At 35.4% G+C, this 57,671-nt stretch carries 60 protein-coding genes and 1 riboswitch (2 of these 61 running past the window's edge); of the genes, 47 read left to right on the top strand and 13 right to left on the bottom strand.

Translation table 11 applies throughout. The features are described 5' to 3' along the window. The 9 genes from JM172_RS00910 to JM172_RS00870 form a co-directional block, all read left to right on the top strand. Positions 1-609 carry the 3' end of a sugar phosphate nucleotidyltransferase gene (locus JM172_RS00910; protein WP_214480157.1) on the top strand. The gene continues 753 nt to the left of window position 1, outside the view, so the window shows 609 of its 1,362 coding nt (coding positions 754-1,362); the start codon falls outside the window, past its left edge; the stop codon is at positions 607-609. After that, a complete protein-coding gene (locus JM172_RS00905) occupies positions 578-1,573 on the top strand; it encodes an ATP-grasp domain-containing protein (protein ID WP_352222733.1) in 996 nt (331 codons plus the stop codon). Before JM172_RS00910 ends, JM172_RS00905 begins: the two co-directional genes overlap by 32 nt. Before the next feature lie 16 nt (positions 1,574-1,589). Next, positions 1,590-2,315, top strand: coding sequence for a cytidylyltransferase domain-containing protein (locus tag JM172_RS00900; RefSeq protein ID WP_214480155.1), 726 nt, complete (start codon positions 1,590-1,592; stop codon positions 2,313-2,315). Between the two features lie 32 nt (positions 2,316-2,347). Beyond that, entirely contained in the window at positions 2,348-3,409 is a 1,062-nt protein-coding gene (gene pseG, locus JM172_RS00895; protein ID WP_214480154.1) for a UDP-2,4-diacetamido-2,4,6-trideoxy-beta-L-altropyranose hydrolase, read from the top strand. Then, positions 3,410-4,459: a pseudaminic acid synthase gene (pseI, locus tag JM172_RS00890; protein WP_352222605.1), complete on the top strand. Its 1,050-nt coding sequence runs from the start codon at positions 3,410-3,412 to the stop codon at positions 4,457-4,459. Between the two features lie 125 nt (positions 4,460-4,584). After that, positions 4,585-5,613 (top strand): polysaccharide biosynthesis protein, encoded by a 1,029-nt coding sequence (locus tag JM172_RS00885; protein WP_214480437.1) that lies wholly within the window; start codon positions 4,585-4,587, stop codon positions 5,611-5,613. A 14-nt stretch (positions 5,614-5,627) separates the two neighbouring features. Continuing rightward, on the top strand, positions 5,628-6,821 hold the full coding sequence (gene pseC / locus JM172_RS00880) for a UDP-4-amino-4,6-dideoxy-N-acetyl-beta-L-altrosamine transaminase (protein WP_214480153.1): 1,194 nt from the start codon (positions 5,628-5,630) through the stop codon (positions 6,819-6,821). Between the two features lie 42 nt (positions 6,822-6,863). Then, entirely contained in the window at positions 6,864-7,166 is a 303-nt protein-coding gene (locus tag JM172_RS00875) for a hypothetical protein (protein WP_214480152.1), read from the top strand. Next, the gene (locus JM172_RS00870; RefSeq protein ID WP_214480151.1) at positions 7,153-9,354 is read left to right on the top strand and encodes a motility associated factor glycosyltransferase family protein; all 2,202 of its coding nucleotides are present in this window, start codon (positions 7,153-7,155) and stop codon (positions 9,352-9,354) included. The genes JM172_RS00875 and JM172_RS00870 overlap by 14 nt, the downstream gene beginning before the upstream one ends. Positions 9,355-9,761: 407 nt before the next feature. Here the strand turns inward: JM172_RS00870 and JM172_RS00865 are convergent, their stop codons facing one another. From JM172_RS00865 to JM172_RS00855, 3 genes are all read right to left on the bottom strand, one after another. Continuing rightward, a complete protein-coding gene (locus JM172_RS00865) occupies positions 9,762-10,913 on the bottom strand; it encodes a C45 family peptidase (protein WP_214480150.1) in 1,152 nt (383 codons plus the stop codon). A gap of 63 nt (positions 10,914-10,976) precedes the next feature. After that, positions 10,977-11,204 carry a hypothetical protein gene (locus tag JM172_RS00860; RefSeq protein WP_214480149.1) on the bottom strand — a complete coding sequence of 76 codons (228 nt, stop codon included), beginning with the start codon at positions 11,202-11,204 and terminating at the stop codon, positions 10,977-10,979. After that, positions 11,197-11,832 carry a TetR/AcrR family transcriptional regulator gene (locus tag JM172_RS00855; RefSeq protein WP_214480148.1) on the bottom strand — a complete coding sequence of 212 codons (636 nt, stop codon included), beginning with the start codon at positions 11,830-11,832 and terminating at the stop codon, positions 11,197-11,199. Before JM172_RS00855 ends, JM172_RS00860 begins: the two co-directional genes overlap by 8 nt. A 467-nt stretch (positions 11,833-12,299) precedes the next feature. Here JM172_RS00855 and JM172_RS00850 point away from each other — a divergent pair, with 467 nt between their 5' ends. Together JM172_RS00850 and JM172_RS00845 are read left to right on the top strand one after the other, a co-directional pair. Next, on the top strand, positions 12,300-13,559 hold the full coding sequence (locus JM172_RS00850; RefSeq protein WP_214480147.1) for a Y-family DNA polymerase: 1,260 nt from the start codon (positions 12,300-12,302) through the stop codon (positions 13,557-13,559). 356 nt (positions 13,560-13,915) lie between these two features. After that, on the top strand, positions 13,916-14,245 hold the full coding sequence (locus JM172_RS00845) for a YolD-like family protein (protein ID WP_214480146.1): 330 nt from the start codon (positions 13,916-13,918) through the stop codon (positions 14,243-14,245). 77 nt (positions 14,246-14,322) lie between these two features. On the opposite strand, the gene JM172_RS00840 is transcribed toward JM172_RS00845, so the two are convergent. Together JM172_RS00840 and JM172_RS00835 are read right to left on the bottom strand one after the other, a co-directional pair. Continuing rightward, a complete protein-coding gene (locus JM172_RS00840; RefSeq protein ID WP_214480145.1) occupies positions 14,323-15,381 on the bottom strand; it encodes an oxidoreductase in 1,059 nt (352 codons plus the stop codon). Positions 15,382-15,859: 478 nt separating this feature from the next. Then, positions 15,860-16,057 (bottom strand): CDGSH iron-sulfur domain-containing protein, encoded by a 198-nt coding sequence (locus tag JM172_RS00835; RefSeq protein ID WP_214480144.1) that lies wholly within the window; start codon positions 16,055-16,057, stop codon positions 15,860-15,862. 160 nt (positions 16,058-16,217) lie between these two features. On the opposite strand from JM172_RS00835, the gene JM172_RS00830 reads away from it, so the two are divergent. Further along, a complete protein-coding gene (locus JM172_RS00830) occupies positions 16,218-16,541 on the top strand; it encodes an iron-sulfur cluster biosynthesis family protein (RefSeq protein ID WP_214480143.1) in 324 nt (107 codons plus the stop codon). A gap of 27 nt (positions 16,542-16,568) precedes the next feature. Here the strand turns inward: JM172_RS00830 and JM172_RS00825 are convergent, their stop codons facing one another. From JM172_RS00825 to JM172_RS00820, 3 genes are all read right to left on the bottom strand, one after another. Then, positions 16,569-17,480, bottom strand: coding sequence for an alpha/beta hydrolase (locus tag JM172_RS00825; RefSeq protein WP_214480142.1), 912 nt, complete (start codon positions 17,478-17,480; stop codon positions 16,569-16,571). Between the two features lie 232 nt (positions 17,481-17,712). Beyond that, a complete protein-coding gene (locus JM172_RS25080) occupies positions 17,713-17,841 on the bottom strand; it encodes a hypothetical protein (RefSeq protein ID WP_284730418.1) in 129 nt (42 codons plus the stop codon). Positions 17,842-17,931: 90 nt separating this feature from the next. Further along, entirely contained in the window at positions 17,932-18,834 is a 903-nt protein-coding gene (locus JM172_RS00820) for a hydroxymethylglutaryl-CoA lyase (protein WP_214480141.1), read from the bottom strand. A 148-nt stretch (positions 18,835-18,982) separates the two neighbouring features. On the opposite strand from JM172_RS00820, the gene JM172_RS00815 reads away from it, so the two are divergent. Both JM172_RS00815 and JM172_RS00810 read left to right on the top strand, forming a co-directional pair. Continuing rightward, the gene (locus JM172_RS00815) at positions 18,983-19,240 is read left to right on the top strand and encodes a YqkE family protein (RefSeq protein WP_214480436.1); all 258 of its coding nucleotides are present in this window, start codon (positions 18,983-18,985) and stop codon (positions 19,238-19,240) included. A gap of 55 nt (positions 19,241-19,295) precedes the next feature. After that, positions 19,296-19,814, top strand: coding sequence for a GrpB family protein (locus tag JM172_RS00810; RefSeq protein WP_214480140.1), 519 nt, complete (start codon positions 19,296-19,298; stop codon positions 19,812-19,814). 106 nt (positions 19,815-19,920) lie between these two features. Here the strand turns inward: JM172_RS00810 and JM172_RS00805 are convergent, their stop codons facing one another. After that, entirely contained in the window at positions 19,921-20,838 is a 918-nt protein-coding gene (locus JM172_RS00805; protein ID WP_214480139.1) for an aldo/keto reductase, read from the bottom strand. A 229-nt stretch (positions 20,839-21,067) separates the two neighbouring features. Between JM172_RS00805 and JM172_RS00800 the strand changes: the two genes are divergently transcribed. From JM172_RS00800 to sigF, 20 genes are all read left to right on the top strand, one after another. Beyond that, positions 21,068-21,607, top strand: a complete 540-nt coding sequence (locus JM172_RS00800) for a cysteine hydrolase family protein (RefSeq protein ID WP_214480138.1) — start codon at positions 21,068-21,070, stop codon at positions 21,605-21,607. Positions 21,608-21,618: 11 nt separating this feature from the next. Continuing rightward, positions 21,619-22,179 carry an NUDIX hydrolase gene (locus JM172_RS00795; RefSeq protein ID WP_214480137.1) on the top strand — a complete coding sequence of 187 codons (561 nt, stop codon included), beginning with the start codon at positions 21,619-21,621 and terminating at the stop codon, positions 22,177-22,179. Positions 22,180-22,203: 24 nt separating this feature from the next. After that, entirely contained in the window at positions 22,204-23,364 is a 1,161-nt protein-coding gene (locus JM172_RS00790) for an endonuclease Q family protein (protein WP_214480136.1), read from the top strand. Positions 23,365-23,462: 98 nt separating this feature from the next. Beyond that, positions 23,463-24,026: a hypothetical protein gene (locus tag JM172_RS00785; RefSeq protein ID WP_214480135.1), complete on the top strand. Its 564-nt coding sequence runs from the start codon at positions 23,463-23,465 to the stop codon at positions 24,024-24,026. Between the two features lie 290 nt (positions 24,027-24,316). Continuing rightward, complete coding sequence (locus JM172_RS00780) at positions 24,317-25,765, top strand: NarK family nitrate/nitrite MFS transporter (RefSeq protein ID WP_214480134.1); 1,449 nt, start codon at positions 24,317-24,319, stop codon at positions 25,763-25,765. Positions 25,766-26,086: 321 nt separating this feature from the next. Next, a complete protein-coding gene (gene nirB, locus JM172_RS00775; RefSeq protein WP_214480435.1) occupies positions 26,087-28,510 on the top strand; it encodes a nitrite reductase large subunit NirB in 2,424 nt (807 codons plus the stop codon). 11 nt (positions 28,511-28,521) lie between these two features. Continuing rightward, positions 28,522-28,827, top strand: a complete 306-nt coding sequence (nirD, locus tag JM172_RS00770; RefSeq protein ID WP_214480133.1) for a nitrite reductase small subunit NirD — start codon at positions 28,522-28,524, stop codon at positions 28,825-28,827. 10 nt (positions 28,828-28,837) lie between these two features. Then, positions 28,838-30,961, top strand: a complete 2,124-nt coding sequence (nasC, locus tag JM172_RS00765) for an assimilatory nitrate reductase catalytic subunit NasC (protein WP_214480132.1) — start codon at positions 28,838-28,840, stop codon at positions 30,959-30,961. Between the two features lie 314 nt (positions 30,962-31,275). Beyond that, a complete protein-coding gene (locus JM172_RS00760; RefSeq protein WP_214480131.1) occupies positions 31,276-32,313 on the top strand; it encodes an anthranilate phosphoribosyltransferase in 1,038 nt (345 codons plus the stop codon). A 231-nt stretch (positions 32,314-32,544) separates the two neighbouring features. Beyond that, positions 32,545-33,189: a stage II sporulation protein M gene (gene spoIIM / locus JM172_RS00755; RefSeq protein ID WP_214480130.1), complete on the top strand. Its 645-nt coding sequence runs from the start codon at positions 32,545-32,547 to the stop codon at positions 33,187-33,189. Between the two features lie 109 nt (positions 33,190-33,298). Then, positions 33,299-33,748, top strand: coding sequence for a ferric iron uptake transcriptional regulator (gene fur / locus JM172_RS00750; RefSeq protein WP_214480129.1), 450 nt, complete (start codon positions 33,299-33,301; stop codon positions 33,746-33,748). A gap of 364 nt (positions 33,749-34,112) precedes the next feature. Further along, positions 34,113-34,337 carry a YqzK family protein gene (locus tag JM172_RS00745; RefSeq protein WP_214480128.1) on the top strand — a complete coding sequence of 75 codons (225 nt, stop codon included), beginning with the start codon at positions 34,113-34,115 and terminating at the stop codon, positions 34,335-34,337. 6 nt (positions 34,338-34,343) lie between these two features. Next, complete coding sequence (xerD, locus tag JM172_RS00740) at positions 34,344-35,237, top strand: site-specific tyrosine recombinase XerD (RefSeq protein ID WP_214480127.1); 894 nt, start codon at positions 34,344-34,346, stop codon at positions 35,235-35,237. 406 nt (positions 35,238-35,643) lie between these two features. Next, the gene (deoB, locus tag JM172_RS00735) at positions 35,644-36,828 is read left to right on the top strand and encodes a phosphopentomutase (protein WP_214480126.1); all 1,185 of its coding nucleotides are present in this window, start codon (positions 35,644-35,646) and stop codon (positions 36,826-36,828) included. A 14-nt stretch (positions 36,829-36,842) separates the two neighbouring features. Then, positions 36,843-37,664, top strand: coding sequence for a purine-nucleoside phosphorylase (locus JM172_RS00730; RefSeq protein ID WP_214480125.1), 822 nt, complete (start codon positions 36,843-36,845; stop codon positions 37,662-37,664). Between the two features lie 182 nt (positions 37,665-37,846). Beyond that, positions 37,847-39,151 (top strand): pyrimidine-nucleoside phosphorylase, encoded by a 1,305-nt coding sequence (locus tag JM172_RS00725; RefSeq protein ID WP_214480124.1) that lies wholly within the window; start codon positions 37,847-37,849, stop codon positions 39,149-39,151. Between the two features lie 226 nt (positions 39,152-39,377). Then, positions 39,378-40,520: a D-alanyl-D-alanine carboxypeptidase family protein gene (locus JM172_RS00720; RefSeq protein WP_214480434.1), complete on the top strand. Its 1,143-nt coding sequence runs from the start codon at positions 39,378-39,380 to the stop codon at positions 40,518-40,520. A 104-nt stretch (positions 40,521-40,624) separates the two neighbouring features. Next, a complete protein-coding gene (gene spoIIAA, locus JM172_RS00715; RefSeq protein ID WP_214480123.1) occupies positions 40,625-40,975 on the top strand; it encodes an anti-sigma F factor antagonist in 351 nt (116 codons plus the stop codon). Then, positions 40,975-41,415, top strand: coding sequence for an anti-sigma F factor (gene spoIIAB, locus JM172_RS00710; protein ID WP_214480122.1), 441 nt, complete (start codon positions 40,975-40,977; stop codon positions 41,413-41,415). The genes spoIIAA and spoIIAB overlap by 1 nt, the downstream gene beginning before the upstream one ends. Before the next feature lie 13 nt (positions 41,416-41,428). Further along, entirely contained in the window at positions 41,429-42,187 is a 759-nt protein-coding gene (sigF, locus tag JM172_RS00705) for an RNA polymerase sporulation sigma factor SigF (RefSeq protein ID WP_214480121.1), read from the top strand. Here sigF and JM172_RS00700 read toward each other — a convergent pair. From JM172_RS00700 to JM172_RS25370, 3 genes are all read right to left on the bottom strand, one after another. Beyond that, entirely contained in the window at positions 42,155-42,391 is a 237-nt protein-coding gene (locus tag JM172_RS00700; protein WP_214480120.1) for a hypothetical protein, read from the bottom strand. The two genes, sigF and JM172_RS00700, sit on opposite strands and share 33 nt — an antisense overlap. A 101-nt stretch (positions 42,392-42,492) precedes the next feature. Then, the gene (locus tag JM172_RS00695) at positions 42,493-44,433 is read right to left on the bottom strand and encodes an AMP-binding protein (RefSeq protein ID WP_214480119.1); all 1,941 of its coding nucleotides are present in this window, start codon (positions 44,431-44,433) and stop codon (positions 42,493-42,495) included. 1 nt (position 44,434) lies between these two features. Continuing rightward, complete coding sequence (locus JM172_RS25370; RefSeq protein ID WP_352222593.1) at positions 44,435-44,590, bottom strand: hypothetical protein; 156 nt, start codon at positions 44,588-44,590, stop codon at positions 44,435-44,437. 57 nt (positions 44,591-44,647) lie between these two features. Here JM172_RS25370 and JM172_RS00685 point away from each other — a divergent pair, with 57 nt between their 5' ends. From JM172_RS00685 to JM172_RS00630, 12 genes are all read left to right on the top strand, one after another. Continuing rightward, positions 44,648-45,268 carry a stage V sporulation protein AA gene (locus JM172_RS00685; protein WP_214480118.1) on the top strand — a complete coding sequence of 207 codons (621 nt, stop codon included), beginning with the start codon at positions 44,648-44,650 and terminating at the stop codon, positions 45,266-45,268. Next, positions 45,258-45,683 (top strand): stage V sporulation protein AB, encoded by a 426-nt coding sequence (locus JM172_RS00680; RefSeq protein ID WP_214480117.1) that lies wholly within the window; start codon positions 45,258-45,260, stop codon positions 45,681-45,683. The genes JM172_RS00685 and JM172_RS00680 overlap by 11 nt, the downstream gene beginning before the upstream one ends. Positions 45,684-45,898: 215 nt before the next feature. Continuing rightward, positions 45,899-46,483 (top strand): stage V sporulation protein SpoVABEA, encoded by a 585-nt coding sequence (gene spoVAEA, locus JM172_RS00675; RefSeq protein WP_214480432.1) that lies wholly within the window; start codon positions 45,899-45,901, stop codon positions 46,481-46,483. Continuing rightward, on the top strand, positions 46,461-47,936 hold the full coding sequence (locus JM172_RS00670) for a spore germination protein (RefSeq protein ID WP_214480116.1): 1,476 nt from the start codon (positions 46,461-46,463) through the stop codon (positions 47,934-47,936). The genes spoVAEA and JM172_RS00670 overlap by 23 nt, the downstream gene beginning before the upstream one ends. A gap of 185 nt (positions 47,937-48,121) precedes the next feature. Beyond that, entirely contained in the window at positions 48,122-49,441 is a 1,320-nt protein-coding gene (lysA, locus tag JM172_RS00665; RefSeq protein WP_214480115.1) for a diaminopimelate decarboxylase, read from the top strand. A gap of 91 nt (positions 49,442-49,532) precedes the next feature. Continuing rightward, positions 49,533-50,000, top strand: a complete 468-nt coding sequence (locus JM172_RS25365) for a histone H1-like repetitive region-containing protein (protein WP_214480431.1) — start codon at positions 49,533-49,535, stop codon at positions 49,998-50,000. Positions 50,001-50,616: 616 nt separating this feature from the next. After that, complete coding sequence (locus JM172_RS00655; RefSeq protein ID WP_214480114.1) at positions 50,617-51,057, top strand: peptidylprolyl isomerase; 441 nt, start codon at positions 50,617-50,619, stop codon at positions 51,055-51,057. Positions 51,058-51,213: 156 nt separating this feature from the next. After that, positions 51,214-51,365: riboswitch (FMN riboswitch) on the top strand. Between the two features lie 280 nt (positions 51,366-51,645). Continuing rightward, complete coding sequence (gene ribD, locus JM172_RS00650; protein ID WP_214480113.1) at positions 51,646-52,737, top strand: bifunctional diaminohydroxyphosphoribosylaminopyrimidine deaminase/5-amino-6-(5-phosphoribosylamino)uracil reductase RibD; 1,092 nt, start codon at positions 51,646-51,648, stop codon at positions 52,735-52,737. Between the two features lie 15 nt (positions 52,738-52,752). Continuing rightward, the gene (gene ribE, locus JM172_RS00645; RefSeq protein ID WP_214480430.1) at positions 52,753-53,412 is read left to right on the top strand and encodes a riboflavin synthase; all 660 of its coding nucleotides are present in this window, start codon (positions 52,753-52,755) and stop codon (positions 53,410-53,412) included. A gap of 265 nt (positions 53,413-53,677) precedes the next feature. Continuing rightward, complete coding sequence (locus JM172_RS00640; protein WP_214480112.1) at positions 53,678-54,871, top strand: bifunctional 3,4-dihydroxy-2-butanone-4-phosphate synthase/GTP cyclohydrolase II; 1,194 nt, start codon at positions 53,678-53,680, stop codon at positions 54,869-54,871. A 135-nt stretch (positions 54,872-55,006) separates the two neighbouring features. Continuing rightward, entirely contained in the window at positions 55,007-55,483 is a 477-nt protein-coding gene (gene ribH, locus JM172_RS00635) for a 6,7-dimethyl-8-ribityllumazine synthase (RefSeq protein WP_214480111.1), read from the top strand. 292 nt (positions 55,484-55,775) lie between these two features. Continuing rightward, on the top strand, positions 55,776-56,126 hold the full coding sequence (locus JM172_RS00630) for a GNAT family N-acetyltransferase (protein WP_214480110.1): 351 nt from the start codon (positions 55,776-55,778) through the stop codon (positions 56,124-56,126). 320 nt (positions 56,127-56,446) lie between these two features. Here JM172_RS00630 and JM172_RS00625 read toward each other — a convergent pair whose 3' ends face one another. Further along, entirely contained in the window at positions 56,447-56,971 is a 525-nt protein-coding gene (locus tag JM172_RS00625) for a DUF309 domain-containing protein (RefSeq protein WP_214480109.1), read from the bottom strand. A gap of 175 nt (positions 56,972-57,146) precedes the next feature. Between JM172_RS00625 and JM172_RS00620 the strand changes: the two genes are divergently transcribed. Continuing rightward, positions 57,147-57,671, top strand: partial view of a segregation/condensation protein A gene (locus JM172_RS00620; RefSeq protein ID WP_214480108.1) — the 5' portion only. The gene runs 228 nt beyond the window's last position; the window shows 525 of its 753 coding nt (coding positions 1-525); it begins with the start codon at positions 57,147-57,149; its stop codon lies off the right edge, out of view.

The following is a 57,671-nucleotide window of genomic DNA, read 5'->3' as shown; positions in this document are numbered from 1 at the left end:
GGTGAATGGAAGGATCTAGGTTCTTGGAACACTTTAACAGATGAAATGTCTAATAATATTGTAGGAAATGGGAAAATAAGTGAAGATTCAACGAATATACATCTAATAAATGAACTAGAGATTCCTACATATGTATTAGGAGTGTCGGATGCAGTTGTTGCAGCAAGTCCAGACGGGATTTTAGTAAGTAGCAAAAGAGCTAGTCCTCGATTAAAAGACTTATTAGATGGATTTGAACAACGACCCATGTATGAAGAGCGTCGTTGGGGGTGGTATCGCGTTCTTGATTATACCAAGTTAGCAAATGGTATTGAAGTACTAACAAAAAGAATCTGTATTTACAAAGGGAGAAACTTAAGTTATCAATTGCACAAAAAACGAAATGAAACGTGGAAGATTATTTCAGGTAATGGAATATGCATATTAAATAATAAGGAGTTTCATGTAAAGGATGGAGATGTTGTTAATATTCAAATTGGTGATAAACATACGATAAAAGGGTTAACTGATATTGAAATTATCGAAATACAAATGGGTAAGGAGCTTGTTGAAGAAGATATTATTCGATTGTTTATAGATTGGAACACAATTCAAAAGAGTATTTTTTAGGGGGGAAAAAATAAAAATTAATATTCTTGTAACAAGCATTTCAAAAAAAGTACCGATGCTAAAAGCAGTGAAAGTAGCAGCTGAAAAAATCAATAGTAACATAAAAGTGTACGGAGTCGATAGTGATGAAGCTTGTATCGGTCGTTATTTTGTTGATCAATTTTGGAAAATTCCTAAGTTAGATAAGCTTACAATTGATTACTTACTTCAATATTGCTTAGAAAACAATGTTACCTCCATTATTCCTTCTCGTGATGGAGAATTATTATTTTTTGCTAAGCATAAAAATGTATTAAATAAAAATGGTATCTTCGTAATGATTGCCACAAAAAAAGCTGTAGGCAGATGTTTAGATAAATACCTATTTAGTAAATTCGGAACGAAGCATGGCTACCCTGTAGTTCAAACGGAAACAAGTTTTATAGATTTGGTACGCGATAACCAATTTTATGTAGTAAAAGAAAGGTATGGGGCTGGATCAAATAATATTGGCTTGAAATTAACAAAAGATCAGTCAATCAAGTATGCCGAAAAGCTAGTTACGCCCATTTTTCAACCATATATTGAAGGGGAAGAGATAACCGCAGATGTATATGTAACGAGAAATGGAGAAGTGAAAGGTATTGTTACTAGAAAACGTGTATTAGTAGTTAATGGTGAATCACAAATATCTACTACATTTCGTGATCAACGATTAGCAAGGCTTTGTTCAAAAGTGGTTACTGATTTAGAGCTATATGGTCATATTGTTTTACAAATAATAGTTGATAAGAATGGCCACTTTCATATTATTGAATGTAATAGTCGTTTTGGTGGTGCTTCTACATTAAGTATAGCGGCTGGCTTAGATAGCTTTTACTGGTTTATGTTAGAAGTAAGTGGGAATGATTTACACAAATACCCTTTTGTTCGCTCTAATAAGGAAATGATGCTTGTTCGGTACCCTGAAGATTTAATATTGTGAGCTAGGCGGTGAGCATTTGGAGATTCTAATAATTATCCAAGCTCGAATGGGCTCGACACGATTACCTGGTAAAGTATTAAAACCGTTAGGCGCGAGTACGGTTATAAACTATGTCGTTTCTAGGTGTAAGCAAATTCAAAAGACTTTGGGTATCATAGTGGCAACTTCTACCCTCAAACAAGATGATCAAATTGAAGAATGGTGTAAAAAACATGATATTACTTGTTATCGTGGAAGTGAAAGTGATGTACTAAGTCGTTACTATCATTGTGCAAAACAGTATAACCCAGATTATGTTATTCGTGTTACTGCAGATTGTCCATTTATAGATTATAACTTTGCAAACCAAATCATAAATCGTATGGAGAAGAATCTGGCAGATATTGTAATTGTTCATGGACATTTACCTCGTGGATTAGTTGTTGAAATGATTGCATTTACTGCCCTTGAATTTATTTATAAATATGGTTATGAAACCCGTCACCGTGAACATGTTACTTACTACGCTTATGAACATCCATCGAAGTTCAAGCATACAAAAGTAATCGCACCTAGTTTTCTGAATCATCCTGAGCTGAGGATTACCTTAGATACCATAGAGGATTATCAGATGTGTTGTGTGGTAGCTGATTATTTTAAGGGAGAGATTCTAATTCCTTCTCGAGATGTGGTGGAATATTTAGTTACACATGCTAATGTAGCAAATATGAATGCTCATATCACTCAAAAACCTGTAGAATAAATAGTCAGGTTGAGCTCAATTGGAGGATAACTATGAACACTGTCTTTAGAGTAGACGCATCTACGCTAATAGGTACTGGTCATGTTATGCGTTGTCTAGTGCTTGCTGAACAATTAAGAGAAGAAGGATATGTTGTTTTTTTTATATCAAGGGAGCTTGAAGGAAATCTTAACTCATATATTGAATTACAGGGATTTCGTGTGATTCGTCTTTATAAGCAAATTCATTCAGAGCAAGAAGATGCGGATGAAACTTTGCAAGGACTACAAGTGATTTCTAACCAAATAGAATGGCTTATCGTTGATCACTATCGTATTAGCGAAAAATGGGAGAGTATAGTGAGGAATCGCGTTTCTAAATTGATGGTAATTGATGATTTAGCTAACAGATATCATCATTGTGATATATTGCTTGATCACAATTTTATTAGTAACTACCAAACTCGCTATGACCTACTCGTTCCACCTCATTGTAAAAGAATCCTCGGACTAAAACACCTACTCATTAGAAAAGAATTTATCCATGAAAGAATACAACTAAAACAAAGAGACGGGAATGTCCGTCGACTACTGATTTTCTTCGGAGGTAGTGATCCAACAGACGAAACTGAAAAAGCTCTAAAAGCCTTGAAAAAAATTGATTATGATTTACATCATGTAGACGTCGTCGTTGGAACTTCAAATCGGAAACAAGATGTGATTTATATGATGTGTGAACAACAAGGTTATCAATATCATAGTCAAATCACCGATTTTGCAAGATTGCTATCAAAGGTGGATCTCGTAATTGGAGCAGGCGGTATATCGATGTGGGAAAGATGTTATTTAGGTGTCCCATCTATCACTGCGATTGTTGCAAAAAATCAACAACCATCAGTTTGTGCTGCTCATCAATATGGGGCTGTATGGAAAATCGGTTGGCATGAGGATGTCAAAGTAAATGATTACGCTGCAAAAATTAACGATGCTTTAAGCTCACCTCAAAAGTTAATTAACATGAGTCAACGAGCGTTAGCTATTACAAATAGGCGTACAAATAATCAACAACATAGCGTTGTCAAAACAATTTTACAAATGAAGGGAGGGGAAAAATAGGTGTATGAATGCAAAATAGCTAACCGCTATGTTGGTAAGGGTCATCAACCGTTTATTATTGCGGAAATGTCCGGCAATCATAATCAATCATTAGATCATGCGTTAACAATTGTAGAGGCTGCAGCTAGAGCTGGTGTCGACGCTATAAAACTACAAACATATACAGCAGATACGATGACAATAAATATGAATAAAGAGGAATTTTTTATTAACGATTCTAATAGCTTATGGCAAGGTCAGACATTGTATGATCTGTATAAGAAGGCGTATACGCCTTGGGAATGGCATGAGACGATATTTAGCAAGTGTGAGCAGCTTGGCATGGTCGGGTTTAGTTCCCCCTTTGATGTGACTGCTGTAGATTTTTTAGAAGCATTAAATGTTCCTGCTTATAAAATTGCTTCATTTGAAAATGTAGATATTCCGTTAATTAGAAAAGTAGCTGCGACAGGGAAGCCTGTATTTATATCTACCGGCATGGCAACAGTTGCTGTGCTTGATGAAGCAGTTCAAGCAGCGAGAAGTGCGGGGTGCAATAATCTAATTTTATTAAAATGTACGAGTTCCTATCCTGCATCCGAAATCTATTCAAATATTGCGACAATCCCCCATTTGGCCGATTTGTTCAATTGTGAGGTAGGGTTATCAGATCATACTATGGGGTTAGGTGTTCCAATAGCTAGTGTTGCTTTAGGTGCAACAGTTATTGAAAAACATTTCACGATGTCTAGAACTGATGATGGGATAGATTCACCATTTTCTATGGAACCAGATGAGATGAAAATGCTTGTTACCGAAGTAAGGAAGGCTTGGAGATCGATAGGAAAGGTGAGCTATGGTCCAACAGAAGGAGAGGTTTCGTCGTTGCAACATCGGCGATCTATATATATTACGGAAGACTTAAATGCAGGAGAAATGATTACAGAAAAAAATATTAGAATCATTCGACCAGGTAATGGTCTTGAGCCGAAATATTATGACATTTTATTAGGCAAGCGTGTAAAGGAAAGTGTTAAGAAAGGTACCCCTGTGACATGGAAGATGTTTTAACTAATTTCGACTTATTCACCTTTTCAATGTCATGTTCAAACAGATTAAATATTAACATAAACACCTAATTTTATTCCAAGTGTAGTGTGAAGTAATAGTGAAATCTATGAGGGGAAGTAGGTGTTATTTTGTTTGAAGGAAAAAAAATTTTGGTGACAGGGGGAACCGGAAGTATCGGTAAGGCACTAGTAGATATTTTGTTAACATTTGACCCTGCTGTTGTACGTATACTTAGTCGGGATGAAAATAAGCAATTTGAAATGCAAGAAGAGCGAAAAGTTCAAAAAGAGCTGCGCTTTTTATTAGGTGACGTTAGAGATAAAGAACGTCTTAGTTATGCAATGAAAGATATTGATTACGTGTTTCATTTAGCAGCGTTAAAACATGTCCCTGCTTGTGAATATAATCCATTTGAAGCAGTCAGAACAAACGTAATTGGTTCACAAAATGTCATTGAAGCAGCTCTTGAAAACAAAGTGAAGAAAGTGCTATTTTCAAGCAGTGATAAAGCAATTAGTCCTACTAATACAATGGGAGCTTCCAAGTTAATTGCAGAAAAACTTTTTGTTTCTGCCAATTCATATAAAGGAAATCATAAAACTGTTTTTTCTTCAGTCAGGTTTGGCAATGTAATTGGATCAAGAGGGTCAGTTATTCCTTTATTTTTTAAGAAAATAATGAAAGAAAAAAAAATAACAGTTACCGATTTAAAAATGAAGAGATTTATGATGTCACAAACTGAAGCATGCTCGTTAATGTTAGATGCACTTCGGATTGCCAAAGGTGGAGAAATATTCGTATTAAAAATGCCTGTAGTTCAACTAAACGATTTAGTTGAAGCAATCATATCAATTGTTGAGGAAAAATTTAATATATTAAAGGATGAAATTTATGTTGAAGAAATCGGCTTACGACCTGGGGAAAAGGTTGTTGAAGAACTTTTAATGAATGAAGAAATCCCGTTAGTTTATGAGAAAGATAACATGTTTATTATTCCTAGCGATTATACAAAAGTTGAAGACGCGAGTAAGACGGTTAAAAGTGTTCATTACCGGGCTGACTGTTTAGCTTGTAACCAGTTAGCTGTGAAAGACATCAAAAACATTATATTGAAAGAGGTAAATTTATTAGATTTTTTATGGTCTGATCGATGAAGAGGAGGAATGTTATGTTAAATAAATTGGCTATACACGGTGGCAAACCCGTTCGAAATGAATTCCTCCCTTACGGCCAACAATGGATTGATGACCAAGATATTAACATAGTTATCGATGTTTTGAAAAGTAAATATTTAACCACTGGACCTCTTCTTGAAAAATTTGAGAAAGAGATTTCAACATATGTAAATAGTAAATACGCTGTTGCATTTTCAAGTGGAACGGCTGCACTTCATGCTGCTGTTTTTGCTGCCGGTATTTCTGAGGGGGATGAAGTAATAACAACACCAATAACGTTTGTAGCAACTCCGAATTGCGTTTTATATCAGAGAGGCTCTCCAATTTTTGCTGATATTAATCTTGATACGAATAATATTGCAGCTGAGAATATAGAGGCGTTAATAACATCACGAACAAAGGCGATAATTCCTGTAGATTTTGGAGGTCAGCCTGTTGACTTGGATGACATTATGAGTATTGCTAGGAAACACGATTTAATCATTATTGAAGATGCAGCTCATGCTCTAGGTGCTAAGTATAAGGGAAGACAGATAGGATCAATAAGTGATATGACAATGTTTAGCTTCCATCCAGTAAAGCACATTACTACTGGTGAAGGAGGGGTTATTACAACAAACAATCCAAACTATTATGATAAGCTCATCCAATTCCGTAATCATGGAATAACTAGAAACTGTGAAAAGATGGGGGAGAACGAAGGGGCGTGGTATTATGAAATGCAATTTCTAGGCTTTAATTATCGTATGACTGATATCCAGGCTGCACTAGGAATAAGTCAACTCAAAAAAGTTGATTCATTTATAAGTCGTAGGAAGGCTATAGTAAGAAAATATAATAGTGCTTTTGATAAGCTAAATCAACTTACTCTACCTTATGAAAAGAATGATAGGCTTTCAAGTTATCATTTATATGTCATTAAATTGGACCTGCATAAATTAAACGGGGCTCGTAAGGAAATATATGAGGCTTTAATAAATGAAAATATTGGAGTTAATGTTCATTATATACCTGTATATTTACAACCTTATTACCAGCAGCTTGGTTACCCACGAAGTCTTTGTCCTGTAGCAGAAAAGTTTTACGGCGATGCTATTACCTTACCATTATTTCCGAAAATGACTGATGAAGATGTTGAAAGTGTAATAAAAGCAGTCCAAAAAGTCATTTTTTACTTTGCCAAATAAGAAATATTTCATTGAAAATGAAAAAAAAGCGAGGTGTTTTTAATGGACATTTACAATGAAAAAATGCATGTTAATGAAGATAATAAGAGCATTGAAGCTAGTAAGGAAATTGACTATAAAAAAGCTGTTACCGAATTAACAACATTATTAGTTGAATTAAAAGAAATGTCCAATCAATCATTGTCTAACTATTGGACAGAAGAGGATATTAAAGAGGTTCAGGCTGGAATGAATAAGCATGATTATGAGTCGCTTCAATACAAGAAAGGAATTCTAAAAAACCTTGAAGATTTTCAAAGAGGAAACTGGATAAAATTATTAGAAAGGGAAGATGATGATAAATGATGATTTGTACAATCATATAGTAGAGTCGGAAAAAATACTTCTTTTGACAGTACAGAGCATAAAAGAAGGGAATGACAAATATGCTCTCGAGTATTTTATCGTTTTTCTAGAGAAATTAGAGTTTGTTATAGCAAATTATTCTTCTAACATGATGGTAAGCTATGATGAAGTGAGAGCTATCATTTTACTACTTCACCCGTTACGTAAGATATTAAGTGAAAAAGATATCATAGGTCTTAGAAGTATACTTGAATGTGAGGGGTTGCAGTTACTAAAAAAATGGAAAGGAAGGTTGATTTTAAAAACTACACTATTAGAAATAGGTTTTCAGAAAAACTTTAACCTTCTCCCAGAGCGTATCAAAAAACAAGTGAGAAAGGTGAATAAAGATGATCTCTGGAGAAAAATTCAGGTGTCAGTTAATGATAAAGGGTTGCCGACTTGTAAGTATATTGGAACAGAAGGGTCTTTTTATTTAAATGGCACGACGCCTATAGATGAAGGTGAAGTATTATTTGAAGAAAATACTATCATTGATGCTACATCTTTATTTATTTATGGCTGTGACGTTGGATATCCACTGTTTACTCTTGATGCAAAAAGACACTCGAATACGTTTGTTGTTATATTTGAACAAAATATATATATTTTTTTGGCGATGTTATATTTGTTTGACCTTGAAAAATTGTTGAAAGATCCGAAAGTTATTTTTTTTGTGGGAGATTTTCATGACATTTCACAAGAATTTCAGCAATTTTTACTTACTGGTGGGTTGCTAAGATGCACGATGCCTACTTGTGTCTTTACGAATAGTGCAAAAAGATATTTTAAAAAGAAATACTTGCACCTTCATCAATCAATTATGCAGCTTATTACTTTTTGTACGATAAATATAGGTAACGATCCTTATGATAATTTAATAGGTTTTCATAATTTAATTAACAATGTAAATGAAATTATTGAAAATCCGTATCTTAGTAGTTTCAAAAATAAATTTTATAATAAACCAGCGTTTATTGTTGCGAATGGACCATCACTGGACAAAAATATCGAAATATTAAAAAAGATTAAGGATAAAGGTCTTATGATAGCAGCTGGCTCTTCGGTAATACCTTTATTAAAGGAAGAAATTAAGCCTGATGCAATGTGTATATTAGAACGAACCGAGCAAGCTTTTTTACATCATTTTAGAGGCATAGAATATCCAGAGGAATTAGTCTTACTTGGTTTAGCAATAATTGATAAGCGAAATTATCAAACTTTTCAAGGACCAAGGATTCCAATATTTCGCTCAAGGGAAGCAATGAATAGATGGGTTAACCGCTTCATTGGAGATGAATCTTGTCTAAGCGGTGGTTCTAATGTTTCACATCTAGCGTACGAGGCTGCTATATACATGGGTGCTAATCCTATAATATTTGTAGGTCAAGATTTTGCCTTTGCTCCAGATGGAGCTCACCATAGTAAAAAGTCACGTTATTACGAAGGAAGTTCCCAGAGCGATTATGACAAAAATAAGGTAGTGGATGTTGACAGTAATGATGGTAAATCAATTTCTTCAACGCCTTTGTGGACGTTCTTTAGAAAGGGCCTTGAAGAAATGATAATGAATACCCCCCACATAACAGTCATTAATGCAACAGAAGGTGGTGCGAAGATTAACGGTACGACTTGTATGCCATTAATGGAGGCTATTGAATTATATTGTAAAAAGCCGTTGAAAAAGAAACTATATACAATTGTTTCTGAAAGTAAAGAAACAATCAATTTAAAACACAGAATGATTAGATTACATGATCTAGCTGATGAACTAGATAAATATACACATGGAATAAAGAGTTTATTACATTCGACTCAACAAGGAATGAAAAGATGCCACGAAATTTTAAACCTATGTAAAAAAGAGACTGGAGCGACTTTAAATGAGCTTGAAGAAGTATTGAATAAAAACCATATAGATCTTCAGCAGTTTTTTTCAAATGATTTGTTCGTTTATTTTTTTCAACAGATAATGTATACCGGCTACGATGATTTAAATCGGTTAGGCAATATTCAAACTGTAGAAGGTGCAGTAAAAGCTCTGACAGTACAATCTAACTGGTTCAAAAGATTAGAGATCATAGCAGAAAGCCTTGTTGAGAGCTTTATAGAAGCACAAAAGAAGTTACTAAATATGAGTATATTTTAGCTTACTTTAAAAGGGTAGCTCAAAAAAGCGGTTATGGAGAATTTATCTATTGTATAAAGGCAATGCTGTCTTATATACAAGATAAGAGTGTGAGATTTGCTCTGAAATTTTGGGTTACCCTTATAACAAGGATGGTATAATTTGCTTTCGTCTATTACTGATTTGCTCATATGCCCTGTCCAACAAAACAATGAAGGGAAATATTTACATCGTTAAACTTACCTATTCAGCATTGTCCATCGTGCTAATATTATTGGTAGTCCAAGGCAATCACAATTCACTACTGTACCTTCACCCTCAATAATAAATGAGGGTGAAGAATTATACTATAAGTGGTGAAATGGAAACCATCAAAGGAAATAGGGATAACTCAATCATGAGTCACCCTTTTGAAAATTATGACTTTTTCATAGGGAAAGGTGGATGTATCCAGATCTTTTTATCGTTTCATTTTCTTCACCTAAGTAAAAATCTATTAATATAGTGCGATCTTCAATGTCATATATGCTATGCCATAACGTTCGTGTAGGACATTGTGATTCTCTTAAGTGAGAATGGTCATGAAAAGAGACTTGTTGATTTACATTTTTTATAAAATTTATGGAGTATGGAGCTTTATTTCTCTTGATATTTTCTTTTATATTACAGAACCGATTATACATAGATAATCGATCATCAGTATCGGGAAATTGTGACTCGGATTGATACTTGTACAATGGGAAATTAGTTACTACTTGGGGATGGTTCTTATCACCATCAAAAGTAAATTCTTTATTACGTCCGTGAGATTGTTCCCAAACAAATGAGTTGCCATGTTTATCAGCGATGAGGAAGTGCAAGGGATAGAGAGTATAATAGTGTTTATTCATATGCAATGCTTTCTTTGCTTCTTCAATATTGGCACATGTATCTAATAACAGTCTTAGTATTTGTAATTCATTCAAACCAACTTGAGGCTGATAGGTTGGTTCAATAGGGTAATGAGTAATCGCATCATCATCAGCTAATAACGTAACAACAAGACCTTCTGAGTTTATTCCATCAAGTACTCCACTAAGCATTTCATATCCCGACACACATAAAGAAGAATAGCCTTCGTCTGGATGCAGCTCAAGAATGTATGGATTTGCAAAAGCAGGTTTCTCGTTATCAGCCGGTATTTCCCCAGTTATAGTTCCAGTTGTGAAGTCGAAGTTACGACTTACGACTGGACTTCCATGTTCAGTCGTTGTTGGAGGATAAAATACAACGGAACAGCCGGGTAATCCAGATGAATAAATGAGAGAAGAAAAATCATAGCTATTGTCTTCAGCGTTTATATTACTGAAATAATCAGTCGCTCCTTGTATACGGTCAAGTAAGATAGGATAATTATTTTTAAAATATTCTAGCTGATATTTGTATTTGGTCGTCGCGGGGTAAGGTAGGGCACGATGATTGTTATACGCAATCTCAGCTAGCTTCTTTCCAATATCAAAATTTGAACCTTGTATTTTTAAATGGCGAACTTCCATAAACTCATTTGGACTTCCTGTAATTACTTTTTCCTCGAAAAACATGACTATCCCTCCAGTTAAATATGATGTAATTCTTTTCATAAAGGTGATTGTTACTAAAACAATTTACATGCAGATAACTAAAAAATTTATTTTATCTTTTATTCTTAATAACGCTGACAATCTTATAAAACCACTTCTTATACCGCCCACTCCGTTTAGTGTAATTAACACACCTAGCAACACAGTAGAGGAATACACCAATACTTTCTCATTAATTCTGTTACCTAAACGACTAATGATGACTGAACCAATGATACTTCCAAGTTCGATAACACTGCTAATTTCATTCATTGAGGGTACTATCGTAAATATTCTTGGAATTTACTGGTGCAAAAAGGAGCAACGCCTGTGGAATAAGTGCCTTCCATATAACCCCATCGGGCGGATTAATAATTGTTACACGAATCCCATTTAAAAATTGGAAATAAGATGTTGCTACGATTTCAGGATTCAACGTATGTAGCTCACCTTGTTTTTGTCCTTCTATAATGATTGGCTTCAGTGCGTCGATGACGTCATGGAAAAAAGAATCTAATTGCTCGAATAATTTTGGAAACCTTTCATGTTGCCCTAATACATACTGAACTAAGCGTAAATGGGTTTCCTTTTGAGAAAAGGTAATAACATGCTCTTTAACCATTTGTTTAAGATGTTCTAAGGGGGAGTGATCTTTGTTAGTTTGATATAAAAACAGCGCCTTCATTTCATCTAACGGTTCTAATACCGCGGCCTCAAAAAGTTGCTCCTTATTTGAAAAATAAGTAAATACAGTTCCGAAACTCACTTCCGAAGCTTTGGCGACAGCTGCAATTGTTGTTTCTGAATAGCCATTTTTCGAGAAGAGGGTGATAGCTGCATGTAAAATTCTTTGTCTTTTTTCTTCCCGTAGTTGTTCCTTTTTAGGTATTTGTTTAGACATAATTAGACCTCGCATTCAATGATTGATTAATCAATCAAAATTATAACATGTATACTTTAGTAATAAAAGAAGAAATTGTAAAAAATATGTAGAATAAATCCCTTTATGAAAGGGTATTTTCACATTAATTGTTTCATTAGGCTGTTTTCGTATAGAATGTGGTTTTTCGTACTAACGGATAAAACTAGTTTTCGTGGCATGTTTTCTCCTCTAAAAACTATACACATCAGTTACTCAAATTAAGTGAAAAAAGTAACAAAGTTTAAACAAAGTGTCTTCTGAAATATCTAACAATAGTGCTTTTCGAACAATAAAACACCTTCATGAGTGGCTACAGTGTTTGTCACCAAACATTGGGGATCTTAGTATTTCTTATTGGAAACAATTTGCAATTGATAACGAACGTATATTCGGTTAAGATATTGAATATAATAATACGAACGTATATTCTTTTAGGGGTGTTATATTTGATCGATTATAGCAAAATGCCTCACCATAACATCTTATGTATTGATATGAAAAGCTTTTTTGCAAGTTGTGCAGCAGTACTGCTGAATTTAGATCCACTGACATGCTACTTAGCGGTTGTTGGTGATACAGAAAGACAGGGGAGTGTTGTTTTAGCAGCTTCACCACGCTTGAAGAAGGAATTTGGTATTAGAACAGGGTCACGTTTATTTGAAATCCCTAAGGACCCGCGAATTGTAATCGTCAATCCAAAGATGCGCACATACTTACGTATATCAATGGAACTTACTAAGTTATTTCAGCGCTATGTGCCGGGAGAAGCAGTTCATACGTATAGCGTTGATGAGAGTTTTTTACAAGTGGATGGTACTGAGAAGCTATGGGGTGATGCAGAAACGACAGCTCAAAAATTAAAAGAAGATATAGAGAGAGAATATGAAGTTCCGTGTGCAATTGGTATAGGACCAAATATGCTTATGGCAAAACTATGCTTGGATTTAGAGGCAAAAAAAACAGGGATTGCTCGTTGGACGTATGATGATGTGGAAACAAAGCTTTGGCCGCTTTCACCACTTAGTCAAATGTGGGGAATTGGTGGGAAAATGGAAAAAAGATTAAACAGGATAGGAATATTCTCAGTAGGGCAGCTTGCTAATTATTCCCTCAAACTACTTGAACAAAAGTTTGGCATTATGGGAAATCAGCTATATTATCACGCGTGGGGTGTTGATTTTTCAGAGCTTGGTGCACCCTTTTTGCAAGGGCAAATTAGCTTTGGAAAAAGTCAAATTTTATTACGAGATTATCCAAATCCGACAGATGTAAAGCGAGTAATATTAGAAATGTGTGAGGAGGTGGCAAGAAGAACTCGCACAGCTAAAAAGGTCGGAAGAACGGTTAGTCTTGGTATTGGATATAGTAAAGATGAATTTGGCGGCGGATTTTATCGTTCAAAAACAATGGAAGAACCAACAAATATTACAATGGATATTTACAATGTTTGTATTGAGCTATTTCAAAAGCATTATACAAATAAAACAGTACGAAAAATCTCAATTGCACTGTCTAATATTGAGGATGATCTAAATATGCAACTATCGCTGTTTGAAATGAATAAACCGAAGCAGCAAGCACTCGGCTACTGTATGGATGAAATCAGGAGGAAATACGGCTCAAATGCAATTTTGCGAGCAGTTTCATATACGGATGCGGGGACGGCACGTCACCGCAGCACACTAGTAGGAGGCCATAAGCAATAGGAAAAGCGAGCCGACTGTTCAGTCTCGACAAGCACTGGAAGCATTACAAATGAAGGCGTTCTTTGCCTTTAGGTGTAATGGTAAAGTGACTCGAGGGACTAGGAGGCGCAGCTGGACAATAGGAAAAGCGGAAGTGCCTTGGTCATCTCCGACAAGCACTGGAAGCATTACAAATGAAGGCGTTCTTTGTCTTTGGGTGTAATGGTGAAGTGGCTCGAGGAGATAGGCACTGTAGCTAGATAAAAAGAAAAGCGGAAGTGCCTGCAATTCACCATGTGGAAAACGGTGGAATAATGCCTTCAATAACGGATTAGCTCATAAAGAATTTAGGAATGAAAAAAAGGAGAGTGATAAAAGTGATTCGAGACCGTGGAACAATTAAATGGGTATCAATGATGCTCCCTGAACATACAAAGCTGTTAAGGGAGTTAGAAAAAAAACAGCAGAGAGCTTCAAAGCCGTTGTTAGATGAGCAACGACTAGAAGAGTTGAATGAAATGATTCATATCGGTATAGCTGGAAATCAAACATTATCTTTTTCCTATTATCAAAATCATGCGATAAATACTGTTGAAGGTAATATTCATTTTATAGACCACATTAATAAAACCGTACGCATCATGGATAGGGTTGAAAAAATCCATGATGTACAGTTTGTTAATATTGTAGACATTCAGCCTTTGTAAATGAAAAATACTAAAAAAGAACGTATAGAAAAAACCTTCGAGAATAAACGAAAAATAGTTCTATAAGGGATATGGAACTAAATTAATTGAGGTGTAAAAGGTATACTTCTACCCTCTTCGGAGCTTTGCATCGCTAACTCAATAATGCGGATAGTATTACATGCTTGCTCACCGGTTACGATTAGTGGCAAGTCATTTACAATTGCATCATAAATATTGTTGTAGAAATTCATGTAATTTCCCTTTATTGTTTCAATTTTTCCTTTGTAATGCAGGTCATTAAGATCAGTGTTTAGGGTGCCCCAATGATCTTCCTTTTCTATTCCATACATCATATTTGTAGGCATCATGCCATTTTTTAATTGTTCCTCTTGTGGGTCCATCTCATATTTAACAAAAGAACCGTTTGTGCCGTGAATGATAAAACGAGGTCCTGGTTCTCTTACTAACATGCCAGCTTTTAGTAAAATCTTGAGGTTATCGTAATCTAATTTGAGATCAAAAGAATCAATTGTTTGAGAAATAGGTCGTTGAATTCGCACATCAGCGGTCACAGTATGAGGATACCCGAATAATGTGATTGCTTGGTCGATTAAGTGAGAGCCTAAATCATACAAAATACCTGATCCTGGTCTATTGTCTTCTCGCCAGGAGCCTTTTAAAAAATTTCGGTAACGATCGTAGTGTGACTCAAATTCTACAACATGACCAAGTAGATTTTGTTGAATGATTTGGTTTATAGTTAAAAAATCACCATCAAAGCGGCGATTGTGATATACACTTAACACTCGATTTTGTTTGTTTGCTAGTTTAGCTAATTGTGTTGCTTCTTCAGAGGAAATCGTAAAAGGTTTTTCGACAACCACGTGTTTATTTTTCAGTAATGCTTTCTTTACCATAGGATAGTGGAGCTCATTAGCCGTAGTAATGATAACAAGATCAATTGCTTCGTCTTCAAGCAGTTCATTGAAGTCACGAACAACTTCTGTGTATGGGTATAGTTCCTTTGAATGACTTTTCGTTCGTTCAACGACTTTTGTTAATTGCAGGTTTGGATGAGAATGAACAAATGGGGCATGAAATACTTGTCCAGAAAACCCAAAACCAACGAGACCAACATGTATGGTTTTGTTCATTATTTTTCCTTCTTTCTTTTGGAATGGTTGTAGTATACACATTTTATGTGTGGTCGTAAAGGAGTAATGGCAAGCTAACATGACTAGGAATTAACTTTCCATCTCTTTTGAGGTTCAACTATGTTATTTAAGTCCCTTTTCGTAAGGTTGTTTTCGCATTGATTGTTGCTATACGTTCTAAGGTGTAAGCACGTATACATCTAGTATTCGTGGCAGCTTTACTATTTTTACATTATTAAGCTCTAAAAAAACTCATCATATTACCCATTTTTTTAATAAAAATAGCAACAAAGTTTACGAAAAGAGCCTTTCGTAATTTGTTGGTTATCATGTCGTTTTACTCATAAGTCATCGTTAAATAGAAGAAATGATGCCACGAAATCTAGCGTTCGTGGCACTTTTCTACTTTTACAAGTATTATGCTTTCATAAAACTCATCATTCTGATGTTTATGAAAATAGCCGTTACTGTTGTGAGTTTACTCAGCTCGAACAGAAGATTCGAACTTATCTTTATGAGATCCGTCACAATATGGTGCTTTACTCGATAAGCCACACCTGCATAAAGAATAAGCTTGCTTCGTTTCAAAACTGTTACCATCTCCATCAACTAATTCAATGTTACCAGTTACTCGTAATGGTCCATTATCTAACACTTTAATTCGAACATCAGACATGTCTTTCTCTCCTTTAATTGGGTATTTTTTATAATGATCAACAAAACTCAACTTCATTACTATGAGAATATGCAAATAAATGAGCTTGTATACAAAATATGAGTATATCGTATGGTAATATGCTAAAATGAGAGGAAAACTTATAGGGAGAAGGATCAATTTGAAAATTACATTTACAAAAAAAGCTATAGATCATATAGAGACTAATATGGAACAAAGTAAATTGTTAAAGCTTGCTTACGACACAGAAGGGTGTGGCTGTGTAGTTAGTGGTGTTTCGGCATTGTGGATTGTTGATAAAGCAAATGATGATGAGATAAAAGTCAATACGAATTTTATACCATTGCTAATTGATCAATCAAAAACAGTGTTTTTTGATGAAGAGATGACGATTGATTTTACAGAGAGTGCAAACTGTTTCATGCTCAAAAGTCCAAGCCAAATCTTAAATCCACGGATGAGCTTAGTAGAGATGGGTGAATAGCAAAGCTATAATGATTCATGGCGCTTTTTAATTATCGAGTTTATACTGCGCTAAAAATTCGTCAAGAACTTGTTCGTAAGCTGTTTTATTCTCTGCTAAAGACAATGCATGTGATCCATTTTGAGCTAGAAATAGCTTTTTGGGTCCTTTTTTTTGTTTGTATAGATTTTTAGTCATTTCAGGTAAAATATAGTCATCCTTTTGACTATGAATAAACAGAATTGGTTGTGTAATATTTTCTACGATAGAAATGGGGGATATGTTCTTTAAGGAGTACCCCTCTCGCCATTGTAAAAATAGGTTTGTCAAAGGTATAAACAACTGTTTAGGAAGGTTAACCGACTTTTTTACGCGGTAGACTAACTGTTCCTCGAAATCAGAGAAAGGACAATCTGCTATATAGAAATCAGCTCCATCCTTAACCATGTCAGCATATAATAGTACCGTTACTGCGCCCATTGATTCTCCATGTATACCAATCATACTATTATGGTCGACACGCTGTTTTAACCAGTTAACAACTTCAGCGAGGTCATGCTTTTCGTAATACCCGTAGCTTGTTGTTTTTCCACCGGATTCACCGTGACGGCGATGATCATATGCAAGAACATTCCAACCTCTCTCTAAAAATACATCCATATATTTAATAGAATTCACTTTATTCACGGTTACTCCGTGACAAAATATCATATATTTATTTGCCTGGTGTGGTGCAATAAGCCAACCGTGGATTTTGTAGTTGTATTTTGATTGTATCTCAATTTTTTGACAAGGCAGTTGTGTAAAAGCTTCAGGTTTAAAGCGACCTTCATTTACTTCTCGGTTATATAGCTCATCATCATCTTTCTTTTTAATATATATAATTTGATTTGTTAGTATAAATCCAGTAATTACGATAATGGTAAATAACGCTACAATAAAAATGAATAGTGTTATCATAAAGTGCTTTCCCCTTAAAGAGTTATTTATTTTCATTATACCATTAGGTCATAAACATCTGGATGGAAAGATGGTCGGGGAGTATGTGTTAATTGAATTTAGGTCACTTCACCATTTCAGCGGGTCTCTTTAGTATAGGGTGATTCAAGAACTTATTGGCATATTGATGAAGAAACCTCACCGTAGCTTAGCTTATGGGGCGTTGACTACGGTGGATTTTAAGTTGTCAGTCTTATGATTTAGAATTTTGGCGGTTCGTAGGGTGTGTTGCTTTTTCCATCTCTTCGACAGACATCACAGCATTCGTTGTGTCAGAACTTTGCTTACCTTTTTGGCCACGTGTTTTTTGTTGTTTTGGCATAGATAGAAAAGTCTCCTTTACTAAATTTATTATTCAAATAGTATGGTGAGAAAAATATCAAGATCTTATACCAATATAGTAGTAAAAAAATTATAGCAGTGTTTTTTGTACAATATCGTCATAGTTGCTGTTTAAGGATTTCGTTAAAAATGGGCGAATAACATTGAGGGATTCAGTTAGTTTAGTTAGCTCAATGTTCGTATTAATGCCCATTTGATGCATCATAAATACGACATCTTCTGTAGCTACATTGCCAGTTGCCCCCTTAGCAAACGGACATCCTCCTAACCCACCTACAGATGTATCGAAACGTATAGTACCAGCTTGGAGTGCTGCATAAATATTTGCTATCGCCATTCCGCGTGTGTCATGAAAATGACCGGTGAGTAGTACGTGAGGAAATCTTGCTTTCAATTTGGTAAACAATGAAAAAACTTGTTGTGGATTAGCCATTCCAATCGTATCGGCAACACTTAATTCATCTACTCCAGCATTGACAAAATGACCACATAATGACATGACATCCGCCTCAGAAATTTTCCCTTCATAAGGGCAATAAAATGAAGTGGATATACATGCACGTACGAAATAGCCTTTTTCTTTTAACTCATGAATAAGTGGGATTAATTCTGTGATGCTTTCAGCTGTCGTTTTATTAATATTTTTTTTGTTAAACGTGTTACTGACCCCGACAAAAACGGCAACATGTTTACAAGAAGTTTTGTAAAGCCGGTCAACCCCTTTTTTATTTGGGGCTAACACAAAGTGCCGTTTCGTTGTATCTAAGCAAGATGAAATTATGTCCTCGGCATCTTTCATTTGTGGTACCCATTTTGGTGAGACGAACGAAGTTAGTTCCATTTCATGAATACCAGCCTCCATTAAGCTATGAATAAACTGAATTTTTTTTTCAGTAGGAATGAGGGCATTTTCATTTTGTAGCCCATCACGTGGACCGACCTCAATAATTGTGACTTGATCAGGTAATTGCATAATCATATCCTCCTTACTTTAATAGAAGAAAACGCTTACCTATATTCTATTAAATATTTGAATATTTCGGCAACAATTAAACTAATTTCTAGTAAGATTGCGAATGTCCATATGCTATAATATTGACACACAATGAAGAACGGGAGTGATCAAAATGAAGAAAAATAAACATAAAAAACAGCATAAACAAAAGAGTCATGATGATGCATTAAGTGTAAAAGACCGACTTAATTCTTCACTTTTTCAACAATTACAAGAAAAAAAGAATGAATTAGCGATGGAAGAGAAAAAAAGACAAGAAGATGAAGAAAACAGAAAACGAGAAGAACGTCGTCAACGTGAAAAGAACAAATCCTTTGAAGAACTATTAAATGAAAGTAATTTAAATTGGGATGACTATAAATAGATGAATTGGTAGACGTTTCTTTACTCATAATCTACCAAATTTATAGGAGGCTAAGATGAGAAAGGTTGAAGTACATCGCTATAATTCAGACTGGAGTCGGCAATTTGACTTGGAGAAACAAGCATTAATGCATATTTATCAAACCCTAGCTGCTAGTTATCATCATATCGGCAGTACATCAATTCCAAATATGTCGGCTAAGCCAATTATCGATATAATGATTGAAGTCGACGACCTAGGATTAGTAGATAGTTTAAATGGTTTAATGGAAAACATTGGCTATGAAGCAAGAGGAGAAAATGGCGTTGAGGACCGTCGTTACTTCCAAAAAGGCGGTAACCATCGAACACACCACGTACATGTATTTCCAACTGGCCACCCACAAGTTTTACGTCATATTATCTTTCGAGGTTATCTTATTAACCACTCCGATGAGGCAATGGAATACGCAACTTTAAAGGAGCGACTAGCAACACAATACGCAAACGATATTGCTAGTTATATTGCTGAGAAGGATGCCTTTATTAAAGAAATTGATCGTAAAGCAGCAAAATGGTACAGCAATAATCGATAAGGGATTATCTAATATAGATGTTTACAGTAAAGCAGGCAAAGATGGTTTATACGTATTTCTTTGCCTGCTTTTCGCATGTTAATTTGTGTAAGAAAATTGTACCAACTTATCGATGCAGCTCATATTTGTTAGTTTTAGTAACCTCTTGTATTTTTGAATACTGTGAATTTGTTAAACCTATTGTTGCTGCACCTTCAACATTTTCAATAAGTTGTTCATTTCTACTCGCGCCTGGTATAACAGTTGCTACTTCAGAGCTATGTAAACAATATTGAAGCGCAATTTCAGTTAAGCTGCGGTTGTTACAAATAGCCGTTACTTCACTTCGAACATGACTTAGTTCTTCATACGTATAATGAAGGTATCCTTTTTCTAAAACTTTTTTCCCTGCGTTCATAAGCGGTTTTTCAGTTAAGATTCCTTTTGCAAGTGGACCGCGTGCAATGATATGAATATTGTTTTTCTGCAACATTGAGAATAATTCTTCAGGACGGCGGTCTAGTACGCTGTATTGCATCATTACACTAACGATTGATGACTTATTGACGAATTCTCGAATAACATTTGGTCGGATCGAGGATATCCCATATTGACGAATGACTCCTTCCCGCTTCAACTGTTCGAAGGCGTCGATTGTATCATCAATATGATCTTCTATCGTCCCACCATGTAACTGATATAAATCAATATAATCTGTTTGAAGTCTACGTAAGTTGTCTTTCACAGTCTCTATAATATATTGTTTAGAAGCATCCCAGTACCAACCATCTTTGTTATCAGACCAACGGTTTCCAACTTTCGTTGCGAGAATAATATCATGCCGCCTATTTTTTAATGCTTTACCGACTATTTCTTCATTTACTCCAAAATCATATAAATCAGCTGTGTCAAAAAAATTGATACCAAGATCGAGTGCATGATCAACAATTGATTTTGCGTGCTTTTCATCTGTGCCCAATGACATACAACCTAGGCCAATTTCACTAACGAATAAATCTGAAGAACCTACTTGTCTTTTGTTCAATTGCTTTTCCCCCTTGAACTATATGCTTAATCGACTGAATGTTAAGTGACGTACTACTTCTTATTGAACTTTTCATACCACGTCCAAGAATTTAGCCCTTTTAAACAGTCTAACAATATTGTAACTTGACAGAATGGGTAAGCTCAAATATGTTGAAACTATATATATTTAATGAGTTTGTTCAATATAATTCAGAACTTTTGAACAACATCTTGAAGGGGGAATAAAAATGAATCGAGAAGCACTACTCATTATTGATATGAGTAATGATTTTGTATCAGATAAAGGAAATTTAACAGTTGGGAAGCCTGCACAACAAATCGTCGCAAATATTATTAAGGCGGCTGAGGATTTTATTAAGAATGATCAAGTAGTTGCAATTTGTATGGATGCACATGAAGAAAATGATCCGCATTTTGAATTGTGGCCAGCGCATAACGTGAAGGGTACGTGGGGGCAGGAACTATTTGGTGATTTAGCCGAATGGTTTGAGGAGAATAAAAACCATCCAAATGTTGTATACATCCCGAAGCCTGAATATGATGCATTTTATGACACAGCACTGCATGAAGAGTTGCAAAACAGAAATGTAAAAAAAGTGCACGTCACAGGTGTCTGTACAGATATTTGTAATTTTTTAACTGCTTACGGTGCATATGCACGAGGATACCAAACGGTTGCACATCGTGATAAAATGGCAACTTTTACAGAGAATGAAGATACGTTTGTAACACATATGGAAACAGTGTTTAAGACTGAAATAAGGTAAAGGGAGAAATCATGAATCATTTAAAGGAAAAAACAATTAAAAAAAATAAACTGTTTACTGGGAAAATTATTGATTTATATGTAGAGGATGTAGAATTACCGAACGGTAAAACGAGTAAGAGAGAAATAGTAAAACACCCTGGAGCTGTTGCTGTAATTGCTGTAACAAGTGAAAATAAGATTGTCATGGTACAGCAATATCGGAAACCATTAGAACGTGTTCTTGTAGAAATACCGGCAGGCAAATTGGAACAAGGGGAAGAACCAATTGAAACAGCAAAAAGAGAATTAGAAGAAGAGACAGGTTATACTGCTCACAAGTTAACTCATTTAACATCATTTTACACTTCACCGGGTTTTGCAGATGAACTTGTTCACCTTTATGTTGCAGAAGGTTTAATAAAATTAGAGATAAAAGCACAATTAGATGAAGATGAATTCGTTGATGTAATTGAGTTAACGTTAGATGAAGCATTAGCTTATATGTCGGAAAAACGAATATATGATGCGAAAACAGCCTATGCTGTTCAACATCTACAAATGAAGCAATTAGCTGAAAATAGTAACAACTGATGGAAGGAATGTGACTCCTATACGATGCAACAATATTATGTCGATTTACATATTCATCTCGGAAGGACAAACTCAGGTAAGCCTGTAAAGATCACTGCATCAAAAACAATGACGTTACCAACTATATTACATGAAGCCTTAAACCGTAAAGGACTTGATATGGTTGGTATCATTGATTGCCACGTTCCAGAAGTACAAAATGAGCTTGAGGACCTTTTAAGTGAAGGAGAAATGACTGAACATGTAGAAGGGGGGCTTTGCTATAGAAATCTTACAGTAATACTTGGGTGTGAAATCGAAGTGTTTGATGAACATTGTAAAGGACCAGTTCATGTTTTAGTGTATTTTCCAACATTAGCAAAGATGAAAGAATTTACACATTGGTTAGAAAGTAGATTGAAAAATATAACGCTAAGTACACAAAGAATGTATGGAACGGCTGTTGAATTACAACAAAAAGTAAAATCAATGTCGGGATTATTTATTCCAGCACATATATTTACTCCCTATAAAAGCTTGTACGGAAAAGGTGTAGCTTCTTCCCTAACGGAAATTTTTGATCCCCAATTAATAGATGCTGTAGAGCTTGGTTTGAGTGCAGATTCGTACATGGCAGATCAAATAATTGAGTTACATAACTATACGTATTTATCAAATTCAGACGCCCATTCAGTAGGGAAAATTGCTCGAGAATACCAAGTGATTCAAATGAAAACACCTTCTTTTCAAGAGTTGAAAAAAGCCTTGCACAATGAAAGTAATCGTGAGGTTGTAGCTAATTATGGGCTTGACCCTAAGCTAGGAAAATATTATCACGCAGTATGTGAAAGGTGCTTCGCAACTATGAGACTTGGAGAGGGATGTTGTGTAAAATGCGGACATAAGAAGATAATAAAGGGTGTTTATTATCGTTTAAAGGAACTAAAAAATACAAATTCAAAGCGAGAAAATAGACCTAGCTATATCCACCAAGTTCCACTTGAGTTTATACCTGGCATTGGCAAGAAGACATTGCAAAAATTACTTGATCATTTTCAAACTGAAATGGCGATTATACATCAAGTTCCAGAGAAATCATTGCTTCGTGTTGTCAATCGATCAATTGTTAATTCGATTATGAATGCACGGAACGGTACTCTTTGTGTAGAAACAGGCGGTGGAGGAAAATACGGCAGAGTAAAATAAGGAGAGATTGACGTTAGCTAAAATGTCAGAAATGTGAATCATAGTAGATAGTGCCACGTATGTTTATATTAGCTAGATTTTCAAGGAGGCACATATCTATGAATCACATAAGCACAAAAACATCTAATACTCTACTCGTTTTTTCATTAATAATAATATTCTCAAGCTTTATAATCCCTATATTAATTGTTGGGATGATCCAACCGTTAATGATTAATTACGATCAAGGGTATTGGTATTACTCAGCAAATATAACCGCTTATTTATGGATATTTATAGCAACAATCTTCTTAGGTCTCGGTCTTATCTTATATTACACTTTAGAGAGAAAATTTGGGGATACAATTAAAATAAAAATAGTATCATCACTTATTGTACTTATTTCAATTGCTTGTTTTTTATTTGGTATGAATGATTACACATATATGACACACGATACTATAAAATTTAATGCACCACTGTCAATGAAAGAAAAAGAATACAAGTGGGATGAAGTAACGAAAGCACAATTAATATACAATAATGATGGCGTAAGGGTATTACACTTAGCATATGAAAATGAATTAGAATTTGAGATCGATGCAAGAAAGTACTATAAAAATGGTATTCTTATTAGAAAGATACTTGATCGTAACGGGATCAAGGTAGAGTATCCAAGTTAGTATGAATGTTAATGATCAAATAAAAAAACAATCCTTTTTGTGAGAAAGGATTGTTTTTTTATTTGTAAATGATGTTATAAAACATAACATACGATGTAACTTTATTGCTTAATAAAATGTTGAACTTTAATTTATGTTATAAAATATAACATAAAAATAGTGACAACGATCATAAATTATGGCATAATTACAATTATTAAAAAAACACTGAAAATTACATGTTATAAATGTTATGAAATATAACATGTATTCGCGGTGTGAAAATAGATATTAAATCAAGGAGTGATAAAATGAACGAAAATATTTACGAAGGAAACAAAAAGATTTTATTTATGACTACCTTTGCCTTTTTCTTATCATTTGTTGTTTGGTTTAATATGGCCCCTTTTAATACGACCTTGATGAAGGTGCTACAGTTAACAAAAGAACAGATTACGGTTTTGATGACAATTAATGTAGCATTAACTATTCCAGCAAGAATCATTATTGGCATGTTAGTCGATCGTTTCGGACCAAGAAAAGTATACTCTTCTCTACTAATTGTTATGAGTATACCGTGTTTTGTGTTTGCCTTTGGTACTTCTTTTTGGCAGTTATTTATAGCTCGAGCCTTTTTAGGAATTATCGGAGCAGGCTTTGTTATAGGAATAAGAATGGTTTCTGAATGGTTCCCCCAAAAACAACTTGGTTTAGTTGAAGGGATATACGGAGGATGGGGAAATTTTGGTTCAGCAGCTGCAGCATTTAGTTTACCGATCATTGCTTTATGGATTGGTGGAGATGACGGCTGGAGATATGCGATTGGGTTAACTGGGTTACTTAGTTTAATATACGGATTTATCTATTATCGATCGGTGCAAGATACACCTGCAAAAAAGGTATACCAGATTCCAAAGAGGTCTGGTGCGATGGAAATAACTAGCTATAAGAGTATGGTTGGACTCATAGTGATGACTTTACCATTGTATGGAGTACTTGGTTTGTTAACCTGGAAACTCAAAAATGTGAATTTTATAGGTGCAAATATTGCCTTAGTAATATATATCGTTTTAGCTGTTTTATATTTATTTAACGTCTATAAAATATGGAGTGTAAACAAACACCATTTAAAAAATGGGGTACCTAAAGAAGAACAGTATTCTTTTAAACAGGTAGCCATATTGGATTTTGCTTACTTAATTACATTTGGTTCTGAATTAGCTGTCGTTTCGATGCTCCCGATGTTCTTTGAAGAAACATTTAATTTAACAGTTGCACAGGCTGGGATGATTGGTGGGAGCTTTGCTTTCATGAATTTAGTTGCACGTCCGGGTGGAGGGTGGCTTAGCGATAAATTTGGCCGAAAAAAAACATTAATGGTCTTGCTTCTATGTCTTGGAGTAGCTTATATTGCTATGTCGCAAATTTCTTCAAGTTGGTCACTAGTAGCAGCTGTTCTCTTAACGATGGTATGCTCATTCTTCGTTCAAGCTGGAGAAGGATCTGTATTCTCAATGGTGCCATTAGTAAAAAAGCGAATCACAGGTCAAGTAGCTGGGATGGTTGGCGCATATGGAAATGTCGGTTCGGTTATCTTCTTGACAGTTTTAAGCTTTCTCAACCCATCATTATTTTTTATGATTATCGGCATAGGTGCCTTCGCTTGTTTTATCGCAGCTTTCTTTCTTGTTGAACCTAAATTGGAAAATGAAGCTATTGTTGGAGCGATGGAACCGAAACAAGAGGAGCTCGTTGGATAAGTTAATTTTTCTATTGCTGTACAATTTGCTTAGCTCCAGGTGCCTACGAATCGTGGTCGCTTAGACATTACACATGAAGGAAAAAAACTTCATGTACAATGTCTCCAGCGCTTGTCGGAAAGGTGCATACGCTTTTCTTAATGTTTTCGCTTTGATTGTAATTAACACATACACAACTAGAGTTTGTGACATTTTTTCTTATATAAAATGATGACTAAAATATAAAGTCACTTCTATAAGGTGTCTATTTGTTGGTAACAGCAACAAAGTTTACAAAAAGAGCCTTTCTTAAAAAATAAAAACATCGGAGGGATACTTGTGCTGAAAAAAAAGAAATTAGTTCTTATAGGTAATGGTATGGCAGGTGTTCGTTGTATTGAAGAGGTTATTAAGCTGAACCCTAATCAATTTGAAATTACGGTTATCGGTGAAGAACCACACCCTAATTATAATAGAATTTTACTTTCAACTGTGCTAGCAGGAGATACATCACTTGAAGATATTACGATTAATGACTGGCAATGGTATAAAGAAAACAATATTGAATTGTTTACCGGTCATAAAGTACAAGAAATTAACACGGCAACAAAATTGGTTATAACTGATAAGTTAATAGAAATTAATTATGATGAATTAATCATTGCTACAGGGTCTGTACCATTTATTCTTCCTCTTCCAGGCGCTGATAAAGAAGGAGTAACTGCATTCCGTGATATTAAAGATTGTGAAAGAATGATTGATGCTTCAAAAAATTATAAAAAAGCAGCCGTAATAGGTGGAGGCTTATTAGGCTTAGAGGCTGCAAGAGGTTTGTTGAATTTAGGTATGGAAGTTGATGTCATTCATATAGAAAAGTATTTGATGGAAAGGCAGCTTGATCCAAAAGCATCCAAACTACTTGAAGAAGAGCTTACGAAGCAAGGGATGAATTTTTTATTAGAGAAGCAAACGAAAGAGATCATTGGTGGAGATCGGGTAGAAGGGCTGCGCTTTGCTGACGGGACAGAAATTACTGCTGATTTAGTTGTGATGGCGGTGGGGATACGTCCGAATGTTGAACTAGCAAAAATAAGCGGTATAGAAACAAATAGAGGCATTGTCGTAAATGATTACATGCAAACGTCAATACCACATGTCTATGCTGTTGGAGAATGTGCTGAGCATCGAGAAGTTGCATATGGATTAGTTGCTCCACTATATGAACAAGGCCAAGTATTAGCTAATAAATTGCATGAGCTTGATGATAAAAAATATGAAGGTTCTGTCGTCTCAACAAAACTAAAAGTATCAGGTGTAGATGTTTTTTCTGCCGGAGAGTTCCAAGAAGATGTAAATGACAAGAGTATGCAAATTTACGATGAGTATAACAATATTTATAAAAAGGTCGTTATACGTGATAGCAAAGTAGTTGGCGCGGTATTATATGGTGATATTAATGATGGAACTAAGCTCCTTCAGATGATGCAAAAACAAACATTGATAAGTGAAATGGCTCCTTTATCATTTGTACAAGGACAAAGTAATGGAAGTGGAGAACAGTCAATCGTTGCATCTATGGAGATGGATGATCAAGTTTGTGGGTGTAATGGTATAACAAAAGGAATGATTGTTGAAGCAATAAAGTCAAATGGTTTAAGTTCTGTTTCAGAAGTTAAATCATGTACGAAAGCTGGAACTTCGTGTGGAGGTTGTTCACCTCTTGTTAGTGAGTTAGTGAAGGAAACGTTAGGAGAAAGCTTTGAGGAAACTGAACAAATACAGTCAATTTGTGAATGTACATCATTAAGTAGAGATGAGATTGTTGAAAATATACGGATGATGGGCTTAACTCATATTCGTGAAGTAATGAACGTGTTAGGCTGGCAATCCGATGAAGGGTGTTCGAAGTGTCGACCAGCTATAAACTATTATTTAGGGATGGTGCATCCAACGGAGTATGTAGACGAACTAGAATCTAGATTTGTAAACGAAAGAATGCATGCAAACATTCAAAAAGATGGAACATATTCTGTCGTTCCGCGAATGTATGGTGGTGTAACTAATGCAGAAGAGTTAAGGCGTATTGCAGACGTTGCAGAGAAATATGAAGTTCCGATGGTGAAGCTAACAGGTGGTCAACGAATTGATTTACTTGGGATTAAGAAAGAAGACTTGCCAAAGGTATGGGAAGAGTTGGATATGCCTTCTGGTTATGCATATGGGAAAGCGATCCGTACTGTTAAAACTTGTGTAGGTTCAGAGTTTTGTAGATTTGGAACACAGAACTCAACGCAGATGGGTATAGATCTTGAGAAAAAATTTGAAAGATTAAATACACCTGCCAAAGTGAAGATGAGCGTCTCAGCTTGTCCGAGGAATTGTGCAGAAAGTGCGATAAAAGATATTGGAATTGTTGGAGTAAGTGATGGTTGGGAGTTATATATAGGTGGTAATGGAGGTACTAACTTGCGTGCAGGTGACCTGTTATGTAAAGTGAAAACAGCCGATGAGGTTATACAATGGAGTGGAGCTATACTTCAATACTATCGTGAAACAGGGGAGTATGGGGAGAGAACTTCTGCTTGGGTTGAGAGAATGGGTTTGACAGCGATTGGTGATGTATTGGCTAGTGAGGAAGTGCGTTCGTCATTAAATGAACGAATTGAGGTAGCTTTAGCTACACTAAAAGATCCATGGAAAGATGTCGTTAATGATGAAGATAAACAACATAAATTATATAACAGTTATTCGTTAACAACAGTTTAGGGGTGATATAAATGAATAAATTAGAGATCGCAAAATATAGTGAGTTGCCTCAAAGGGTAGGAAAATCAGTAAAGCTAAATAATACAGAAATTGCATTGTTTCGTTTATCTAATGGAGAAGTTTATGCTGTTGAAAATAAATGTCCCCATAACGGTGGCACATTAGCAGAAGGAATAGTGAGTGGTAATGTTGTCTACTGTCCTTTGCATGAGTGGAAAATATGTTTGGAAGATGGAAAAGTACAGCAACCAGATACAGGTTGCGTAAAAGTTTATGATGTTGAAGTGAAGAATGACAAAATTTTACTTACTGTGTAGGGTGGAATAAATGAACGATTTACTGAAACATTTTCGTGAAAAACAAAAACAACTAAATAATGAAAAAATAATGAATACCCAATGTCCGTATTGCAGTATGCAGTGTAGTATGCAATTGATTGAGGAACGTATCATTGAACGAATGAAATACAAGGTTGTTCCTAATAAAATGGATCCTACTTCACAAGGAAAGCTATGTATAAAAGGATTAAATGCACATCAACATGTGATTAATGATAAGCGAATTACGTCTCCAATGCTAAAGATAGATGGTGAATTTGTAAAAATCACATGGGACATGGCTTTAGAAATTATTAAGGAAAAATTCAAGAGTATTCAAGAAGAAGATGGGTTCGATGCTCTATCTGTGTATGGCGGAGGGTCATTAACGAATGAAGAAGCATATATGTTAGGGAAATTTGCTAGAGTGGCCTTGAAAACTAGACATATAGACTATAACGGAAGGTTTTGCATGTCATCGGCAGCAACTGCTGCTAACGATGCTTTTGGTATCGATCGTGGTATGACGAACCCCTTGTCAGATATTCCAATGGCTAAATGCATCATTTTAGCGGGAACAAATATCGCTGAATGTCAACCTACGATCATGCCATATTTTCTAAAAGCCAAAAAGAATGGTGCGTTTATTATTGCTATTGATCCAAGGGAAACGGCTACAACCAAAATAGCAGATATACATTTACAATTAAAGCCAGGGACTGATTGGAGTTTAGTCAATGGGATGTTAAAGGTGTTGGTTGAAGAAGGATATGACAACGAGGATTTTATTGAAAATAGAACACATGGCTATAACGATCTACAACAATTTCTTTGTAATATACAATTAACAGATATAGTTGAGCAAACGGGTATTCCTGAACAACAAATACGCCTAGCGGCAAAAATGTATGGTAAAGCAAATTCAGCGATGGTTTTCACTGCTAGAGGTGTCGAACAACATGTAAATGGTAATGAAACTGTTAGAAACTTTATTAATCTATGTTTAATTACTGGGAAAATTGGTAGAGAAGGTTGTGGCTATGGTGCAATCACTGGACAGGGGAATGGTCAGGGTGGTAGAGAGCATGGTCAAAAAGCGGATCAATTACCGGGCTACCGATCTATAGATAATATGGAACATCGAAAGCATATTGCTTCTGTCTGGGGTGTGAATGAATTCGATCTTCCTTCCAAAGGGGTTTCCGCTTATGAAATGATAGAGAAAATTGATAGAGAGGAGATTACAGGGTTATTAGTAGTAGGGTCAAATCCTGTTGTGTCTAATCCAAATGCGATTTTTGTAGAAAAATCATTAAAAAAATTAAAATTTCTTGTCGTTGTAGATATGTTCATTTCAGAAACTGCCCAACTAGCAGACTTACTCTTACCGTCTTCTTCTTATTTAGAAAATGCAGGAACGATGACGAATTTAGAAGGTAGAATAACGTTAAGAAATGGTGAAAGAAAAAAACCGGGTGAAGTTAAACATGATTGGGAAATTCTTCGTGAGATTGCGACGATACTTGGAGAAGGAGAATATTTTAAATACGATAGCTCTGAAGACATATTTAATGAGCTTAGAGTAGCAAGTCAAGGAGGAAGGGCTGATTATGCTGGTGTTACTTATGAAAGGTTAAATAAAGAAAAGTTGTTTTGGCCTTGTCCAAATAGTGACCATCCAGGAACAGAGAGGCTTTTTAGCGATCAATTTGCACATCCTGACGGGCGAGCAGTAATTAAAGTCATAGCAAATACACCTAACCGTGAAGCAATCTCAGAAGATTACCCTCTATACTTGACGACAGGTAGAGTATTAGCACATTATTTATCAGGAACGCAAACTAGACGTAGTTCATCACTCAACTCGCGTTATCCTGAATCACGTATTGAAATTCACCCGCTAGCCGCAAAGAAGTTTGGAGTTAAAGATAAAAGCTTTGTGAAGCTGGAGTCCAAAAGAGGAAGTGTCGTCGTACGATGCAAAATAACGCCGAAAATTCGACGTGACACAGTCTTTGTACCATTTCACTGGGGAGACATACAAAATATTAATCGACTTACCGATCCCTCCTTAGACCCATCATGTAAAATGCCAAGCTTTAAGCTTTGCGCTGTAAAGATAAGTCCGTTTTAGCATGTTTTCAAAATATATCAAGCAGATGTAGTCAAGTGTTTTCTCGTTGGTTGTTTGTTTTTGTACTTAGATTTAAATATATACACAACTAGAGTTCGTAGCATCCTCTCTTTTCTATAACGATGACCAACGTATAAAACCACATATTTCGGTTTGGTAATAATGACAGCAAAAAAGAGTTTTCTCAAAGATGATTGAACATCTACTATTAAGGAAATTGATTGTTTAATAATACATTCTCCTTTTCATAGATAAAAAAAAGCGATATAGTATTGACAATCACACTTAGCTAATTACTGAAAAGGGGGATTTATGTGCAACAGTGGATTAAAGAAGTTGGTAGAGGAAAGAAGGGTTCAAAAGATTTAACTTATGAGGAAATGCGTGAGGCTGCACGCTTAATTTCAAGTGGTAAGGCAACCGACTCACAGATTAGTGCTTTTTTAATAGCAGAGCGAATGAAGGGAGAAACATACAATGAAGTACTTGGCTTTATCGATGAACTTAAGAGGTGTTCAAAGAAGCTAAACCTTCCATCTACCATTTCAGATAACTTAATCGATTTTGCTGGTCCGTATGATGGTAGGAAAGGTTTTGTTACAACTGTTCCTACTTCATTATTATTAGCGGAAGCTGGTGTGCCAGTTTTATTACATAGTAGTGACACCTTACCTCCTAAACATGGTATGACAATCAAAGATATCCTCTCAGAATTATCGGTTAAGACAAATGCAACACCAAAACAAATTGAGGACTCAATTATGAGCAATCAAATCGGCTTTGTTTGGACAGAAAATCTATGTGAGCCATTGGGAAAAATAAGACATATTCGAGAAGATATTGGCGTGCGTTCAATTATTAATACAGTTGAGAAAATGCTTAATCTTGGAAATGCCAAAAAAATGATGGTAGGTGTATTTCATAAAACGGCAGTAGATAAGCTCATTCCTATTATCCAACAATCTAGTTATGATGTTGGCTATGTTGTCCAAGGTGAAGACGGATCAGAGGACTTACCTACCCATCGTAATAGTTTTGTTTACAAGGTAACGAATAGTCATGCAGAATCATTTTTATTAAACCCAGAGCAGTATGGGTTAAAGTATGAGAAAGATGATGAGGTTCTTACAAAACAAGAGCAGGCAACGATCATGAAAAGAATATTAACCGGTGAACAAGCTCCAGAGTTATTACCGTTTCGAGCAAAAGTTATTTACAACACCGCGGTTAGGTATTTCTTATTTAATATAACAGCTACAATTGAAGAAGGGATTGAAAAAGCGACAGAGCAACTAAATGAGGGTAAAGGTATATCTCAGTTAAACCAGTGGCAGCAATCGCTCTATTCTTAATTTTGGTGTTGTAAACCCACCTGTACAGGTGGGTTTTTGAGCCCTGTGCTGGATCGAACATATCACTTAATTTGCAAAAATGACCGTACTATTATTTTAAGCCTTGAACATAAATATTTGTAATATGATTAGCTAATCTTATACTATCATTCTTTTCTAGTTAATAGTTTGTCATAGTTTTAAATTAAAATCATACAATCTATTAATACTGTTCCGTTAAGGAGGAGAATGATGAAAAAACAATCGTATCAGAAAATATTACAATTACACATTCAAGAGCATTCTTCAATCTATTTATTTATTACTGTGCTCTTTTTTATGGGAGTAATTTTTGGATCCATCGTTGTCAACAGTCTGAGCTTTAGTCAAAAACAAGATCTTTTCTACTATTTAAGTAGATTCTTCGAACAAGTTTCCGAAGGTAAATTTGCATCCTCAAAAGATAAGTTTATTGAAAGTTATCTTCAAAATATAAAATATATAGGATTAATATGGTTACTAGGTGTGTCCATTATTGGGTTGCCGCTTATACTCGTTTTACTTTTTTTAAAAGGAGTTGTTGTGAGCTTTACTGTTGGGTTCCTAGTAAATCAAATGGAGGCTAAAGGGTTGTTGTTGTCCTTCATATCCATTTTTCCGCAAAACTTGTTAGTCATTCCGTCCTTTATTATTATAAGTACGCTTGCAGTCACATTTTCTTTGAAAATGATCCGACAGCAATTTATTAAAAAATTTAATCAGCAAATTTTTCCGCTATTTATGCGGTACTCACTTGTTATGGTAGTTATAATGATAGTATTATTAGTAGCTTCAGCATTTGAGGCATTTATTTCTCCAGTTTTAATGAAAAATGTATTAGAGGTTATTACAAAATAATAATTATTAAATAATATAGGGTTAAATTATTTATTTATAATCATTTTATTTTGACAGTTCCCATATCTTTGCTATAATTATGTAATGAACGGCGAGGGAGGGAATATTAATGGAAAATCGGATAGAACGGATAAAAAAACAATTGCACTCCTCAAGCTATAAACTAACCCCTCAGAGAGAGGCGACTGTCCGGGTGCTACTTGAGAATGAAGAGGATCATTTAAGTGCTGAAGATGTATACCTCCTCGTTAAGGAGAAGTCCCCCGAAATTGGTTTAGCTACTGTTTATCGTACATTAGAATTACTAACTGAACTTAAAATAGTTGATAAAATTAATTTTGGTGATGGTGTGTCACGCTACGATCTTCGTAAGGAAGGGGCGGCTCATTTTCATCATCATCTAGTTTGTATGGAATGTGGATCTGTAGAAGAAATAGAAGAAGATCTTTTAGAAGATGTTGAGAAAATAGTTGAAGCGGACTGGAATTTTAAAATTATGGATCATAGACTGACTTTTCATGGTATATGCAGAAAATGTCAAAATAAGGAAAGTGAGTAATTCATTCTTACTAGTTAGGGAAAATTCAATTTATATAATTTAACGATATCAAATGGTTATAGGGTCTATTGCACAATAGGGAACTGTTAACAATAATTTTAAATTTTGTAAAACAAGCTTTAAAAAGTCTAAATAATAAAATGACTAAAGGGTCTAACCAAACACTCTGTATATCTTAAGACAATTTATAGAGACTGTTTGATTTGACCCTTTGATTATAGAATAGAAAGCTATACATTGTTCTGCACCTTTATATTAAGTAGTTTAAAATGAACTTACTAATGAAATATTTAGTGCTTTTACGTATAAAGTTTGTCCTTTTTGTCATATCTTCTAATATGATGATTGTAATGGAGGATAAACGATGAAATGGTTTATGGTTTTTTATGATATTTTAAAAGTATTTATTCTTTTTACAGGCTGTACAATTTTGTTTTATTTTTGTATATTGTGGATAAATCAAGAATACCAAGAATATCACCGCTATGATCAACCAGAAGGGAATGCGGTCAAAGTAGTGAAAATGATAGAAAATAAAGATGAAAGCTGGTTAGAACGATTAAAGTTTTTTTATCTTAATGGGGAGTAGAAGAATGTGGAAGATCATTTAAAAGACTTTATACATTATTTAGTAGTTGAGCGGGGGTTAGCTGAAAATACAATCAAGTCTTATGAACGTGATCTTAAGGAATATCATAAATATTTAGCAAAAGTGGAACGAGTAACGAACTGTAATGATATTACTAGGGTTCACATCATTCACTTTTTAAGCCAATTGAAGAACCAAGGGAAGTCTCCGAAAACACTTGCTCGACATGTTGCATCTATCAGATCATATCATCAATTTTGCCTTCGTGAAAAAATTGCAAACCATGACCCCTCAGTTCATATTGAATCACCTCAAACTGAGAGAAAACTACCGAAAGTGCTCACTGCTGGTGAGATTGAAGCATTATTGGCTATTCCAAGTGTAACTACTTCATTTGGATTAAGGGATAAAGCAATGCTCGAATTACTATATGCTACGGGTATAAGAGTGAGTGAGCTTATTCATCTTAACATGTCTGATGTTCATTTAACGATGGGCTTTATTCGCTGTGTTGGAAAAGGAAATAAAGAAAGAATTATTCCTTTAGGAAAATTAGCTACAGATGCGATACATAACTATATTAATCAAGGTAGAGGAGAATTGGCAAGCAAGAAGAGAACAACAGAGGCACTTTTCTTAAATCATCATGGAAATCGCTTAACACGTCAGGGATTTTGGAAGATTCTTAAAAATTTAGCTAAGAAAGCTAATATAGAAAAAGAATTAACTCCTCATACATTGCGCCATTCGTTTGCAACACATTTACTTGAGAACGGTGCTGACTTACGTGCAGTGCAAGAAATGTTGGGTCATGCAGATATTTCAACTACTCAAATATATACACATGTAACGAAAGCAAGATTAAAAGATGTTTATAATATGTATCATCCAAGAGCATAAACAGAAGAGAAGAAGTGTCTCAACTAGCTATGTTTAATAAGAGCTCGTTCACAAGTAGACTTTGAGGGATAGAACATGCCTTCAACACGAGAGGCTAGAAGATATAACTCAGACAATACAGCAAAGCCGCTATAAAGAGAAAAGACTTTATGGTGGCTTTTTCTTTTTCTCGTAATACGTTAGATCAAGTACCTCAGACCTTGTTGGATAAATGGTTGTTTTCGTATTATTATTTTATTCATGAAATGTTCATTTTTTATTGTTTGCAATATGAGTATGAAAAGGCTTATACTATGGTTGTCAGACCTCAGACAAGTGATGCTTGTTAAAGGTTTTTATTGGTTAATATGAACGTTAATGGGAATGATATCTTTTATTGAAAAAGATAGATTTAGGAGGTTATTTTATGTCAGCGCATTCATATAAGCGAATTTTTTTAGTTGTAATGGATTCAGTTGGAATTGGTGAAGCTCCAGATGCAGAGAAATTTGGAGATAAAGGTGCTAATACTTTAGGACATATTGCAGAGCATCGCGGAGGCTTAAATATGCCTCATATGGCAAAGCTAGGGTTAAGTAATATTGAGGTTATAAAAGGAATTGACAAAGCGAAGTCGCCTTTAGCTTACTATACAAAAATGCAAGAGTCATCAAATGGAAAAGATACAATGACTGGACATTGGGAAATAATGGGCTTGAATATTGAAACGCCATTCCAAGTATTTCCTGATGGGTTTCCGAAAGAGCTTATAGATGAGCTAGAGAGTAGAACGGGACGTAAAGTAATTGGTAATAAACCTGCAAGTGGGACAGGTATTTTAGATGAATTAGGGCAAGAGCACATGGAAACGGGTGCTTTAATAGTTTATACATCAGCAGACTCTGTGTTACAAATCGCTGCGCATGAAGAGATCATTCCAATCGAGGAACAATATAAGATATGTAAAATTGCTCGTGAACTAACACTCGATGAAAAATATATGGTAGGTCGTGTTATTGCTCGTCCGTTTATTGGTGAACCAGGCAATTTCGAAAGAACTGCTAATCGTCATGATTATGCGTTAAAGCCTTTCGGAAGAACGGTAATGAATGAATTGAAGGATAATAACTTTGATGTCATTGCAATTGGCAAAATTTCTGACATTTATGATGGAGAAGGGGTTACAAAATCACTAAGAACGAAGTCAAATATGGATGGAATGGATAAGTTAGTTGATTCATTAAAGATGGATTTTACCGGAATCAGCTTCGTAAATTTAGTTGATTTTGATGCATTATTTGGTCATCGCCGAGATCCACAAGGTTATGGTGATGCGTTGGAAGAATTTGACGCTCGACTCCCTAAAGTATTAGAGAATCTTAAAGAAGATGATTTACTCATTATTACTGCCGACCATGGGAATGATCCGATACATTATGGTACTGACCATACGAGAGAATATGTACCTTTATTAGCCTATAGTCCTAGCATGAAAGAAGGAAATCAATTATCAATAAGAGAGACGTTTGCTGATATTGGTGCAACAATTGCTCATAATTTCGATATTAATATGCCAAAATACGGGAAAAGCTTTTTATCAGAAATGAAATAGAGGAGGAGAATTGAATGAATTTGGAAGCTATTAACAAAGCGGCTAACTACTTAAAGGAAAAATTTCCTACAACCCCTGAAATAGGTCTTGTGTTAGGTTCAGGCCTAGGTGTATTAGCTGATGAAATTGAATCAGCTGTGAAAATTCCATATGAAGACATACCTGAATTTCCTGTTTCAACTGTAGAAGGTCATGCTGGACAATTAGTTTTTGGACAATTGCAAGGGAAAACAGTTGTAGCAATGCAAGGGAGATTTCACTTTTACGAGGGCTATTCCTTTGATAAAGTGACTTTTCCAATTAGAGTTTTAAACCAACTTGGTATAAAAAAGATGATAGTAACAAATGCCGCAGGTGGTGTAAACGAATCATTTAAGCCAGGAGATTTAATGCTCATTACTGATCATATTAATTTCATGGGGACAAATCCTTTAATTGGCCCAAATGATGCAGAGTTAGGAGTAAGGTTCCCGGATATGTCTGAACCTTATAATAAAGAATTACAGCAGCTAGCAAAAGGGATTGCAAATAAACTTTCTATTAATATTCAAGAAGGTGTTTATGTAGGTGCTACAGGACCTTCTTATGAAACACCTGCAGAGATACGGATGTTCAGAACTCTTGGAGGAGATGCAGTAGGAATGTCCACAGTTCCTGAAGTCATCGTTGCACGTCATTCAGGTATGGATGTAATCGGAATCTCATGTATATCCAATATGGCGTCAGGAATATTAGATCAGCCTTTAACACATGATGAAGTAATTGAAACAACTGAAATGGTAAAAGCGAACTTTCTAGCTTTTGTTAAAACGATCGTGAAAGAAATGTCTCGTTAAGTGGACAGAGAACTTATTACATCATTAGCCTTTTGAATAATCTTATAAAACAACAACGTGTAAATGTGTGTAAAAACCCTATAGAAGTGAATTTAACAACTACTGTAGGGTTTATGACACATTAAGAGCAGCTTGATAAATGAAAAATAACAACACCTATTGGAGAACGGAGATGTTTGATTATGAGAATGGTGGACTTGATTCAAAAGAAAAAACATGGTGAAGTATTAACAACAGAGGAAATTAAATTTATTGTTGAAGGTTATGGAAACGGTGACATTCCTGATTACCAAATCTCTTCTCTTTGTATGGCAATATACTTTAAAGGTATGAACGAACAAGAAATTTCAGATTTAACAATGGCGATGGTTAATTCTGGTGATGTAGTCGATTTATCTGCAATTGAAGGAGTCAAGGTGGACAAGCATTCAACCGGTGGAGTTGGTGATAAAATTAGTTTAATAGTTGCTCCTCTAGTAGCGGCTGTAGGCGTTCCTGTAGCAAAAATGTCTGGAAGAGGACTTGGACATACAGGCGGAACTCTTGACAAATTAGAATCGATTGAAGGCTTCCAAATAGAGTTAACTAGTGAACAGTTTATCGAAAATGTAAATAATAATAAGATAGCTATTGTAGGTCAAAGTGCCAACCTTGCGCCAGTTGATAAAAAATTGTACGCGCTAAGAGATGTGACTGCAACTGTAGATAGTATTCCAATGATTGCAAGCTCAGTGATGAGTAAGAAAATTGCCTCTGGTGCTGAGAGTATCGTTCTTGATGTAAAGACAGGCTCTGGTGCGTTTATGAAATCAACTGAAGATGCTAAATCGTTAGCTCAAACAATGGTTGATATCGGTAAGAATACAGGTAGAAAAACAGTTGCTGTTATTAGTGATATGAACCAACCGCTCGGTTATGAAGTAGGAAATGCAAACGAGATTAGAGAGGCTATCGAAGTATTACAAGGTAGTAGAGTGGATGACTTAAGAGAAATTGCCTTAACGATATCTTCACATATGACAGTATTAGGTGGAATTTATCAAGATTTTGAGGAAGCGTTTAAAAGTTTGGAAGAAGTGATAAGCTCAGGCAAAGCAATTGAAACTCTTAAACGATTTATCGAATCTCAAAGTGGAAATTCGGCAGTTGTTGATGATACATCTAAATTGCCACAAGCGAAATATCATAAAGAAATTAAGGCTACTTCAAGTGGATACGTAAGTGAAATCAATGCTGAACTTGTTGGAGTTTCAGCAATGATGCTTGGAGCAGGTAGAAAGAAAAAAGACGATGTAATTGATCACTCCGCTGGTATTTCGTTAAAGAAAAAAGTAGGAGATCAGATTAACGAAGGTGACACATTGTGTGTATTCCACAGCAACATACAAGACGTAACAGAAGCAGAAAATACATTGTTATCTGCATACACAATTATACAGGAACAAGTTGCTAAAAAGACAACATACATTCATCATGTTATTGCTTAAGATGAACATTAAATAACCACCCAAAGGGTGGTTATTTTTTTTTGTGAATTTATCGTTTAAAAACATTTTTAATGTATAAAAAAATAGCACATGGAAAAAATGATATGTATTGTATAATATTTCAATACAAAAATATTCTACCTTTAAAATTCTCTTAATATCGAAATAATGGCGTAAAAACTAGATAAGAATGGAGGACTTGAATTTGTCTAAAATTTTCTGCTCTATGACAACAATCATTTTTTTTATGCTGTCGATATCATCATATGCTTCAGCAGAAGAAACAACAGTACAGTTAGTTGAAGATGCTAAGTCAGGTATTTTAATTGAAAGAGACACAGGTAATATACTATATGAAAAGAATGCACATGAAAGACTACCACCTGCAAGTATGACTAAAATTATGACTATGTTACTCATTATGGAAGCGATAGACAAGGGAACAGTTACATTAGATGAAAAAATTCGAACTAGTGAATATGCGGCTTCAATGGGAGGGTCACAAATTTTTCTTTCTCCGGGAGAAGAGATGACTGTCCAAGAGATGCTAAAAGGGATTGCAATCGGTTCAGGGAATGATGCATCAGTTGCTATGGCTGAACGTATTGCAGGGTCTGAAGAGGCATTTGTAGCCATGATGAATAATAAAGCGAAGCAGTTAAAGTTAGAAAATACAGTATTCCAAAATTCAACGGGTTTACCTGCCAATGAACATTTTAGTACATCTTTTGATATGGCAATTATTGCGAAAGAATTATTGAAATATGAAGAAATAACGAAATATACAGGGAAATATGACGACTATTTAAGGGAAAACACTGATAAAAAATTTTGGTTAGTTAACACAAATAGACTTGTTAAGTTTTATGAAGGCGTAGATGGTGTGAAGACAGGTTATACAAATGAAGCAAAGTATTGCTTAACAGCAACAGCGAAAAAAAATGATATGAGGGTGATAGCAGTAGTCTTTGGAGCGCCGACAACAAAGTCCAGAAATGCCCAAGTATCTAAGATGTTAGATTATGCATTTGCTCATTATCAAACGATGCCTAAATATAAACGTAATGAACTCGTATCGAAAGCAAAGATAAATAAAGGGATGAAAGAAGAAGTTGATGTAGTGACAACAGAACCCATTTCACTTCTTATGAAAAAAGGAGAATCGCAAGATAACGTTACTGAAGAAGTCATATTAAAAGACAAAATTATTGCACCAGTAAAAAAAGGTGATCAGCTCGGAACTATAATTTTGAAAAAGGATAATGAAGTTCTTATAAAAAGTGATCTAATTGCTAATGAAGATGTTAAGGCTGCTAATTTGTGGCAACTGATGAAGCGATCTGTAGAAATGTTGACTAAAACAGAATAGTTTTGCCGAATCTTCACTAGTTTTGTCATGATGAAGGATTATCAGGTGAATATAGCGAAATGACTCACTAAGTAAAAGTAGAAAACATAAAGGAGGATAACATAGTGAGTCTATCTATTACTCTTGAAGTAATGAAGGACGTTTTACTTATTCGTCTACATGGGGAACTCGATCATCATACAGCTGAAGAGCTGAGAGAACAAGTGAATAAAGCGATTAGTAGTAAAAATATTCATCACATCGTCTTAAATTTAGAGCAACTTACCTTTATGGACAGCTCGGGATTAGGGGTCATCTTAGGTCGTTACAAACAAATTAAGAATTTAGGTGGGGAAATGGTAGTATGTAATATTTCTCAACCTGTAAAAAGATTGTTTGATATGTCTGGGTTATTCAAAATAGTACGTTTAGAAATGAATGAACAATATGCACTTCAAACGTTGGGGGTGGCATAATGAAAAATGTCATGCACCTCCAATTTTCTGCGCTCAGTCAAAATGAATCATTTGCCAGAGTCACAGTTGCATCATTTATTGCTCAGTTAGATCCAACGTTAGATGAGTTAACTGAAATAAAAACCGTTGTTTCTGAGGCCGTAACAAATTCGATCATTCATGGTTATGAAAATGATCCAAATGGCGTAGTGTACATTTCTGTAATACTTGAGGATGGCTTTGTTCATATAACCATTCGTGATGAAGGAAAAGGTATTAAAGATATTGATGAAGCTAGACAACCCCTTTTTACAACTAAACCTGAGTTAGAACGATCAGGAATGGGATTTACCATTATGGAGAACTTCATGGATGAAGTAACGATTGATTCTACCGTCTCAAGTGGTACGGTTGTTAAATTATCGAAGCATTTATCAAAAAGTAAAGCTTTAAGCAATTAAGGGAGACTTGCCTATGGATGTGGAGGTCAAGAAAGAAAAAGGTCAAACATATTTAAAGGATCATGAAGTAAAAGACTTAATCAAACGCAGTCAAAATGGAGAGCAAGAAGCTCGTGATTTGATTATTGAGAAAAACATGAGACTAGTTTGGTCAGTTGTGCAACGTTTTTTAAATCGGGGTTATGAGCCTGATGATTTATTTCAAATCGGATGTATCGGTCTCTTGAAATCAGTTGATAAATTTGATTTAACTTATGATGTTAAGTTTTCTACCTATGCTGTTCCGATGATTATTGGAGAGATTCAGCGATTTATTCGTGACGATGGAACTGTAAAAGTAAGTAGATCCTTAAAAGAGATTGGGAATAAAATTCGAAAAGCTAAGGATGAACTTGCAAAGCAATTTGGTAGGGCTCCAACAGTGAATGAAATTGCAGAGTTCTTATCAATATCTCCAGAAGAAGTTGTTATGGCTCAAGAGGCTAGTCGTACACCTACATCAATACATGAAACTGTGTACGAAAATGATGGAGATCCAATCACTTTGATTGATCAAATTGCAGATCATACTGAGGCAAAATGGTTTGAAAAAATTGCACTAAAAGAAGCAATACATGAGTTAGATGAACGTGAAAGGTTAATTGTTTATTTACGTTATTATAAAGATCAAACTCAAACTGAAGTAGCATCTAGATTAGGCATTTCTCAAGTACAAGTATCAAGGTTAGAAAAGAAGATATTAAAACAAATGAAAGAAAGGATGGGCAGTTAGCCCATCCTTTCTTGCTAAGGATTTCTTCGTTTTTATTGTTGTTTTTCGTAATAATATATCAACACCGATACAACTATAGTTTCGTGGCATCTTTTCTTCTATATTATGATTCATAATTACAATAGGCTTCTTTTTTACAATGGTAATTTTGTATAAATAAACAATCAAGTTTACGACAAGAGCCTTTGTTAAATAAGTACTCACACTAGGAACGTTATTTGTCTTTTCAGCTACAGAGAGTCTTTAGCCCTTTTAACCACTTCATCAATTTGAGTCAATATGACGACTTCCACCTTTTCTTCCTTCTAACTACTCATATTGCTTATTGATGAGATGGCAGATTGGTTTTCTAATGCTGATAGATCACCTGGATCTTGACCTAGATAAATGGACTTGATGACTCGCCGCATAACTTTGGCGTTTCTCGTCTTTGGCAACTCAGAGACAGTATAGATGTCATGAGGCTTTAAAGATTTACCAAGATTCTGTTCAACTAATTGATATAGTTCAGAAATTAGTTTTTCCTTGTTTTTCACCTTATCTTTTATGACAATAAAGCAAACAGCGACCTCACCTTTTATATTATTAGGAACTCCAATAGTTGCTGCTTCTACCACTTGAGGATGTTCAACTAAAATAGACTCCAGCTCAGCAGGGCCAACTCTTTTTCCAGCAATATTTAATGTATCATCAGATCGACCGGTTATTGTCCAGAAATGATTTTCATCTAAACTAACCCAATCACCATGTACCCAAATATTTTCCCAGCGATTCCAATATGATTCAATATATCTGTCAGATTCTTTCCAAAAACCATTGGCCATACCGACCCAAGGTTTTGTTAGCACTAATTCGCCTACCTCTGAATGAACCGTTTCTCCTTTGAGGTTATAGACGTCTGCTGCCATTCCTGGTAATGGTGCATTAAAACTAACTGGTGCGATCGGTTTAAGCAATATATTCCCTAGGATTCCTCCTGATATTTCTGTGCCACCTGAATAATTCATAATGGGTATTTTACTTTTGCCGACTTTATGAAACAACCAGAGCCAAGGTTCTACATTCCAAGGCTCTCCTGTTGAACCGAATACCTTTAGAGATGTTAACTTAATATTATTCAACCATTGTTCTCCTTGTTTCATCAATACACGAATTAGAGTTGGAGAAATACCTAAATGTGTTATTTGGTGTTTTTCAACCAATTTCCATAGCCTATTTACTTCTGGATAATCAGGTGAACCTTCATACAACACCATTGTACTGTTGTTTAACAGTGTGCCAAATACTAAGAAAGGTCCCATCATCCATCCCATGTCTGTAACCCACATCATTCTTTCATGAGCATTTAAATCCATTCCAAATCGTGCATCAAATGCGGCCTTTAATGGGAATCCGCTATGAGTATGTACGATTCCTTTTGGTTGACCAGTTGTACCAGAGGAATATATGAGCATGAATGGGTCAGAGCTATCCATTTCTTCGCTATCAATAAGTTGATCGTTATCTATTACATCTTCCCATCGTAAATCAACTTCTTTATTCCATGGAATTTCTCTTCCAATTCGATTCACGACGATCATTTTTTCAATTGATTCCGCTTGTTTAATGGCTTTATCTGCCTCTTCTTTCATTTGAATCACTTTCCCTCTGCGAAGGAATCCATCAGCTGTAATAATAATTTTTGCATCACAACCTACAATCCTTTTTGCCACAGCATTTGCTGCATACCCAGAAAATGCAGGGGTGAAAATTGCACCTATTTTACTTATCGCCAACATGGCAATAACTGTTTCAATAAGCATGGGTAAATATAGTGTAATGCAGTCACCTTTTTTTACTCCTAATTGCTTTAGTCCAGCAGCGAAAGAGTTGACTTGCTGTCCTAATTGTTCGTATGTTATTTTCTGAACTACACCGTCTTCTCCTTCCCATATGATAGCTTCTTTGTTTGCGCTATGCTCATCGTGTAACCATTTGTCGATTGCATTGCTAGTTACATTTAATTTTCCTTCAATATACCATGATGGCCATTGAACACCCCTTGTTACATCAAGGACTTTTGAATATGGCTCATACCATTCAACGTTCATTTCTTTTTCTGCTTCGTGCCAAAACCATTCAATGTTTGTAATCGAGTCTTTATAAAAAGAATCATAATCGCTGTAGCCAAGTTTATTCATCCATAAATATAAATTTGTTTTTTTTATGCTTTCTTCATTTGGAATCCATACTGGATGATTATCCATTTCATAACCTCCTCATCTTGTAAGCGCATTCATTAACATATTCTCTATATGTGTGAATATACCTTCTGTTTAGAATTATCAAAATTCCTATTACTAGTTTGTTGGTAATTGATGGTGAACATTGTTCAATAGAATTGCTCATTGTGTGGAAATACATACTATAACTATAAGCTATTGGCTGAAGTAGGAGATGTATATATAGGATGTGAGGTTTGTGACACAGGTAATTTATGTTCGTATGTACAATAAAGTTCAGGCAAAACTAAATGCAGTTATTACAGTTGGTGATATAGCAAAGGTGATTGCTGATGAACACCTTGCAGAAAAGGTCAGGGAAATTAATGTTCATAGAATCAGTTTGCACGACAAAAATTTCCTTGTTGTTGATGTCACACAATTAATCGAGATCATCTTATGTCATCATCCAAAAGTTGAAGTGCAAACTATCGGTCCATCCCAAACGATCATTGAGGTGAATTTAAACCAACGTAAATATCATCCTGTCTTCTTTCTATTTATATGGCTGTTGTTGTTTGTTGGAGCTGCAATAGCTATTATGAACTTTCATGAAGACGTAAGTATGCAAAAAGTTCATCAACGTCTTTACCTAATTATAACTGGGGAAGAAGTGCTTAAACCATTATTGTTACAAGTTCCTTATTCAATTGGATTGGGTCTAGGAATGATACTCTTTTTTAATCATTTATTTAAAAAACGTATAAATGAAGAACCAAGTCCACTAGAGGTTGAAATGTTTAAATATCAATTAGATTTAGATCATTATGTCATTATTAATGAAAACAAAGAGAGCTTGAAAAAAACTGATGTTGAATGAAATGTTTATCATGATATTTACTGGCTTTGCAGCTGGACTTGCAGTTGGCTCAGGGTTCGTTGCATTTCTGACAGTATTAGGTGTAATTCCAAGATTAATGCAACTTTCAAAAACAGAGAAGTATGTTCGAGTGTATGAGTGGGGTGTGATATTAGGTGCTGTTATGGGAGGTTGGATTAGTCTTCATGACAATACGTTTCTCCTACCAATTTTTTTTATCATTCTAATTGGCTTATTAAATGGTGTTTTTGTGGGGCTCTTAGCGGCAGCACTTACTGAAGTACTAAACGTGTTACCGATATTAGCAAAACGTGTGGGAGTTGTTGATCAAATCGTTGTCTTATTAATGGCGATTGCACTTGGAAAGGTAGTTGGTTCCTTATTTCATTGGCTTTATTTTGTTGACTACTGGTAATAGAGCATTGTCTGAATGATGTTATGGATTAATTTTCAGGTTTTTTCGAAAATAGTAATGTTTAGTCTGTATCCTATAATTTCAAAGTGCAAAGGTGCTACGAATGCTAGTTTTTTAACGTGAATTTCTAGTGCGAAAACAACCACCAAGTGCAATAACACTACATTTATAAAATTGTTATAGCTTTACTATGAATGACGAAAGGAAAGAGTTGGATGAACGGGAGTCGTCATGTAATTATTATCACTGATGGAGACGAATACGCTTTGAGAACAATAGAATACATTGCAACGGAAATAGGTGGTAGGTGTATTTCGAGATCCTTCGGTAATCCAACCAAGTTATCTGGTCCTGAAATTGTTCAATATATTTTACATGCTAAACATGACCCTGTCTTTGTCATGTTTGATGACAGTGGATACATTGGTGAAGGTAGTGGGGAAACGGCGTTACAATATGTTGTTAATCATAAAAAAATTAATGTATTGGGAATTATCGCAGTTGCTGCTAAAACCAACTTTACTGAATGGACGAAAGTTGATGTGTGCATCGATAATACAGGAGAACTTACACAATTCGGAGTAGACAAATATGGAGTGAAAGAGTGGGAGGTTGGACGAATCAATGGTGACACAGTGTACTGTTTAGATCACTTGAAAGTCCCAATCGTTGTGGGAATAGGAGATATAGGGAAAATGGCGATGCAAGATCATATTAAATATGGATCACCTATTACACGTAAAGCAGTCGCCCTTATTTTAGAAAGGAGTGGATTTTATGACAACTTCAAAAAAGAATAAAATTCCTATATCAGCTTCACCATCAGAAAATGAGGAATTTTTCAAAACACATTTGGGACTAGAAACAACCTACGATATAGGTGTGAAAAAGATCAAAATATTAAACAAGGATGTCCATATTTATTTCGTAGCTGCAATATGTGAAACTGCTACGATTATGCAGCTCTTAACTGTGCTTATTGAAATTAATGATAGAGAAAGGCAATCCTCAAAAATAAAACAAATCATTGAGAATCGTCTAGTTCACCAACAGGTAAAAGAGGTGGACAATCTAGATGAAGCAGTAGATCAATTGTTAGCTGGCTTAATCTTTGTTGTCATTGAAGGCGAAACAAGTGGGTTTATCGTTGATGTTAGAGGTTATCCAGGCAGAACCCCAGAAGAGCCTGATACAGAAAAGGTTGTTCGTGGAGCACGGGATGGCTTTGTAGAGATGATGGTCGTAAATACGGCTTTAATAAGAAGACGTATACGTGATGAGAGGATTCGCTTTGAAGTTATACAAGTTGGTGAACGTTCCAAGACGGATATATGTATTGCGTATATTAAAGACATTGCTGAACCTGGCTTAATAGAAGTTATTAAAAAAGAGATTAATGAGATCGAAATAGATGGATTAACAATGGCAGATAAAACAATCGAAGAGTTTTTAGTCGCACAAGGATTTAATCCTTATCCACGTGTGCGTTATACAGAAAGGCCAGATATAGCAGCTACTCACTTACTTGAAGGGCATGTCCTTGTATTGGTAGATACTTCACCTAGTGTGATCATTACACCTACGACATTTTTCCATCATGTTCAACACGTAGAAGAATATCGTCAATCACCAGCAATAGGTACGTTCATCAGGTGGGTGCGTTTTTTAGGGATCGCTGCATCTATTTTTCTATTACCATTATGGTTGCTTTTTGTACTTGAACCATCGTTAATTCCTGAAAAAATATCCTATATCGGCCCTGAGGAAAAATCGAACATACCAATTATTATTCAAATCATTATCGCTGATCTCGGAATCGAATTCTTAAGGCTAGCTTCCATACATACGCCTACTGCTCTATCAACTGCTATGGCTCTAATTGCAGCGGTTTTAATTGGTCAAATTGCTATAGATGTAGGCTTGTTCGTTCCAGAGGTTATTTTTTATGTTGCAATAGCAACAATTGGATCTTTCGTAACCCCGAGCTATGAATTAAGTATTGCCAATAAATTATCTAGACTAGTTCTCATTGTCGTTGTAGCAATATTTCATTTGCCCGGTCTATTGATTGGTTCGACCGTCTATTTATTATTTCTTATCCAAATGCGTTCCTTAAATACACCTTATTTATGGCCGTTTATCCCGTTTAACCCAGGTGCTTTTCTTCAAATCTTAATTCGGAGATCTGTCCCTGGTTCACGTGTTAGACCAAGTATTGTGCATCCACAAAATAGAATAAAACAGCAGAAATAGTGGATAAAACTGTGATGAAGATAAGATGAATATAAACACCTTCTTGTGATAAGAACCCACCGCTTGGTTTAGATTATTCTGTGTCTATATGCTTTTCTTGTAATCATCTATTGCGTGCTAGTGGAACTTGTGATAATGTAGTTTTAATTATTTTTAGAATGAAGTAGAGAAAATGAGGGAGTGCAATGTTTTTTCACGGTACTAGTCGAGTTAATAATGAGGGGCATCTAGAAATTGGTGGAGTCGATTCAATTGAATTGGCTAAGCAGTATGGTACCCCCCTGTATATTTATGATGTTGATTTAATACGCAAAAGAGCATCAGCATTTAAAGATACATTCACAACTTTAGAAGTCGAAGGTCAAGTTGCATACGCCAGTAAAGCATTTTCTTCGATAGCTATGATACAGTTAGCAGAAGAAGAAGGGTTATCATTAGATGTTGTTTCAGGTGGAGAATTATATACAGCTCTTCAAGCAGGATTTCCTGTTGATCGTATTCATTTTCATGGAAATAATAAAAGCGTACATGAGCTTGAAATGGCAGTACAACATAACATAGGGTGTATTGTCATCGATAATTTTCATGAATTAACGATGTTACAGGAAATTTGTCTAGCCAAATCAACGAAAATAAACGTTCTTTTGCGAGTAACACCAGGAATTGAAGCACATACACATGATTATATCTTAACTGGGCAAGAGGATTCAAAATTTGGCTTTGATTTACTAAGCGGCCAAGCAGATGAGGCACTAAAACAAGTAACACAATCAGATATGCTTACGATGTTAGGTGTGCATTGTCATATAGGTTCACAAATTTTTGAAACGACTGGCTTTTTACTAGCAGCTAAGAAGTTATTTCAAAAATTACATGATTGGTATAACGAGTATAATTATACTGCTCAAGTGTTAAATTTAGGCGGTGGCTTTGGAATTAGGTACACAGACGAAGATGATCCTATTCCGGCTGATCAATATGTAAAAGAAATTGTTAAAGAAGTTAAAAAATTGGCTTTGCAGTTTAATATGTCTGTACCAGAAATATGGATCGAACCAGGTAGATCTCTAGTTGGTGATGCTGGGACAACAATTTACTCTATTGGCTCTCAAAAAACTGTGCCAAATGTTCGTCATTATGTAGCAATTGATGGTGGGATGAGTGATAACCTTCGTCCGGCATTATATCAAGCAAAATATGAAGCAGCTATAGCTAATAGAATATTAGCTGAAAATGAAGAGGTCGTATCTATTTCTGGAAAATGTTGTGAAAGTGGAGATATGCTCATTTGGGATATTGATCTTCCAACTATTCAAAACGAAGATTATTTAGCAGTTTTTTGTACAGGTGCATACGGGTATTCGATGGCGAATAATTACAATCGTCTACCTCGCCCGGCGGTTGTTTTTGTAGAGAATGGTGAAGCACAATTAGTTATTAAAAGGGAAAGCTATGAAGATATGGTTAAATTAGATATTCCGATGAAAATGAGGGTTAATAAATAACAATAACAACAAAAGGAGGTATGGCAAATAACTTTTTGCCATACCTCCTTTATTATGGAGTTAATATGATTTATTTATCTGTAGGTAAGGTATTACTAAGGGATTAGAGCGTCTACGCATATCTCCAACCACTACCCGGCATACCACTACCAGGCATACCACTACCAGGCATACCACCGCCCGGCATACCGCCACCCGGCATACCACCGCCCGGCATACCACCACCAGGCATACCGCCGCCCGGCATACCACCGCCCGGCATACCACCACCAGGCATACCGCCGCCCGGCATACCACTACCAGGCATACCACCGCCCGGCACACCGCCGCCCGGCATACCACCGCCCGGCATACCGCCACCCGGCATACCGCCGCCCGGCATACCACTACCCGGCATACCGCCACCCGGCATACCGCCGCCCGGCATACCGCCGCCCGGCATACCGCCGCCCGGCATACTGCCACCCGGCATACCGCCACCCGGCATACCACCGCCCGGCATACCACCGCCCGGCATACCGCCACCCGGCATACCGCCACCAGTAATCCAATCATCTAATATTTGACCAATGCCAGATGGCCATTGGTATTGAGTAGTATCCATAGGGGGATAGGACAATTGACCTCCACTAGGTTGGTACCTATAATGTGGGTGAAAAGTATTAAAGTACATATGTCTCGATCCTTTCTCTTAGTATAGATATTTGTCTCGGTTTAATATATGTATCTTAAATGGCAGTGTATAGGTATGAGTCTACAACAACTAACATTCTTTATAGATTTATTAATTTGTTTTCACGAAAACTATAGAACAATAAGAAAGTTGATCTTTTTTTCCTAGCTTGTTTTCTCAACGGGTGATTGTTGCTCATCATAAGTAATATTCCAAACGCTTAGTGAGATCGTGACACCTTATCTTCTATAATTCCATAACAATTATTTGAAACTATTTCTAGATGTCCTTTGTTGCTAATGCGATCAAATGAGCAACCTAAAAATGGCTTTATATTGTTAGTCATTATTGTACACAAGAAAAGATGCCACGAATTTTAGTTTTGTACGTGTTTATTGCTTAGTATGAAAAACAACAATCAATACGAAAACAGCCTTTGTTTTTCATTTGCTGAATGTGATAAGATAGATAATGATTTTACATTTGAAGGAGTGCTTTGATTATGAGTAAAAAAGGTTACATATTAATGAATAGCGGAGAAAAGATTGAATTTGAGCTTCATCCTAATGAAGCTCCTAATACAGTTGAAAATTTTGAAAAATTGGCTAATGAAGGCTTTTATAATGGTCTTACATTCCATCGTGTAATCCCTGGATTTGTTTCACAAGGTGGTTGTCCGCAAGGAACTGGAACAGGTGGTCCGGGTTATACGATTAAATGTGAAACTGAAGGTAATCCTCACAAACATGTGCCAGGTGCATTTTCAATGGCTCATGCTGGAAGAGATACAGGAGGAAGTCAATTCTTTATCGTTCACGAAGCTCAATCTCATTTAGATGGCGTTCATACAGTATTTGGTCAAGTTACAAGTGGCTTAGATACAGTTCTAAATATGAAAAATGGGGATGTAATGAAAACTGTAGAAGTTTTTGATGCGGAGTAATTGATGAAACGTAACAAATGGATTGTGTTTATTATCATACTAATAATGAGCATGATTTGGGGATTGATCTACTGGTTATTTATAGCTTAAGCACGTTTCAATATGCAATACTAGAAAATGTGTGTTATAATATTTAAAACTATAAAATTGAATAAGATAATCCTTCGGGGTCGGGTGAAATTCCCAACCGGCGGTGATGAAGCAATTGTTGTTTCTAAGCCCGTGAGCTGTATATATAATTGGTTATATATGGCTGATCTGGTGAAAAACCAGAGCCGACAGTATAGTCTGGATGGGAGAAGGATATGGCGTGAAGTATATGATTTGCTGTAATCATATGCTGATTTTGTCCTGTTTTAGAACAATGGATAAACTCACAAAATATATCGATAACTCTGACCCTAGGTAATTATACCTAGGGTCTATTTGTTAAACATATATTATGGGCTATGAAAACGTATGGCTTATTTGCTACGGAGTTACGTTCATAATATTTCGAATTATGACTATATTCGGTTTAATTCCCCATCTATTTTCCCTTACCCCTTAAGATTTTCTTGTAACCTACATTGTTGGAGGTATCCCATTTTGAATGACCATGATTATATGAGAGTTGCGCTAGACATGGCTAGAAGTACCATTGGCCAAACAAGCCCGAACCCAGTAGTGGGGGCTGTTGTAGTTAATAGAGGACAAATTGTTGGTCTTGGGGCACATTTGAAGGCTGGTGAAGCACATGCAGAAGTACATGCTATAAACATGGCAGGTAATAAAGCAAAAGACGGAACGATTTATGTGACCTTAGAACCATGCAGCCATTTTGGTCAAACACCACCGTGTGTAGATTTATTGATTAGTAGCGGTGTTAACCGTGTAGTAATTGCTTGTGAAGACCCAAATCCGAGTGTAGCAGGTAGAGGTATAAGAAAGTTAGAAGAAGCTGGTTTAAAAGTTGATGTTGGAGTCCTGCAGGATGAAGCTGAGAAATTAAATAAGGTATTCTTTCGTTATATTAAAAACAACATCCCTTTTGTGACGTTAAAAACTGCTATTAGCATGGATGGGAAAATTGCTACACAATCAGGCGAGAGCAAGTGGATTACTGGAGAGGTAGCACGTCATGATGTGCACAAATATCGTCATCGATATGATGCAATTCTAGTTGGGGTGAACACGGTAGTTGCTGATAATCCTTCATTAACGGCAAGGCTTCCGTATGAAACGAAGAATCCTATACGTATTATATTAGATACAAATTTACGAACACCTCTCGACTCAAAAGTGATTACTGATGGTTTAGCACCAACATGGATTGTTGTAGGAGAGGACTGCGCTGATGACGAGATAGCTTGTTATACTTCTCAAATAAATGTTCGAATTATTAAAATGAGGGATAAACGTATTAATATAAAGGATTTATTACGAGTATTAGGAGGTGAAGGGATAACAAGCCTTTTCGTTGAAGGCGGAGGGAAAATAAACACGAGCTTTTTAAAAGCTGATGTTGTTCAGCAATATATTACATATATTGCTCCGAAGCTTATTGGGGGAGAGTGTGCACCTACCTCTTTTAATGGAGAAGGTTTTGATCGTTTGTACGATGTACCGAAACTACAAATCAAGTCAATTGAGCAGCTGGGAGAAGATATTAAACTGATTGCTATTCCAAAAAATAAATAGAAAGTGGTGATGACTTTGTTTACTGGTATTGTTGAGGAAGTTGGAAAAGTAAATCGATTAACCCATTCAATTGATGCAATTGAACTGCAGATTGGTGCTAGAAAAATATTATCTGATATCCAGTTAGGAGATAGTGTAGCGGTTAATGGGGTATGTTTAACCGTTACTTCATTTAATGAATTTGGTTTTGCAGTAGACGTTATGCCAGAAACTATAAAAGCTACTTCATTAAAATTGTTGAAAAATGGATCTTCAGTTAATTTAGAACGAGCCATGTTAGCGAATGGAAGGTTTGGAGGACACTTTGTATCAGGGCATGTTGATGGAGTAGGCGAAATCATTAGTAAGACTCGAAAGGGCAATGCAATCTATTACGTAATTGCGATAGATGAGAAATTGGCTAAATATGTATTACACAAAGGGTCTGTAGCAGTGGATGGGACAAGCTTAACGATATTTGACGTTGCCGATAAGTCTTTTACTATATCAATTATTCCGCATACATTATCTGAAACGATTATAGGTTCAAAAGATGTCGGTGATATCGTCAATTTGGAATGCGACATCATTGGTAAATATATTGAACATTTCCTTTTACAAGGGTCGCAAATTAGCTTGAAAGATAGCCATAGTAAGATAACAAAATCTATGTTAGTTGAAAATGGATTTCTATAAAATGTTAGCTAAGTTTGTTTTAAGGGTTTTTGACCCTCTTCTCTATAGGTGAGATCTTTCAATTAGGCGGTGAAGAGCCTCTAGCTATTTCACCGATATTCAAGTTCACTTGAACGAGTTCACCAATACACTCTCTGTTACTACTGCTAACGTTTATATATACATTTAGATAAAGCCCTTGGGCTGCCACCATGAAAATTTAGAAATAATGGCAAAGATCACAGCCTAGACCAAGGAATAACAATTTCAAGAAGGGTGTGTAAACATGTTCCATACTATTGAAGATGCGATAAAAGATTTAGCTGATGGAAAAATAATCATAGTTTGTGATGACGAAGACCGTGAAAATGAAGGAGATTTTGTTGCTTTAGCTGAAAGAGTAACCCCTGATACAATCAATTTTATGATAAAACATGGACGTGGGCTAGTATGTTCACCAATATCAGAAGAAATAGCTAATAAGCTTCAATTAAATCCAATGGTATTAAATAATACAGATCCACATGGGACAGCTTTTACTATTAGTGTAGATTATAAGACATCAACAACAGGGATAAGTGCATATGAAAGAGCGGAAACAATTAAGCAGCTTTTAAATGAACATTCTAAAGCGAGTGATTTCAAAAGACCTGGGCATATCTTCCCTCTTATCGCTAAAAAGGGCGGTGTGCTTAGGAGGGCGGGGCATACTGAAGCAGCTGTAGATTTAGCTAACTTAGCTGGGGCTGCCCCGGCAGCGGTTATATGTGAAATAATGAAGGAAGATGGCTCAATGGCACGAGTACCTGACCTAGCTATTGTTGCTGATCAATTCAATTTAAAGATGATAACAATTAAAGATTTAATTAAATATCGTAATCAAAAAGAAAAGTTAGTTAATAGAGAGGTAGAGGTTCTACTACCAACTGAATTTGGTGAATTTAAAACAATTGGATACACCAATGAAATCGATAGCAAAGACCATATTGCATTAGTGAAAGGTAATATTTCTCCAGATCATCCGACTCTCGTTAGAGTGCATTCCGAATGTTTAACAGGTGATGTTTTTGGCTCATTCCGTTGCGATTGTGGTCCACAATTACATGCAGCACTAACACAAATAGAAAAAGAAGGTAATGGCGTTTTATTATATATGCGTCAAGAAGGAAGAGGCATCGGTTTACTTAATAAGCTTCGAGCCTACAAGCTTCAAGAGGCAGGGTATGATACTGTGGAGGCGAATGAAGAGTTAGGATTTGAACCTGACCTAAGAGAGTATGGAATTGGTGCACAAATTTTAAAGGATTTAGGAGTACGTAAAATGAAATTACTTACAAATAATCCACGGAAAATAGCGGGTTTGGAAGGGTATGATTTGGAAGTAATTGAACGTATCCCTATCCAAATGCCTACTAAAAAGCAAAACGAGGCTTATTTAAAGACTAAAAATAACAAGCTAGGACATCTTCTCAATATGTAACGAAAGACCATTAAGGCAATGTTGTTACCATAATAAATTAGAGTTTTGAAATTAAATAATATTTTTCCACCTTAATAAATAAGAAAAAATAATCAAAAAAACTACATTATTATAAATACACGGGAGGTATGTTCTATGATTTATGAAGGGAATTTGATAGGAACTAACTTAAAAATAGGTATTGTCGTTGCGAGGTTTAATGAATTTATTACAAGTAAACTTCTTGGTGGGGCACTTGATGGACTAAAGCGTCACGGCGTAAATGAAGAACAAATAGATGTTGCGTGGGTGCCAGGTGCCTTTGAAATTCCTTTATTCGCAAGAAAAATGGCTGAAACGAATAAATATGATGCAGTCATTACTTTAGGGGCTGTCATAAGGGGAGCGACCACTCATTATGATTATGTTTGTAATGAAGTAGCAAAAGGAATTTCGGCTGCAGGAATTTCGACAGGTTTACCGATTATATTTGGTGTGATTACGACAGAAAATATTGAACAAGCAATCGAAAGAGCCGGAACAAAAGCTGGTAATAAAGGGTGGGAAGCAGCATTGTCTGCTATTGAATCTGCAAATTTATCTCGAGAAATTGTTAAAAACTTTGACGAATAGGTTTAAAAACCTATACAAAATGTATATAATGGTTTGTTAGAATGTATATTTACTCTCTTATAAAAAGAAAAGATTCATAATTACAATCGAACTTTACTTTATTAAGAAGTGTTCAAATTAGGAAAAAGGACTGTGAAAAACTGGTATATATAGCCTAGAGTAATAGTGACTTGTATGTTTGTAATGTTCATGAGGCTGAAATAAGGGTCTACGAGGTTATTTGACAGCCCAATTTCCAAAAGTTTTGAACTCCTTCTTTAAGTGAGTGTTCAATAATAATGAGGGATATTATATGTTAATTCGATACAAAAAGAATTATGAAAAAATTGCAATGGGACTTCTTTCATTCATGCCAAATGAAAAAGACTTAAAAAAGTTGCAGCAAACCATTAAACAATATGAAGAAGATAAGGATAAACAATTATTCCTTTGGAAGGAAGAAGATATTATAGGATTGATCGGTGTGATTCAATCTCCAGAAAAAGGAATAGTTGTGCAGCATATTAGTGTTAATCCATCCCATCGCTATCAAGGGCTTGGGAAAAGAATGGTTGAAGATTTAGCAAAACTATTTCCAAATGATCAATTGCAGCCTACCTCTGAAACTGCTTCATTTATAGAAAAATGTAATATCGATCATTAAATACAGCCATACAACCTTTGTTGTCTCTTTGAAAGGCTCTATTCGTAAACTTGTCGTTTTACGCAAAAGTCATCGTTTGATAAAAGAAAAGATACCCCGAGTGTTAATGATTTTCGTGTTTAGCTCTTATTACAAAAAACAACAATCAGTGCTAAAACAACCTTTGTAAATACAAATTGTTATGTTGGCTATGAAACTTAATTCAATGCATAAAGTGAGAAAACAGCCTAAATTAAAGAAACGCACTAATATAGTGCTTTCTTTTTTATATAGGCTGTTTTTGAATTAAAAGCTTTAACACATATGCATTTATTAATTATTCAAAAAGAGCCTCTATTTTTTTTCTTTCTTTTGGCTAATTGATTAGCTCTTTCTTTAATAACTTCGGTACGATCACGTAAAGTATGTTTATTAATAAGGAAATTATTAGTTAAATCGCTGTTTTTTTCCCATGTCAAGTCTTTTTCATTACATGCATTTTTACATGTAGTTAACAATGATTCATCTTGAATTGGTAAATTAATACTTATATAAGGCTCGTTAGCTATAATAGCATTCAGTTGCGTCTGTAAAGTTGTCAGTAGTGTTTTTTGGTTTATACCTAGCTTTTCGACAGTATCTTTTTGAGCTTCTAAGATAGCAATAGCGTTTGCTATCATTTTTTGAGCACCTTTGAAATTACCTCTTCGATGATGATATAATCCGACAGCAATTTGAATGAACCCAACCCAAACTATATCATTGTCTGTTTGTTTCCAATACTCTTCGAGAACTTCATGGCATTCAAAATAATCACGATCCCCATGGAAATACACTAAATAATCTATATAAGCTTTTGGATACAAGAATTTATCACTCCCTATTTATAAAAGTATCTCACCATTTTTTTGTTAATAGTGTATCATAGAATGTAGCAAAAGCACTGTATAAAAGAGTATTGGATAAAATTTTAGTTTGTTCTATACTATACGTTAGTGTTAAGCTATATAAATACTGAATGAAGTATGATATGTTGGTGGGATGAAAGTGCAATATAATGTGAAAATTGATGCTTTTGAAGGACCGCTTGATCTTTTATTGCATTTGATTAATCGATTAGAAATAGATATTTATGATATACCAGTAGCAAAAATCACAGAACAATATATGTTCTATATTCATACAATGCAAGAGTTACAGCTAGATGTGGCTAGTGAGTATTTAGTTATGGCTGCTACTCTATTGGCAATCAAGAGTAAGATGCTGCTTCCTAAACATGAAGAGGAATTGTTCGATGAGGATGTTGATATCGATATTACCGAAGATCCTCGAGAGGAGTTAATCAATCGCTTAATTGAATATAGGAAATATAAGGAAGCTGCGACAGACTTAAAGGAATTAGAAGCTGAACGTAGCAAAGTCTTTACTAAAGCACCAAGTGATGTAAATGAATTTGTAAAAGATACTAAGGTAAAAAGCCAGCCACTTGATGTGAACTTATACGATATGCTCGCAGCATTTCAAAAGCTATTACGTAGGAAAAAGCTCCAAAAGCCACTCCATACG

The organism is Bacillus sp. SM2101 (assembly GCF_018588585.1).
Lineage (GTDB): Bacteria > Bacillota > Bacilli > Bacillales > SM2101 > Nanhaiella > Nanhaiella sioensis.
The sequence above is the reverse complement of the archived record's forward strand: the minus strand, read 5'-3'. Positions and strand labels throughout refer to the sequence as shown.

Bases quoted from the DNA above. Each gene is read 5' to 3' on its own strand.
- pseG (WP_214480154.1), top strand. From the start codon at position 2,348: ATGAACACTGTCTTTAGAGTAGACGCATCTACGCTAATAGGTACTGGT.
- pseC (WP_214480153.1), top strand. From the start codon at position 5,628: ATGTTAAATAAATTGGCTATACACGGTGGCAAACCCGTTCGAAATGAA.
- JM172_RS00875 (WP_214480152.1), top strand. From the start codon at position 6,864: ATGGACATTTACAATGAAAAAATGCATGTTAATGAAGATAATAAGAGC.
- JM172_RS00870 (WP_214480151.1), top strand. From the start codon at position 7,153: ATGATGATAAATGATGATTTGTACAATCATATAGTAGAGTCGGAAAAA.
- JM172_RS00865 (WP_214480150.1), bottom strand. From the start codon at position 10,913: ATGTTTTTCGAGGAAAAAGTAATTACAGGAAGTCCAAATGAGTTTATG.
- JM172_RS00860 (WP_214480149.1), bottom strand. From the start codon at position 11,204: ATGAATGAAATTAGCAGTGTTATCGAACTTGGAAGTATCATTGGTTCA.
- JM172_RS00855 (WP_214480148.1), bottom strand. From the start codon at position 11,832: ATGTCTAAACAAATACCTAAAAAGGAACAACTACGGGAAGAAAAAAGA.
- JM172_RS00840 (WP_214480145.1), bottom strand. From the start codon at position 15,381: ATGAACAAAACCATACATGTTGGTCTCGTTGGTTTTGGGTTTTCTGGA.
- JM172_RS00835 (WP_214480144.1), bottom strand. From the start codon at position 16,057: ATGTCTGATGTTCGAATTAAAGTGTTAGATAATGGACCATTACGAGTA.
- JM172_RS00825 (WP_214480142.1), bottom strand. From the start codon at position 17,480: ATGATAACACTATTCATTTTTATTGTAGCGTTATTTACCATTATCGTA.
- JM172_RS25080 (WP_284730418.1), bottom strand. From the start codon at position 17,841: ATGCCAAAACAACAAAAAACACGTGGCCAAAAAGGTAAGCAAAGTTCT.
- JM172_RS00820 (WP_214480141.1), bottom strand. From the start codon at position 18,834: ATGCAATTACCTGATCAAGTCACAATTATTGAGGTCGGTCCACGTGAT.
- JM172_RS00810 (WP_214480140.1), top strand. From the start codon at position 19,296: ATGAGAAAGGTTGAAGTACATCGCTATAATTCAGACTGGAGTCGGCAA.
- JM172_RS00800 (WP_214480138.1), top strand. From the start codon at position 21,068: ATGAATCGAGAAGCACTACTCATTATTGATATGAGTAATGATTTTGTA.
- JM172_RS00795 (WP_214480137.1), top strand. From the start codon at position 21,619: ATGAATCATTTAAAGGAAAAAACAATTAAAAAAAATAAACTGTTTACT.
- JM172_RS00790 (WP_214480136.1), top strand. From the start codon at position 22,204: ATGCAACAATATTATGTCGATTTACATATTCATCTCGGAAGGACAAAC.
- JM172_RS00785 (WP_214480135.1), top strand. From the start codon at position 23,463: ATGAATCACATAAGCACAAAAACATCTAATACTCTACTCGTTTTTTCA.
- JM172_RS00780 (WP_214480134.1), top strand. From the start codon at position 24,317: ATGAACGAAAATATTTACGAAGGAAACAAAAAGATTTTATTTATGACT.
- nirD (WP_214480133.1), top strand. From the start codon at position 28,522: ATGAATAAATTAGAGATCGCAAAATATAGTGAGTTGCCTCAAAGGGTA.
- nasC (WP_214480132.1), top strand. From the start codon at position 28,838: ATGAACGATTTACTGAAACATTTTCGTGAAAAACAAAAACAACTAAAT.
- spoIIM (WP_214480130.1), top strand. From the start codon at position 32,545: ATGAAAAAACAATCGTATCAGAAAATATTACAATTACACATTCAAGAG.
- fur (WP_214480129.1), top strand. From the start codon at position 33,299: ATGGAAAATCGGATAGAACGGATAAAAAAACAATTGCACTCCTCAAGC.
- JM172_RS00745 (WP_214480128.1), top strand. From the start codon at position 34,113: ATGAAATGGTTTATGGTTTTTTATGATATTTTAAAAGTATTTATTCTT.
- deoB (WP_214480126.1), top strand. From the start codon at position 35,644: ATGTCAGCGCATTCATATAAGCGAATTTTTTTAGTTGTAATGGATTCA.
- JM172_RS00730 (WP_214480125.1), top strand. From the start codon at position 36,843: ATGAATTTGGAAGCTATTAACAAAGCGGCTAACTACTTAAAGGAAAAA.
- JM172_RS00725 (WP_214480124.1), top strand. From the start codon at position 37,847: ATGAGAATGGTGGACTTGATTCAAAAGAAAAAACATGGTGAAGTATTA.
- JM172_RS00720 (WP_214480434.1), top strand. From the start codon at position 39,378: ATGACAACAATCATTTTTTTTATGCTGTCGATATCATCATATGCTTCA.
- spoIIAB (WP_214480122.1), top strand. From the start codon at position 40,975: ATGAAAAATGTCATGCACCTCCAATTTTCTGCGCTCAGTCAAAATGAA.
- sigF (WP_214480121.1), top strand. From the start codon at position 41,429: ATGGATGTGGAGGTCAAGAAAGAAAAAGGTCAAACATATTTAAAGGAT.
- JM172_RS00695 (WP_214480119.1), bottom strand. From the start codon at position 44,433: ATGGATAATCATCCAGTATGGATTCCAAATGAAGAAAGCATAAAAAAA.
- JM172_RS25370 (WP_352222593.1), bottom strand. From the start codon at position 44,590: ATGTATTTCCACACAATGAGCAATTCTATTGAACAATGTTCACCATCA.
- JM172_RS00680 (WP_214480117.1), top strand. From the start codon at position 45,258: ATGTTGAATGAAATGTTTATCATGATATTTACTGGCTTTGCAGCTGGA.
- spoVAEA (WP_214480432.1), top strand. From the start codon at position 45,899: ATGAACGGGAGTCGTCATGTAATTATTATCACTGATGGAGACGAATAC.
- JM172_RS00670 (WP_214480116.1), top strand. From the start codon at position 46,461: ATGACAACTTCAAAAAAGAATAAAATTCCTATATCAGCTTCACCATCA.
- lysA (WP_214480115.1), top strand. From the start codon at position 48,122: ATGTTTTTTCACGGTACTAGTCGAGTTAATAATGAGGGGCATCTAGAA.
- JM172_RS00655 (WP_214480114.1), top strand. From the start codon at position 50,617: ATGAGTAAAAAAGGTTACATATTAATGAATAGCGGAGAAAAGATTGAA.
- JM172_RS00640 (WP_214480112.1), top strand. From the start codon at position 53,678: ATGTTCCATACTATTGAAGATGCGATAAAAGATTTAGCTGATGGAAAA.
- ribH (WP_214480111.1), top strand. From the start codon at position 55,007: ATGATTTATGAAGGGAATTTGATAGGAACTAACTTAAAAATAGGTATT.
- JM172_RS00630 (WP_214480110.1), top strand. From the start codon at position 55,776: ATGTTAATTCGATACAAAAAGAATTATGAAAAAATTGCAATGGGACTT.